Source organism: Pantoea sp. ACRSB (genome assembly GCF_022346905.1).
Classification (GTDB): Bacteria; Pseudomonadota; Gammaproteobacteria; order Enterobacterales; family Enterobacteriaceae; genus Pantoea; species Pantoea piersonii.
Window position 1 is genome coordinate 1 of sequence record NZ_JAKRNL010000012.1, and the last position, 57441, is coordinate 57441.

51 protein-coding genes and 3 pseudogenes are annotated in these 57441 nt (G+C 56.9%); 23 read left to right on the forward strand and 31 right to left on the reverse strand.

The genetic code is table 11. The annotated features are described in order from the left end of the window. Positions 1 to 546: pseudogene (locus MHZ89_RS21185) on the forward strand (response regulator transcription factor); the annotation flags it as partial. 66 nt (positions 547 to 612) lie between these two features. Here MHZ89_RS21185 and MHZ89_RS21190 read toward each other — a convergent pair. Genes MHZ89_RS21190 through MHZ89_RS21210 form a run of 5 tightly spaced genes read right to left on the reverse strand, consistent with a single transcriptional unit; the run spans position 613 to position 7864 of the window. Next, positions 613 to 6177, reverse strand: coding sequence for an AAA family ATPase (locus MHZ89_RS21190; protein WP_311784538.1), 5565 nt, complete (start codon positions 6175 to 6177; stop codon positions 613 to 615). Beyond that, positions 6174 to 6560, reverse strand: a complete 387-nt coding sequence (locus MHZ89_RS21195) for a response regulator transcription factor (protein ID WP_033755744.1) — start codon at positions 6558 to 6560, stop codon at positions 6174 to 6176. Before MHZ89_RS21195 ends, MHZ89_RS21190 begins: the two co-directional genes overlap by 4 nt. A gap of 44 nt (positions 6561 to 6604) precedes the next feature. Next, complete coding sequence (locus tag MHZ89_RS21200; RefSeq protein ID WP_033755743.1) at positions 6605 to 6859, reverse strand: DUF1427 family protein; 255 nt, start codon at positions 6857 to 6859, stop codon at positions 6605 to 6607. A gap of 2 nt (positions 6860 to 6861) precedes the next feature. Further along, complete coding sequence (locus MHZ89_RS21205) at positions 6862 to 7113, reverse strand: DUF1427 family protein (RefSeq protein WP_033755742.1); 252 nt, start codon at positions 7111 to 7113, stop codon at positions 6862 to 6864. Positions 7114 to 7171: 58 nt separating this feature from the next. Further along, positions 7172 to 7864 carry a hydrolase gene (locus MHZ89_RS21210; RefSeq protein WP_033755763.1) on the reverse strand — a complete coding sequence of 231 codons (693 nt, stop codon included), beginning with the start codon at positions 7862 to 7864 and terminating at the stop codon, positions 7172 to 7174. Between the two features lie 335 nt (positions 7865 to 8199). Here MHZ89_RS21210 and MHZ89_RS21215 point away from each other — a divergent pair, with 335 nt between their 5' ends. The 4 genes from MHZ89_RS21215 to MHZ89_RS21230 are packed head-to-tail and all read left to right on the forward strand — an operon-like array spanning position 8200 to position 12939. After that, the gene (locus tag MHZ89_RS21215) at positions 8200 to 10077 is read left to right on the forward strand and encodes an amidohydrolase (RefSeq protein ID WP_033755740.1); all 1878 of its coding nucleotides are present in this window, start codon (positions 8200 to 8202) and stop codon (positions 10075 to 10077) included. A 5-nt stretch (positions 10078 to 10082) separates the two neighbouring features. After that, the gene (locus MHZ89_RS21220) at positions 10083 to 10505 is read left to right on the forward strand and encodes a DoxX family protein (protein WP_033755739.1); all 423 of its coding nucleotides are present in this window, start codon (positions 10083 to 10085) and stop codon (positions 10503 to 10505) included. 8 nt (positions 10506 to 10513) lie between these two features. Next, positions 10514 to 12082, forward strand: a complete 1569-nt coding sequence (locus MHZ89_RS21225) for an MFS transporter (protein WP_311784539.1) — start codon at positions 10514 to 10516, stop codon at positions 12080 to 12082. A 35-nt stretch (positions 12083 to 12117) separates the two neighbouring features. Further along, a complete protein-coding gene (locus MHZ89_RS21230; protein WP_033755735.1) occupies positions 12118 to 12939 on the forward strand; it encodes an alpha/beta fold hydrolase in 822 nt (273 codons plus the stop codon). A 206-nt stretch (positions 12940 to 13145) separates the two neighbouring features. On the opposite strand, the gene MHZ89_RS21235 is transcribed toward MHZ89_RS21230, so the two are convergent. Both MHZ89_RS21235 and MHZ89_RS21240 read right to left on the reverse strand, forming a co-directional pair. After that, a complete protein-coding gene (locus MHZ89_RS21235; protein WP_033755733.1) occupies positions 13146 to 13442 on the reverse strand; it encodes a hypothetical protein in 297 nt (98 codons plus the stop codon). Between the two features lie 81 nt (positions 13443 to 13523). Continuing rightward, positions 13524 to 14018, reverse strand: coding sequence for an Hsp20 family protein (locus MHZ89_RS21240; protein ID WP_311784540.1), 495 nt, complete (start codon positions 14016 to 14018; stop codon positions 13524 to 13526). A gap of 249 nt (positions 14019 to 14267) precedes the next feature. Between MHZ89_RS21240 and MHZ89_RS21245 the strand changes: the two genes are divergently transcribed. Continuing rightward, positions 14268 to 14477, forward strand: a complete 210-nt coding sequence (locus tag MHZ89_RS21245; protein ID WP_033755729.1) for a DUF1471 domain-containing protein — start codon at positions 14268 to 14270, stop codon at positions 14475 to 14477. Positions 14478 to 14534: 57 nt separating this feature from the next. Here MHZ89_RS21245 and MHZ89_RS21250 read toward each other — a convergent pair whose 3' ends face one another. Together MHZ89_RS21250 and MHZ89_RS21255 are read right to left on the reverse strand one after the other, a co-directional pair. After that, positions 14535 to 15977: an amidase family protein gene (locus MHZ89_RS21250; protein WP_051905667.1), complete on the reverse strand. Its 1443-nt coding sequence runs from the start codon at positions 15975 to 15977 to the stop codon at positions 14535 to 14537. Positions 15978 to 16073: 96 nt separating this feature from the next. Beyond that, positions 16074 to 16562, reverse strand: coding sequence for a GNAT family N-acetyltransferase (locus tag MHZ89_RS21255; RefSeq protein WP_033755728.1), 489 nt, complete (start codon positions 16560 to 16562; stop codon positions 16074 to 16076). Between the two features lie 94 nt (positions 16563 to 16656). Between MHZ89_RS21255 and MHZ89_RS21260 the strand changes: the two genes are divergently transcribed. Next, complete coding sequence (locus MHZ89_RS21260) at positions 16657 to 17583, forward strand: LysR family transcriptional regulator (protein ID WP_033755726.1); 927 nt, start codon at positions 16657 to 16659, stop codon at positions 17581 to 17583. A 110-nt stretch (positions 17584 to 17693) separates the two neighbouring features. Here MHZ89_RS21260 and MHZ89_RS21265 read toward each other — a convergent pair whose 3' ends face one another. After that, complete coding sequence (locus tag MHZ89_RS21265) at positions 17694 to 18641, reverse strand: LysR family transcriptional regulator (protein ID WP_033755724.1); 948 nt, start codon at positions 18639 to 18641, stop codon at positions 17694 to 17696. 167 nt (positions 18642 to 18808) lie between these two features. On the opposite strand from MHZ89_RS21265, the gene MHZ89_RS21270 reads away from it, so the two are divergent. The 3 genes from MHZ89_RS21270 (at position 18809) to MHZ89_RS21280 (ending at position 22499) form a co-directional block, all read left to right on the forward strand. After that, the gene (locus MHZ89_RS21270; RefSeq protein ID WP_311784541.1) at positions 18809 to 20116 is read left to right on the forward strand and encodes an MFS transporter; all 1308 of its coding nucleotides are present in this window, start codon (positions 18809 to 18811) and stop codon (positions 20114 to 20116) included. 46 nt (positions 20117 to 20162) lie between these two features. Next, positions 20163 to 21335: a M20 aminoacylase family protein gene (locus MHZ89_RS21275; protein ID WP_033755720.1), complete on the forward strand. Its 1173-nt coding sequence runs from the start codon at positions 20163 to 20165 to the stop codon at positions 21333 to 21335. 117 nt (positions 21336 to 21452) lie between these two features. Then, positions 21453 to 22499 (forward strand): SDR family oxidoreductase, encoded by a 1047-nt coding sequence (locus MHZ89_RS21280; RefSeq protein WP_033755718.1) that lies wholly within the window; start codon positions 21453 to 21455, stop codon positions 22497 to 22499. 64 nt (positions 22500 to 22563) lie between these two features. On the opposite strand, the gene MHZ89_RS21285 is transcribed toward MHZ89_RS21280, so the two are convergent. From MHZ89_RS21285 to MHZ89_RS21300, 4 genes are all read right to left on the reverse strand, one after another. Further along, a complete protein-coding gene (locus MHZ89_RS21285; RefSeq protein ID WP_033755717.1) occupies positions 22564 to 23859 on the reverse strand; it encodes a CitMHS family transporter in 1296 nt (431 codons plus the stop codon). 269 nt (positions 23860 to 24128) lie between these two features. Then, positions 24129 to 25259, reverse strand: a complete 1131-nt coding sequence (locus MHZ89_RS21290) for an L-dopachrome tautomerase-related protein (protein ID WP_051905666.1) — start codon at positions 25257 to 25259, stop codon at positions 24129 to 24131. A gap of 20 nt (positions 25260 to 25279) precedes the next feature. Further along, the gene (locus MHZ89_RS21295; RefSeq protein WP_033755715.1) at positions 25280 to 25972 is read right to left on the reverse strand and encodes an RraA family protein; all 693 of its coding nucleotides are present in this window, start codon (positions 25970 to 25972) and stop codon (positions 25280 to 25282) included. Continuing rightward, positions 25969 to 26949 carry a hydroxyacid dehydrogenase gene (locus MHZ89_RS21300; protein ID WP_096073967.1) on the reverse strand — a complete coding sequence of 327 codons (981 nt, stop codon included), beginning with the start codon at positions 26947 to 26949 and terminating at the stop codon, positions 25969 to 25971. The genes MHZ89_RS21295 and MHZ89_RS21300 overlap by 4 nt, the downstream gene beginning before the upstream one ends. Positions 26950 to 27043: 94 nt before the next feature. On the opposite strand from MHZ89_RS21300, the gene MHZ89_RS21305 reads away from it, so the two are divergent. The 8 genes from MHZ89_RS21305 (at position 27044) to MHZ89_RS21340 (ending at position 33141) form a co-directional block, all read left to right on the forward strand. After that, positions 27044 to 27931, forward strand: a complete 888-nt coding sequence (locus MHZ89_RS21305) for a LysR family transcriptional regulator (RefSeq protein ID WP_033755712.1) — start codon at positions 27044 to 27046, stop codon at positions 27929 to 27931. A 108-nt stretch (positions 27932 to 28039) separates the two neighbouring features. Beyond that, positions 28040 to 28453, forward strand: a complete 414-nt coding sequence (locus tag MHZ89_RS21310; protein ID WP_033755710.1) for a DoxX family protein — start codon at positions 28040 to 28042, stop codon at positions 28451 to 28453. Positions 28454 to 28496: 43 nt separating this feature from the next. Then, positions 28497 to 29153 (forward strand): sugar dehydrogenase complex small subunit, encoded by a 657-nt coding sequence (locus MHZ89_RS21315; protein WP_051905665.1) that lies wholly within the window; start codon positions 28497 to 28499, stop codon positions 29151 to 29153. Continuing rightward, entirely contained in the window at positions 29150 to 30742 is a 1593-nt protein-coding gene (locus MHZ89_RS21320; RefSeq protein WP_033755708.1) for a GMC family oxidoreductase, read from the forward strand. Before MHZ89_RS21315 ends, MHZ89_RS21320 begins: the two co-directional genes overlap by 4 nt. Before the next feature lie 2 nt (positions 30743 to 30744). Next, complete coding sequence (locus tag MHZ89_RS21325; RefSeq protein ID WP_311784542.1) at positions 30745 to 31536, forward strand: cytochrome c; 792 nt, start codon at positions 30745 to 30747, stop codon at positions 31534 to 31536. A gap of 21 nt (positions 31537 to 31557) precedes the next feature. Continuing rightward, entirely contained in the window at positions 31558 to 32124 is a 567-nt protein-coding gene (locus MHZ89_RS21330; protein WP_311784543.1) for a cytochrome c, read from the forward strand. Continuing rightward, complete coding sequence (locus MHZ89_RS21335) at positions 32105 to 32578, forward strand: heme-binding protein (protein ID WP_033755705.1); 474 nt, start codon at positions 32105 to 32107, stop codon at positions 32576 to 32578. The genes MHZ89_RS21330 and MHZ89_RS21335 overlap by 20 nt, the downstream gene beginning before the upstream one ends. A 299-nt stretch (positions 32579 to 32877) precedes the next feature. Beyond that, positions 32878 to 33141 carry a hypothetical protein gene (locus MHZ89_RS21340; protein WP_051905664.1) on the forward strand — a complete coding sequence of 88 codons (264 nt, stop codon included), beginning with the start codon at positions 32878 to 32880 and terminating at the stop codon, positions 33139 to 33141. Positions 33142 to 33150: 9 nt separating this feature from the next. Here the strand turns inward: MHZ89_RS21340 and MHZ89_RS21345 are convergent, their stop codons facing one another. The 10 genes from MHZ89_RS21345 to MHZ89_RS21390 form a co-directional block, all read right to left on the reverse strand. Further along, positions 33151 to 33381, reverse strand: a complete 231-nt coding sequence (locus tag MHZ89_RS21345) for a hypothetical protein (RefSeq protein ID WP_033755703.1) — start codon at positions 33379 to 33381, stop codon at positions 33151 to 33153. Positions 33382 to 33433: 52 nt separating this feature from the next. Then, positions 33434 to 33916, reverse strand: a complete 483-nt coding sequence (locus MHZ89_RS21350; RefSeq protein WP_033755757.1) for a MarR family winged helix-turn-helix transcriptional regulator — start codon at positions 33914 to 33916, stop codon at positions 33434 to 33436. 191 nt (positions 33917 to 34107) lie between these two features. After that, the gene (locus MHZ89_RS21355) at positions 34108 to 34428 is read right to left on the reverse strand and encodes a hypothetical protein (protein WP_127908358.1); all 321 of its coding nucleotides are present in this window, start codon (positions 34426 to 34428) and stop codon (positions 34108 to 34110) included. A 201-nt stretch (positions 34429 to 34629) separates the two neighbouring features. Next, positions 34630 to 36897: a xanthine dehydrogenase family protein molybdopterin-binding subunit gene (locus MHZ89_RS21360; RefSeq protein WP_033755700.1), complete on the reverse strand. Its 2268-nt coding sequence runs from the start codon at positions 36895 to 36897 to the stop codon at positions 34630 to 34632. 24 nt (positions 36898 to 36921) lie between these two features. Then, positions 36922 to 37914: a xanthine dehydrogenase family protein subunit M gene (locus MHZ89_RS21365; RefSeq protein WP_033755699.1), complete on the reverse strand. Its 993-nt coding sequence runs from the start codon at positions 37912 to 37914 to the stop codon at positions 36922 to 36924. Beyond that, positions 37911 to 38399 carry a (2Fe-2S)-binding protein gene (locus tag MHZ89_RS21370; RefSeq protein ID WP_033755697.1) on the reverse strand — a complete coding sequence of 163 codons (489 nt, stop codon included), beginning with the start codon at positions 38397 to 38399 and terminating at the stop codon, positions 37911 to 37913. The genes MHZ89_RS21365 and MHZ89_RS21370 overlap by 4 nt, the downstream gene beginning before the upstream one ends. Before the next feature lie 233 nt (positions 38400 to 38632). Then, positions 38633 to 38908 carry an antibiotic biosynthesis monooxygenase gene (locus tag MHZ89_RS21375; protein WP_311784544.1) on the reverse strand — a complete coding sequence of 92 codons (276 nt, stop codon included), beginning with the start codon at positions 38906 to 38908 and terminating at the stop codon, positions 38633 to 38635. A gap of 76 nt (positions 38909 to 38984) precedes the next feature. Beyond that, positions 38985 to 40151 (reverse strand): zinc-dependent alcohol dehydrogenase, encoded by a 1167-nt coding sequence (locus MHZ89_RS21380; protein WP_033755695.1) that lies wholly within the window; start codon positions 40149 to 40151, stop codon positions 38985 to 38987. After that, entirely contained in the window at positions 40152 to 40685 is a 534-nt protein-coding gene (locus tag MHZ89_RS21385; protein WP_048782285.1) for an SRPBCC family protein, read from the reverse strand. A gap of 140 nt (positions 40686 to 40825) precedes the next feature. After that, complete coding sequence (locus MHZ89_RS21390) at positions 40826 to 41122, reverse strand: hypothetical protein (protein ID WP_033755693.1); 297 nt, start codon at positions 41120 to 41122, stop codon at positions 40826 to 40828. 119 nt (positions 41123 to 41241) lie between these two features. Between MHZ89_RS21390 and yddG the strand changes: the two genes are divergently transcribed. Then, complete coding sequence (yddG, locus tag MHZ89_RS21395) at positions 41242 to 42153, forward strand: aromatic amino acid DMT transporter YddG (protein ID WP_033755691.1); 912 nt, start codon at positions 41242 to 41244, stop codon at positions 42151 to 42153. 1274 nt (positions 42154 to 43427) lie between these two features. On the opposite strand, the gene MHZ89_RS21400 is transcribed toward yddG, so the two are convergent. Together MHZ89_RS21400 and MHZ89_RS21405 are read right to left on the reverse strand one after the other, a co-directional pair. Next, entirely contained in the window at positions 43428 to 44852 is a 1425-nt protein-coding gene (locus MHZ89_RS21400) for an amino acid permease (protein WP_033755689.1), read from the reverse strand. 1639 nt (positions 44853 to 46491) lie between these two features. Then, the gene (locus MHZ89_RS21405; protein WP_033755687.1) at positions 46492 to 46737 is read right to left on the reverse strand and encodes a hypothetical protein; all 246 of its coding nucleotides are present in this window, start codon (positions 46735 to 46737) and stop codon (positions 46492 to 46494) included. A 931-nt stretch (positions 46738 to 47668) separates the two neighbouring features. Here MHZ89_RS21405 and MHZ89_RS21410 point away from each other — a divergent pair. After that, positions 47669 to 48649 (forward strand): RepB family plasmid replication initiator protein, encoded by a 981-nt coding sequence (locus MHZ89_RS21410; RefSeq protein ID WP_033755755.1) that lies wholly within the window; start codon positions 47669 to 47671, stop codon positions 48647 to 48649. A 796-nt stretch (positions 48650 to 49445) separates the two neighbouring features. Then, positions 49446 to 49715, forward strand: coding sequence for a hypothetical protein (locus tag MHZ89_RS21415; RefSeq protein ID WP_127908357.1), 270 nt, complete (start codon positions 49446 to 49448; stop codon positions 49713 to 49715). 129 nt (positions 49716 to 49844) lie between these two features. Here the strand turns inward: MHZ89_RS21415 and MHZ89_RS21420 are convergent, their stop codons facing one another. The 3 genes and pseudogenes from MHZ89_RS21420 to MHZ89_RS21430 all read right to left on the reverse strand — a co-directional run bounded on the left by MHZ89_RS21420 (position 49845) and on the right by MHZ89_RS21430 (position 53553). Continuing rightward, positions 49845 to 50825, reverse strand: coding sequence for a ParB/RepB/Spo0J family partition protein (locus MHZ89_RS21420; RefSeq protein WP_033755686.1), 981 nt, complete (start codon positions 50823 to 50825; stop codon positions 49845 to 49847). After that, the gene (locus MHZ89_RS21425) at positions 50822 to 52033 is read right to left on the reverse strand and encodes an AAA family ATPase (protein ID WP_033755685.1); all 1212 of its coding nucleotides are present in this window, start codon (positions 52031 to 52033) and stop codon (positions 50822 to 50824) included. The genes MHZ89_RS21420 and MHZ89_RS21425 overlap by 4 nt, the downstream gene beginning before the upstream one ends. A gap of 461 nt (positions 52034 to 52494) precedes the next feature. After that, a pseudogene (locus tag MHZ89_RS21430) lies at positions 52495 to 53553 on the reverse strand (SDR family oxidoreductase). 97 nt (positions 53554 to 53650) lie between these two features. Here MHZ89_RS21430 and MHZ89_RS21435 point away from each other — a divergent pair. Together MHZ89_RS21435 and MHZ89_RS21440 are read left to right on the forward strand one after the other, a co-directional pair. Further along, a pseudogene (locus tag MHZ89_RS21435) lies at positions 53651 to 54544 on the forward strand (LysR family transcriptional regulator). Between the two features lie 287 nt (positions 54545 to 54831). After that, complete coding sequence (locus MHZ89_RS21440) at positions 54832 to 55791, forward strand: diguanylate cyclase (protein WP_033755754.1); 960 nt, start codon at positions 54832 to 54834, stop codon at positions 55789 to 55791. A gap of 131 nt (positions 55792 to 55922) precedes the next feature. On the opposite strand, the gene MHZ89_RS21445 is transcribed toward MHZ89_RS21440, so the two are convergent. Continuing rightward, on the reverse strand, positions 55923 to 56243 hold the full coding sequence (locus tag MHZ89_RS21445; protein WP_081876086.1) for a hypothetical protein: 321 nt from the start codon (positions 56241 to 56243) through the stop codon (positions 55923 to 55925). Between the two features lie 640 nt (positions 56244 to 56883). Further along, on the reverse strand, positions 56884 to 57249 hold the full coding sequence (locus MHZ89_RS21450; protein WP_311784545.1) for a hypothetical protein: 366 nt from the start codon (positions 57247 to 57249) through the stop codon (positions 56884 to 56886). Between the last annotated feature and the right edge of the window lie 192 nt (positions 57250 to 57441).

Here is a 57441-nt window from a genome sequence, read left to right on the forward strand (position 1 = left end):
CGCGCTGCAGAATCTGCTCGGTTCCGAAGGGTACCGGGTTTCCACTTTTCTTTCCCCGTCTGAGTTTCTCAGCCAGACCGATTACCTTACGCCCAGTTGCCTGATCGTCGACCTGAATATGCCCGGATTCGACGGCTTCGACGTTTCGCTGCACCTGACGGAGCGCGGCTTTTCCATTCCCACCATTTTTCTCACCGGCTATGGCACCATCCCGATTACCGTCAGGGCGATGAAGGCGGGCGCCTTTGAATTCCTCACCAAGCCCGTTATGCCCGATGAATTACTGAGGGTGGTGGAGGAAGCGCTGGCGCTGTCGGAGAAAAGCGCGCCATTACCGCGCGTTACTCGTCGCTGACGCCGCGTGAGAAAGAGTTGATGCAGTATGTGGTTCGCGGCCTGCTCAACAAACAGATTGCCGCAGAGATGGGGATCAGCGAAATCACGGCGAAGGTGCATAAGCGCAGGGTAATGGAAAAAATGGAAGTCCGAACCGTGTCGGACCTGGTCAGGGCGGCGGAAAAACTGGCCATCCTGAACGAAAGCTAGCCGCGCCCTGCTCCGCTGAGCTGCACGCGGTATAGCGCTCCCGCCGGGCCGGCGGGAGCGTTTTTATCACCCAGCGGCGCGCTCAACGGGCAGCGTAAACCAGAACAGGCACCCCCCTTCCGGACGATTCTCTGCCTGCAGTTCGCCGCCGTGACGCCTGATGATTTCGTTGCTGATGGTCAGCCCCATTCCCATCCCTTCCGCCTTGGTGGTATAGAACGAATCGAACACTTTACCAATCACCTCCTCAGCCAGGCCCGAGCCGTTGTCGGCCACCGCGATACGGATAAGATCCTCCTGCGGATGCGATGAGGAGATGCGCAGGATGCGCATGCCGGGATTATCCGTCATCGCTTCGATGGCATTGATCACCAGGTTGAGCAGAACCTGCTGAATCTGAACGCTCTCACAAAAAACCACGTCATTCTCAGCGGCAAGATCCAGTTCAAGCGAGACGAACCGTCGCTCCAGCTCGAGGCGCGACAGGTTTAAGATATCTCGCGCGATATGGTGCAGCTTTGCCGAGGCGAACTCCGCTACCTGATTACGGGTCAGCGCCTGAAGCCCGCGAATAATATCGCCCGCGCGGCGGCCTTCGCGAATAATCTCCTCAATACTCTGGCTGGCGTTGTCGAGCTGCGCCGGTTCACGCTTCAGCCATCTCAGACCGGCGCCGGCGTTAGCTACGATCGACATCAGCGGCTGGTTAATCTCGTGGGCGATGGAAGAGGTCAGCTGGCCCACCGTGGTGGCGCGCGCGACGCGGGCAAGCTCCGCCTGAGCGATCCTCACCGCATCTTCAGACTGACGCTGCGTGGTGATATCGGTCAGGGTGCCGAAATATTCCGCCACCTCAGGCCAGTTATCGTTCGGCTCGCCAATGCCCTTGATGTAGCGGCATTCGCCGTCGTCGCGAATGATGCGAAACTCCGCCTGCATCACCACGCCCTTCTCGACGCTGGTTTCAATCAGCTCGCGCAGCGACACGATATCGTCCGGGTGCACGCGGCTCTGGAACTCCGCCATCGAGGTGGTGGTCTGGGTCTCTGGCAGTCCCATGATGCGCTTATATTCGTCGGAGATGTACTGAATATCCGGCTCAAGATGCCAGTGCCAGGTGCCGGTATGGCTTATTTTTTCGCCCAGCATCAGCGAAGTCTGGCTGGCGCGCAGCTGCTTTTCAATTTTGCGGCGCTGATTGTTCTCGTCAACCAGTTCGGCATAGAGGCGCGCGGTTTCGAGCGAAACGGCGGCCTGCGCCCCAAGCATCGACACGATGCGCGAATGGTCGGCGGTAAAAACGTCGGGCATCAGCCGATTTTCCAGATAAAGGACACCGACCATTTGCGCCTGCCTGAACATCGGCACGCACATTACCGCCGCGCCCGACGCCACCAGATAGTTATCCTGGCTGAAGGGGCTGAACACCTCCGGCTTGCCGGTGCGGATCTCCTGCCCGGTGCGGATCACCGCTGATAAGATCGACAGCGGCAGATCGGTTGCGGTCGGCAGCTCGCGCACAATGCGTACCTTTACCCCTTCGACGGTGGTGGAGGCGCGCGCCTGGATTTCCGGAATATTGCCGTCGGTCAGCCGGATCAGCATGCAGTGCTGCGCGCCCGCCCGCTCGACCAGCATCATCATCAGAATATGAATCAGGCGATCCAGATTAATCTCTTCGGTGAGGGCGCGCATCACGGTCACCATGCTTTGCAGATCGCTGATCAGTGCGCTCTGCTCGAAGGAGACAGTGCTCAGGGCCGTTTGCGTATGATGCCCGGCGAGAGAGGGATAGAGCATTTCCAGCTGGCGCACCCTGGCGCCCGCGCCCCAGCGATCCCAGGCGGACATCGCGCCTTTAATGTAGGCGTCGCCCGCGAACCCCATGTTGCGCGCATAGGCCATACGCGCCGCCAGTTCGCACGCCAGCCCGTTGATATGATGAAACTGCCCTTCGCGCGACAGTGTGATGGCGCGCTCAAACTGTTCGGCGGCCTGCCCGGCCTCGCCGTCGAGGCGCAGCAGCTCGGCGCGCAGCAGGGCCTCTTTATCGGCGAAAGTTTTGGTATTTTCGTTCGCCCAGGTCACGATCTTGTCGAGATGATGCTGTAGCTGCTGACGCAGCTGACCGCTGAGGGGGCCCGGCGTGAGGGGAACGGTCAGCGCCAGCGCGCTGTAGAGATGAAAATCCAGCATGTGCACGTGGCCGGGAATAAGGTCGGTAAAGGGCGCCGCGTCGGCAAAATGCCGCGCTGCGCAGGCATATTCCGCCGCGAAAAAGTGCGCCATGCCTTTATAAAGCCGTGACCAGAACTGAATAAGGTACATCGGCTCCACAGCCTGTTCCGGCCTGACCGCGTCCAGCATCGGCGGCAGAAAATCATGGCCTGAAAACTCGCTTCCGCGCGGCTTGCGCAGGAAGAGCACATAATCCAGCTGCATGCTGAGGATCATCTCTACGTCGCGGTACTGCGCCTTGCGGACAAACAGCATGCCGCGCGTAATAGAAGTATGCACCGCTTCGAGATGATCGCCGCGGGCGAGATAGTTCATGACGATATGACGCAGCGCCAGGCAGGCCGAGGTGCGGTCGCCGGTTTCTACCCCCACGTCGAAGGCGGCCTTCGCACGCTCGATAGCGTAGGAGAGCGGCATCGTCCAGATGCTGACCTGGTCGAGCGGCAGCAGCGTGCGCGCTTTAAAGCTGACGAAGTCGTGCTTATAGACCAGCTCGCGCGCCAGCAGCGTGCTGGCGAAGCCCCGGCTGTACTCATCATACTGATCGCCGCACACCACGCCATACCAGGAGAGCGCCAGGGTCGATGCGCCGCTTAGTCCGCGCTCCATCGACAGATGCAGCAGCTTGCACAGGATCATAAAGTGCAGGCGCGGGTTGCTGAAGGCGGCAAAGGTGCTGGCGCTGGCCATCAGATTCATGATCGCTTCGGTTTTTTTGCAGCTAAGCAGCGGCAGCGCGCGAAAGCGCGCGTAGGGATTTTTGCCGACCGCCTCTTTAAGCGAAACTCGCGCCCTGTCGCACTCCAGGCGGTCCGGGTAGCGGTTTAGCTGAATGCCAAACACCGCCAGCCAGGCGAGCGCGGTTTCCAGCGCCAGTTTACTGTCCGACTGGCGCATATGAATTTCAGCGATCAAACAGGCCGCTTCGGCTTTCTCCGTGATCTCGCCCGGCGAGGCCGCGATTTCCGAGCACAGCGCCAGCGCCACCGAGAGATTGCCGTTAAGGAATTCACATTCGGCCTCTTCCAGCAGAAACTCGCTCTGGTCGTCGCTGCCCACGCTGCTGTTGAGCAGGCGCGCGGTCTGCAGGTAACGCAGCGCCGAAACATAATCGCCGGTATCTTTCGCCCGGCGGCTCGCCTTAAGCATCAGCTGGCTGAAGGTTTGCGCGTCATGCGCCAGCATCCCGCCATTTCTGATCGACAGCAGGTGATGAGCGGCCCTGAACAGCACGGCATTGGTGACCTCAAGATCCGACAGATGCATATAGTGCAGCGCGGCCAGATAGTGAAAGGCGTCTTTGTCGGTCGGCTCCAGCAGATCGAGCGCCGCTTCATGCATGCTGTCATGCATAAAGGCGTACTCTCTGCCGTTCAGCGCGATGAGCTTCGCCGCCGCCGCCGGCAGCAGCGTCTGCTCGATCTCTGCCACGGCAATACCGAGGATGCGGCTCATGGTATCCAGCTCCCCTGCGCTGCCCAGCGAGGCGAACTTGCCCAGCAGATGGCGGGTCGGCAGCGGCAGCGTGGTGAGATGCTGCAGAACGCTGGCGGCGACGTTTGCCGCATAGTGACAGTTTTTCAGCGCCTGAGCATCATAGGCCCAGCGGAATGGCGCATTGTGCGTGATCAGGCCGTCGCGCAGCGCCTGGCGGAAAAAGTCGTGGGTGGCGAGCGGGTTGCCGGCGGTCTTTTCGTGAATAACCTGCGCCAGCTCCGCCGTTTCGCCGCTGCGGGTATGGAAGAGCCCCGCCAGCCAGCTCGCGATATTTTTTTCGCTGAAAGGCTCCGGCGTGATATCGGTAATGCGGGCCGCGCAGGCGCGGATGAGCTTCAGGTTATCGTCAATTGTCGGACAGGGCAGCGACACGCTGTCGCGATAGGTGATCACCAGCAGCAGCGGGATATCTTCGCTCAGCGCCAGCAGGTTTTGCAGCAGCTGCAGCGTGGCGCGATCGGCCCAGTGCACATCGTCGATCAGAATAACCAGCGGCCGGCCGGGCGCGGTGAAGGCTTTCACCAGGTTGCAGGCCGCCAGATTAAAATGGTTTCTCGCGTCCTGCGAGTGCGTATGGGCGTGCACGGCCGCTTTCTGATTGAGTAAAATGCCCAGCTCCGGCACCAGATTGATCGCCAGACCGGCATACTCACCCAGCAGGCATGCGATATGCGACTTCCAGCGCGCCATCTCTTCGGTGGGCAGGCCGAGCACGTGCAGCGTCAGCGTCCTGAAGGCGGCGGTAAAAACCGCGTAGGGCAACACGGGGGAGTGGCGATCCGCCTTCACCACCGTCATTAGCGCTTTTTTATTGCGCAGCAGCTTAATCGACGAGGCGATCAGCGAGGATTTGCCCGCACCCGGCACGCCGCCGATCGCGACCAGGTTGTGCTTGCCGCTTTTGCTGACCTCGTCAAACGCCGCCAGAATATCGGTCGCCTGGGGATGATCGGCGCAGAGCGTGTCGGGCGATAAATTCGCGGCCTGAGAGTCCTGCATGCCGAGGGCAAAAGACTCGATCATGCCGTCCGGCATCAGGGTCGACGCGCAGCGCCGCAGATCGGCCAGTACGCCTTCCGCCGTCTGGTAACGGTATTCCGGCGATTTCGCCAGCAGCCGCAGGATGACGGAGGAGAGAACCATCGGGATCTCCTGGCGTATCAGATGCGGCGGCAGCGCTTCCGACGCGATATGGTGGTGGACCCATTCGGCGTGGCCGCCCTCGGCGCTGCCGTAGGGCAGCCTGCCGGTGAGCAGTTCATACAGCACGATGCCCAGGCTGTATAAATCGCTTACGCGGCTGACGGGATGCGCCGAGCGGGAGGTATGTTCAGGCGACATATAGGCGAGCGTGCCGCCCGCGACCGGCAGACGAGGCTGCAGCAGCAGATCGCTGTCGACCGACGACAGGCCGAAGCCGCCTAGCAGAATACGTCCGTCGTCGGCATAGAAAAAATTCGCCGGTTTGATATCGCCGTGCACCAGGCCCTGCTGATGCATCAGGCTCAGGGCGCTGCAGAGCATCGCGGCGCTGGCAAGAAATTCAGAAATGGCGCCAGGGGGGGTACATAAAACATCCGCCAGCGTACGGTAATTAAACGGCCGGTAAATCAGGGCGTATCGTCCCTGATAAAGGGTGTGACTCAGGGGCTTCAACGCCCAGTGATCGGAGAGGCGAACGCGCAGCGCGTACTCATTTTTCAGCAGCTGCGTTACCTGAAAAATCGACTCCTCCGTGCCCGCGGTCGCCAGCACAAAGGTTTCGCCGGTGATCCCATGCCGACACAGCAGCCAGTCGACATTGCCCTCCTGCGCCAGGGGAGTAAAAGAGATATCGTCTGAAAGCGTGACGCGATCGGTTTCTGTTGTCTCTAACGCCTGCGGATTTATGCTCATTGGCGGGCAGCCCCTGAGGAGAACGCCTGACGGATATGTTCAAACAACGTATCAATTTCGATAGGCTTTGGCAAAAAGGCGACAGCGCCAAGGTTAATGGCATACCGCAGCATGCTGTCATCGCCGTTGCCGGAAATGATGATGCCCGGCGGGTTAATCAGCCGCCGGGTCAGATTGATGAAAAGCTCGAAACCATTCATGCCTTTCAGTTGCACATCAATGATAAAAAGCGCGGCATTCGCCATCGCTGCTTCATCACAGAGAAGAGATTCTGCCGACTCAAAGGCCTGGGTGAGATAACCTTCAGACTGGAGCAGGTTGGTAAGACCACTGCGGACAGAACGTTCATCATCGACGACGACAATGCGCTGCGACAGCTGCATGCTGTTTTCCTTAAATGAAACTCAGGCCTGCGGGAGGCGCTTCCTTAGGAGGCTTTGTCACCTGAGGGCGGGGGCGTGTCACCGATTCTATGGTGATACTCATGGCGAAACCAGCGCAGCTTCACCGGTTCGCGCTTAATCACGCTTTTCGCCAGCGGAATAAGATGTTCGCCCACCTGCATGCCGAACAGCCCCAGCAGCGCAATAATCGGCGGCGCGGGCGAGTTGACGCCGAGCGCGGCATAAATCAGGCCGGCCAGAATGCCGACCGCCAGCGAGACAGAATAGGTTTTCAGCATGGTCAGCCTGCGTGGTTGGCGATGGATGAATGAGAGGTCGGGCGAGCGTCTGCGACGACCGGCGACGGCGCCGCTGGCGGAACCTGCGCGGTGGCATCCTGGTGAAACAGCTGCCCGCCCAGGGAACTGCCGACGATCATGCCGAGCAGTCCCACCAGCGCGACGGCCGGCGGCGCCGGAGACTGGACCTTAAGCAGCGCGTAAACCAGGCCGATTAATACGCCCGCTCCCAGAGAGATCAATAAAGGACTCACAGGTCCTCCTTCTTAGCATGGCGGGCCGGTCCGGTGAAGGGCCGGCCCGCTCGACAGATTAACGCACGTTCGCCGGAACCGGGGCCAGCGTACGGTGTTCGCTCTTCTGGCGAGAAGGCGCTTTGTGCACCATGGTATAGGCGTAATCCACGCCGATGCCGTAGGCGCCTGAATGCTCTTTCGCAATATCCATAACGGCGTTATAGGTCTCTTTGTGCGCCCAGTCGCGCTGCCACTCCAGCATCACCTGCTGCCAGGTTACCGGGATCACGCCAGCCTGAATCATGCGCTGCATCGCGTAGTCGTGCGCTTCTTTCGTGGTGCCGCCTGACGCGTCGGCCACCATATAGATCTCATAATCGCCTTCCAGCATGGCGCACAGCGCGAAGGTGTTGTTGCACACTTCGGTCCACAGACCTGACACGACAACTTTTTTCTTGCCGTTTGCCGCCAGCGCGTCGCGCACTTTCTGATCGTCCCAGGAGTTCATAGAGGTGCGCTCAAGAATGTCCTGGCCAGGGAATACGTCCAGCAGCTCCGGGAAGGTGTTGCCGGAGAAGCTTTCCGTCTCAACGGTCGTCAGTACGGTCGGAATGTTGAAGACTTTCGCCGCTTTCGCCAGCGCCACAACGTTGTTTTTCAGCACCTGACGATCGATTGACTGAACGCCAAACGCCATCTGCGGCTGCTGGTCGATAAAGATGATCTGGCAGTTTTGCGGCGTCAATACTTCAAGTTTGCGATTGGTCATGTCTTTGCCCATTGAGGTTATATTGCTAAGTACCGTGGAAAGAGTAACGGCGTAAATTGACAGCCTCCCTGATACCCCGATGGCGTTGCGTCGCTGAACCGGTGGGTCACTGTCTGAGCGCAGTGTAGGAAGCTTTTTTTTTCAAACTATTATCTTTAGGTATAACTATACGAACGTATACCTATACCAGGGTATACCTATCCTTTTGTATAACTAGACGCTTTCCAGACCTCCCGATCATAATCCCGCCATCCCAGTAGCCTGCGCTTACGGCAGGACAATGCTCTGTCTGCGGCCGTCCGTGCCGCGTCGGACAACTCAATTCAGGAGATTCTATGGTTACCCTTGGTAAAGCAGACGTCATTCTCACCAATGGCCGATTTCATACCGTCGATCGCGGCAACCCGATCGCCGATGCCGTCGCTATTCGCGACGGCAAGTTTCTGGAAGTGGGCAGCCTGGCCGAGGTGATGCAGCATCACTGCGAAGGCACCAAAGTCATCGACCTGAAGGGCCACACCGCGATTCCCGGCCTCAACGACTCGCACCTGCACCTGATCCGCGGCGGCCTGAACTACAACCTGGAGCTGCGCTGGGAAGGCGTGCCGTCGGTCGCCGATGCGCTGCGCATGTTGAAAGAGCAGGCGCTGCGCACGCCGACGCCGCAGTGGGTGCGCGTGGTGGGCGGCTGGACCGAGTTTCAGTTCGCCGAGCGTCGCATGCCGACGCTGGAGGAGATCAACGAAGCCGCGCCGGATACTCCGGTATTCGTGCTGCACCTCTACGACCGCGCCCTGCTTAACCGCGCGGCGCTCAAAGTCGTGGGCTACACCAAAGATACGCCGAACCCGCCGGGCGGCGAGATCCAGCGCGACAGCAACGGCAACCCGACCGGCATGCTGATTGCGCGTCCTAACGCCATGATCCTCTACTCTACGCTGGCGAAAGGACCGAAGCTGCCGCTGGAGCAGCAGGTCAACTCCACCCGTCAGTTTATGCGCGAGCTGAACCGTCTCGGCCTCACCAGCGCCATCGATGCCGGCGGCGGCTTCCAGAACTACCCGGAAGATTATGAAGTGATCGCCGAGCTGCATGAGAAGAAGCAGATGACGATCCGCATCGCCTATAACCTCTTTACTCAGCGTCCTGGACATGAGCTGGAAGATTTTGAGAAGTGGACCGATATGCTGACGCCGGGCCAGGGCAGCGACTACTTCCGCCACAACGGCGCCGGCGAGATGCTGGTCTTCTCCGCCGCCGACTTCGAAGATTTCCTTGAGCCGCGCCCCGATCTGGCGCCGGGCATGGAAGATGAGCTGGAGCGCGTGGTGCGTCATCTGGTAGAGCACCGCTGGCCGTTCCGCCTGCACGCCACCTACGACGAATCGATCAGCCGCATGCTCGACGTCTTTGAAAAAGTTAACCGCGACATTCCCTTTAACGGCCTGCACTGGTTCTTCGACCATGCCGAAACCGTTACCCAGCGCAATATCGACCGCATCAAAGAGCTGGGCGGCGGCATCGCGGTGCAGCACCGCATGGCGTTCCAGGGCGAATACTTCGCCGAGCGCTACGGCATCGAAGCGACCCGTCACACGCCGCCGGTCGCGCGCATGCTGGAGACCGGCGTGCCGGTCGGCCTCGGCACCGACGCCACGCGCGTCGCCAGCTATAACCCCTGGACCGCGCTTTACTGGCTGGTGTCCGGCCGCACCGTCGGCGGCATGCAGATGTATGACGTCAACGCGCGTCTCGATCGCGACACCGCGCTGATGCTGTGGACCCAGGGCAGCGCCTGGTTCTCCAGCGAGCAGGGCAAAAAGGGACAGATTAAGGCGGGCCAGCTGGCGGATATGGTGGTGCTGAGCAAAGACTATTTCAGCGTGCCGGAAGAGGAGATCAAAGGCATTGAGTCGGTGCTGACGCTGGTGGACGGCAACATCGTTTATGCCGCCGGATCCTTCAGCAGCGAAGCGCCGCCGTCGATTCCGGTTCTGCCTGAGTGGTCGCCGGTGGTCAAGGTGCCGGGTCACTACCGCAGCGCGCCGCCGACCGCCGCCACCCGCGTGGGCATGCAGCAGATGCCGCACCAGTGCAGCGGCCCGTGCGGCGTGCACAGCCACTCCCATGACATCGCGCGCGGCGCCAGCCTGCCGGTCTCCGAGGAGAACGCCTTCTGGGGCGCGCTCGGCTGCAGCTGCTTCGCGTTCTGATCATCATGACGATCTCCTTTTCTCAGCCGCCCCGCATTAACGCGGGGCTGTTCTTCCTGCGCCTCACCGGCTGCCTGCTGCTGCTCTACGTGCACGGGCTGCCGAAGGTGTTTCACTTCAGCGAAGAACTGACGCGTATCGAGGATCCTTTCGGCCTTGGTCCCTGGATGAGCTTATTGCCGGCTATTTTCGCCGAAGTCATCTGCCCGTTATTTATTCTGATCGGCGTGTTCGCCCGCCTCGCCTGCCTGCCGATTATCGGCGTGCTGCTGGTGGCGATGCTGTTTGTTCATCCCGGCTGGAGCATCGCGGAGGGCCAGTTCGGCTGGCTGCTGCTGATTATCTTCACTACCCTGGCGATGACAGGTCCGGGCCAGTGGCGCCTCGGTGCCGGCACGCGCAGAGAGGTTCGCTATGGCGCAGGTTAACGATATTCATGACGTCGCCCAGGGCGAAGCGACGGCGCCAGCCGCTGTTTCGCATGCTGTGGATCGCGACGGTGGTCTCTAACATCGGCTCCTGGATGAATGACGTCGGCGTGAACTGGACCATGCTGACGCTGAGCGCCGATCCGCTCAGCGTGGCGCTGGTGCAGGCGGCGAGCAGCCTGCCGATGTTCCTGTTCGCGCTGCCCTCCGGCGTGCTGGCCGATATTGTCGACCGGCGTAAATATCTGCTGTTCTCGCAGCTGTGGGTCTTTATCGCCGCCGCCGGCCTGACGCTGCTCTCTTTCACCGGGCACGTCACGCCGCTGGTGCTGCTGGTTGCCGCCTTTCTGATGAGCACCGGCGCGGCGATGAGCTCGCCGCCGTTCCAGGCGATCGTGCCGGATCTGGTCAGCAAAAATGAGCTGGGCCCGGCCATCGCGCTGAACTCGCTCGGCATCAATATCAGCCGCGCCATCGGTCCGGCGCTTGGCGGCCTGATCCTCTCGTTCGCCGGGCCGTGGGTGGTCTTTATGCTCAACGCCCTCTCGGTGCTCGGCGTGGCGTGGGTGCTCTATCGCTGGAAAGAGGTGCCGAGCGTCCAGCGGCTGCCCCCGGAGCACTTCTTTTCAGCGGTGCGCGCCGGTCTGCGCTACGTGCACGCCGCGCCGGTGCTGCGCAACGTGCTGGTGCGCACCGTCGCCTTCTTCCTGTTCGGCAGCGCCGGCTGGGCGCTGCTGCCGCTGGTAGCGCGCCGCGAGCTGGGGCTGGGTCCGGGCGGCTACGGCATTATGCTGGCCTTTATCGGCGTGGGCGCCATCAGCGGCGCGGTGCTGCTGCCGCGGCTGCGTAAACGCTTCAACCCCGATCGGCTGATGGTGCTGGCGAGCCTGATGTTCGCCGCCACCATGCTGGCGCTCGCTTTTGTCCGGCACTTCTGGCTGCTGAACACGTTCGAGTTCTTCACCGGCTTCGCCTGGATTGCCGTGCTGTCGACGCTTAACCTGGGCGCGCAGCGCAGCGCGGCACGCTGGGTGAAAGCGCGCGCGCTGGCGGTCTATCTCACCGTGTTTTTCGGCTCGATGACCGTGGGCAGCGCCATCTGGGGACAGCTGGCGTCGCGCTACGGCATCCCGGTTTCGCTCTGCGTCGCCACCCTGGGCATGGCGCTGGCGTGCCTGACGGTACTGCGCTGGCGGCTCGATCAGGATCCCGACCTCAATCTCGACGTCAGCGAGATCGCCGAGCCGGTGCCAGCGCTGGAGATCCATCACGACCGAGGTCCGGTGCGCGTGAGCTACGAGTATCAGATCCGCCAGGCGGACGCCCACGCCTTTACGGTCTGCATGCAGGATATGAGACGCGTTCGCCGTCGCGGGGGCGCCATCAACTGGGCGGTCTACGAAGACATTCTCCAGCCGGGCATCTTCGTCGAAACCTTTGTGGTGGGATCCTGGATGGAGCATCTGCGTCAGCTTGAGCGCTACACCATGAACGACAAGAAAATTGAGAACCGCGTTTATGCATTCCATCAGGGCGAACAGATACCGGTCGCACGCTATCTGGTTGCGCCTGAATAACAGCTTTTTTCATTCAACATCACAAGGAAAAGACCATGAGCACGATTAAAACCGCCGACGGCACGCAAATCTATTTTAAAGACTGGGGCAACGGCAAACCCGTTCTCTTCAGCCACGGCTGGCCGCTGGATGCTGATATGTGGGATAACCAGCTGAACTTCCTGGCGGAGAACGGCTATCGCGTCATCGCTTTCGATCGCCGCGGCTTTGGCCGCTCCGATCAGCCGTGGACCGGCTACGACTACAATACTTTCGCGTCGGACATCAACGACCTGATCACCTGTCTTGACCTGCAGGAGGTCACGCTGGTGGGCTTCTCGATGGGCGGCGGCGACGTGACGCGCTATATCAACAACTACGGCTCCGCGCGCGTGGCCGGTCTGGTGCTGCTGGGCGCGGTGACGCCTGCCTTCGGACAGCTGGAAGGCTTTCCGCAGGGCGTCGAGCCGTCGGTGTTTGACGGTATTCTGGCTGGCTTACGCAAGGATCGCGCCCAGTTCATCAGCGACTTTGCCGTGCCTTTCTACGGCACCAACGCCGGCCAGACCGTCTCTGAAGGCGTGCTGACGCAGACCCTGAACATAGCGCTGCTGGCATCGCTTAAAGGCACGCTGGAGTGCGTTAAGGCGTTTTCCACCACCGATTTCCGCCCCGACATGGCGAAAATCGACGTGCCTGCGCTGGTGATCCACGGCAGCAACGATCAGGTGGTGCCGTTCGAAACCACCGGCAAGCTGGCGGCGGAAATGATCGAAGGCGCGCAGCTGAAGGTGTACGACAATGCGCCGCACGGCTTTGCGGTGACCCACTCCGATCGGCTGAATGCAGATTTGCTGGCGTTCCTGAACGCCCTCTGACTCCGTTTTTCGCGCTGACAAAAGCCGCCCTGCGTTAACGCAGGGCGGCTTTGAGCCGGCGAATGAAGCGCTGTCACTTATCAATATCTTTCAGCGCATACGCCGTCATGACCAGAAGCGTCGACGTAAAGGACGCATTTACCAGTAAGGCGGTCAGCATTTTCTCCCCCTGTTTCGCTGTCAGGTAAACCCGTGCAGAGCCTGTCTCAGTAGGCTGCCGCCATTGACGTCTGACTCGCCTCTTTTTCAATCAGCCGCATCAGCAGCGAAATCCGGCGATCGGTTCGCTCCGGCGTATCGGGCGGCAGATGGTAGTGCAGGGTATAGAGTTTCCCTTTCTCATTGAAAAAATCAGCGGCGACCACCGGCATAATGCCGCCCGGCACGCGCTGGTAATTGACCTGCAGCCGCGAATTCCCCAGTTTCATCCTGACCGCCATGACACTTTCATCCGCTACTGACGGGTAAAGCTGCCTGTCTGCCGGCACGATAATGCGCTTCATGAAACACCTCCTGCTGTCCAGATAGATGCATAGCGGGAGGGAGCCGGATCCGGCGCCCTCCCCGGTACGGTCAGGCTGCGCTTACGCCTGGTGTTCAATCACGTCTGCTGTATGGTGCGCAATGGGTATGCGGCGCGGTTTTTCACTTTCCGGGATCTCCAGATGCAGACCGACGTTGAGCAGCCCGTCCTGCAGTCTCGCCTCGGTCACTTTCATATGTTCCGGCACGCTGTAGCTCAGGCGGAAATCGGTGCGGCTGATGCCGCGGTGCAGCCAGCCGCCGTTGCTGCGCGCGCCGTCCGCGTTCGCCTCGTTTTCCGTGCGCTCCTCTTTCCGGCCGGTTACCGTCAGCCGGCCGCCCGCCACTTCGATTTCCAGCTCGCTCTCTTTCCAGCCGGGCACGCTCAGGGTAAGCGCATAGCGCTCATCGTCGAGCTGCTTCAGGTTGTAAGGGGGCGTAACGGCGACAGGCGTATCGCCGGTCAGCTGGCTAAAGAGACGGTCAATGCGGCTGAAGCGATCGGAAAAAAGCGCGTCGCTGAGTAAGGGAAATACGGGGAAAGTACGTGAAGCCATAGTGATAACCTCCTGAATTGATCGTTCATTCAAAAGCTCATCGGGGAAACAGGCGTCTCACCTGCCCAGTGACATTTATAGAGTTTCCCGGAGAATTTTCAAGGACGCCCGGCGCGATTTTTTTATCATCAAATTTTTTGACTTTATTCAGCAACAGACAGGGATTTTCACGCCTGTCCGAAATCTCTATTATTGATTCCATCGAGGCAGAACGCCTCAAAACCTAAAAATATCTCTGAGGAATCGACCATGAAAACCATCAAAACTTTCGTTGCTGTTGCGCTGTTCGCCCTGCTTTCTTCTACCAGCTTTGCTCAGACAGTGACCGCTACCGCCTCGACCCTGGACGGCGCCGAAGCGCAGATTGCCGCGCAGGCAAAACTGGCTGGCACCGGTTACAGCATCACGGAGGCCTACGCAGGCAACCAGGTGCATATGACGGCTCGTCTGACCAAATAACTGCGCCGAAAACAGAGAAAAGGGGCCGCCTGAGAGCGGCCCCTTTTCTTTTGCGCTTCAGCCGCGACGGCTGTCGCCGAGGGTCGGCACGATGCGTTTGCCGATGACGCGTTTAACCGCCGCGGCGGCCTGCAGCACCAGAAGATCCTGCCCGGGCGCTGAATAGAGGGTTATGCCGAAGGGTAAGCCTTCCGCATCCTGACCGGCCGGGATCGCGGCGACGGGCGCGCCCGCTTTGCCGGTGCATTTAGCCGCAGCCGCCATCGGCGAGAGCAGCAGGTCGGCGCGGCTCGCCCTGAGCGCCGCCAGAATGCCAGTATCCAGGCTCAGCGCGATATCGGTGCGGCGATCGCGGCGGTACTGCTCAGCGCGGATGTCCGGCGCGGCCTCAGCCGCCTCAAGCAGCCCCTGTCCGTAGGGGATCGCGTCCGGATGCGCGCGATTCCACTGGATAAGATCGTTCAGAGAGGCGATGCCGCAAGGCGCAAGCGTGCCAAGCAGCCCGTTGAGGCTCGCGCGGAATTCGCTGCGAAACACGCAGGAGCGCACCGTATTCAGCTGCTCCGCAGCGGGCAGATCGCAAGGATCGACGATGACGGCCCCCGCCCCCGCCAGCGCCGCCAGCAGCCGTTCAAACACCGCCTGCCGACTCTCCGTCAGCACGCTATCGGCGATAAAGCGACGTGGCACGCCGATGCGCAGCCCCTGTAGCGATGCGCCGCCGGATGCCTCCGTAAAACCGGCAAGCGTTGCCGTATCCTGCATATCCGCGCCCGCTATCGCCTGATACACCGATAGCGCATCCTCAATGGTGCGCGTCAGCGGCCCCGGCGAATCCTGACTGGGCACCAGCGGGATCACACCGTAGCGGCTGACGCGGCCCACCGAGGGCTTAAAGCTGGCGATCGAGCTGTGCACGGCTGGCGCCTGCAGAGAGTTTTGCGTTTCCGAGCCGATGGCGAAGGCGCAAAAACCGGCGGCCACCGCCGCCGCCGATCCGACGCTTGACCCCTGGCCCCGGCCATATTGCAGGCCGAGCGGATTGCGCACCGCGCCGCCCGCGCCGCTGAATTCTGCCGGCATGATCTCTGATACGAAGTCGGCGAACTCCGTCATATTGGTTTTGCCCAGCAGCACGGCGCCGGCGTCGCGCAGACGGGTAATCAGGCTGGCCTCAAAGGGCGGGCGAAAAGTCGCCAGCGCGCTGGCGCCGGCAGAGGCAAAGCAGCCATCCAGCGTGAAAATATTGTCTTTAACCAGAAAGGGCACGCCGTGCAGCGGCCCTCGGGATCGGCCCGCCGCGCGCTCGGCGTCTGCGCGCCTCGCCTCTTCGCGGGCAACGGGAGAGAGACTTCTGACACAGTTAATGTCGCTATCAAACTGCTCGATACGGTTCAGGTACCATTCGGTCGCTTCGAGAGAGGTAATTTCGCCCGCCGCGATAGCCGCGCCGATAGCGCGTGCCGAGCCGGTGGCAAGAAGAGAAAAGAGATCGGTCATGTTTCACAGTCCGGAATGTCGACGCAGGAACGCTAAAAATAGCGCAACCGCGCTGCCGGACTTAGACACTAAGGTGCGCTGTACGCGAGAAAAGCCTCAAAGCGTTTCGCGCGCGGCGAACTTCTCCAGAGCGGGGCCGTCAAGCCGGTAGCGCACCCATTCACTCAGAGGAAGCGCATCGATGCTGTGGTAAAACTCTTTGGCAGACTTATCCCACTCCAGCACGTTCCACTCAATACGGCTGCACTGCCGTCTGACCGCCAGCTGAGCGATATACTGCAGCATCGATTTGCCCGCGCCGCGTCCCCGGTAGTCAGGGGTAAAGTATAAATCTTCCATATTAAGGCTGCTGCGGCCCAGCCAGGCGGAGTAGCTCATGGAAATCACTGAATAACCAGCAATTATGCCGTCAATCTCGCAGATATAGGCTTCGGCATTGGTTTCGGGGGAAAACAGCGAGTTTCTAACCTCTTCAATATCGGGAACAGATTCCTGCGGCGCCTCGCGGTAAACGGATAAGCCGTTGATCATATTATAAATGGCGTCAGTATCTTCCAGGCTGGCCTGCCGGATCGTAACACGCATAAATTTTCCCTTAACCAAACCGTTTGATGGCGTTAAGGATAATCGGTATCGTTCAATGAATTAAGTGCAATAAAATCAATTAAAGGTGAATTCCATGCATCATGTGCTGCGACGGCTCGACCTTAACCTGTTGCCTGTGTTTGATACAGTCTTCCGGCATCGATCCGTCAGGCTTGCGGCAGAGGAGCTCGCGATGAGCACCTCGGCGCTGAGCCATGCGCTGACCCGGCTGCGCGATTTTCTGAAGGATCCGCTGTTTTATCGCGAGGGGCATAAGATGTGTCCCAGCGTTTATGCTTATCAGCTGGCGCCCCACATCGCCGACGCCCTCTCCGCTCTCAATCAACACCTCAGCCCGGTGCAGCCTTTCGATCCGCTCAAGAGCCAGGAGGCGTTTCGCATCGCGGTGACAGATTATACGGCGTTCAGCGTTTTTCCCGGGCTGATGAACAGCATTCAGAAAACGGCGCCGGGCATCGATTTCGAGCTCTGCTATTTGCCTCATAATCCGGCGCTGAACGAGCTGTTGGCGGGCGAAGTGGATCTGGCGCTGAGCTTCAGCGAACCCGATGGGATCAGACATCCCGATCTGGAAGAGATCGACCTCTTCAGCGACGAGTTTGTGGTGCTCAGCCATGCCGCGCGCGCGACCCTGACGCTGGAGGAGTATCTTGCTGCCGGACATCTGGTGGTGACGCCCTGGAACGAAAAGAAAGGGCTGCTGGACACGCACCTGGCGCGAATCGGGCTGACGCGGCGTATCACGCTAAAAACCCCGTCGATGCTGAGCTCCCCTTTTATCGTCGCAGAGAGCGAACTGCTGATGGCGATCCCCTCTTCCGTGGCACGCCGGCTGGAGCAGATCGCTAACGTGAAAACCTTTCCGGTGCCTTTCGCCGTGCCCCGCTTTACCGTAAAAATTTACTCCCACAAACGCAGCGGGAAAAAAAGCTCGACAGACTGGCTTAAAAACACCATTTTTCAAAGCGTTCAGCAGAAAAAAGAGTGCGCGAGCAGCTAAAGTCATTAGGGCGCCGATGCATACCTACCCTGCTTTCGGCTATGGCGAAGCGGCACGGCCGCAGGAGAAGCAGCGCGTATATAGAGAAGCGTTTTTATCGCTCGCCGCGATTAATCGCCAGCGTCGTCGAGCGCCACCATTTCGTGCGCTTCGCCTTGCTGCAGCCAGTCGCGGCTGTTAACGCGTAACATTTCGATAAAGGCGTGCCCCGCGCTGGAAAGACGACCGATATTCGGGCAAAGGATACCGATACGGGTGGCGGGCAATACCTCTTTCACCGTTAGCGGACGCAGCCTGTCGTGATAGCCGGGAAAGCGCAGGCGAACGGAGGTCCACATACTCACCATCGGCGCTTCGTCCATCATGCGCGCCATTATCCATGGCGATGAGCAGTGCGTAATGCGGGAAGGCAGAGGCAGGTTATAACGGCGAAAGACCTGCGCCAGAATGGAGTGTTCGCCCGGCTCATCCCAGTCCAGCCAGTGAGAATCCAGCAGGTTGCGCAAAGATACTCTGTGCGTCACCGGATGATCTTCTCCAACGATAAGGGTATTGCTCAAGGCGTACAGGGTTTCATGGTACATCGGCGCGGTTCCCATGCCGGCCGTAGCGGAGATGATCGCCAGGTCGATGCGATTATTTTCCAGTGCCTCGTAGAGCTGATGCGTACGCGCCTCCATCGCAATGATTTTTACGCCCGGCAGGCGCTGCTGAAAGCGCAGCAGGGTGGTGGTAAACGGGCCCCAGGCGGCGGCGGAGGTAAATCCGATGCGCAGCTGGCTCATCGACTTGCCCAGCAGACTGTCGATTTCCTCACGCGCCTGGCTCAGAGACTGATCGATATCGCGCGCATGGCGCAGCAGCACCTGACCATACTCATTCAGCGTAGCGCCGCGCGAGGTGCGCTCCAGAATGGGCATGCCGATCTCCGCCTCTATCTCCTGAATGGTTTTACTGATGGCGGGCTGCGTCAAATGCAGCGTCCGAGCGGCTTTGCTGAGGCTGCCCTGCGCCGCGACCTCCAGCAGTACGTCAAGCTGGTTCAGCTTTAATTTCATTTTGTTCCTCCCCACCGCGGCGTGCCTGGATGGTGCAAAAAACGCGCTATAAAAGGTCAGCCAATATAACCTGACCTATAAAAATTACTCATGGTTGATATACATTTATTTTATGGCAATAGTGCTGTTTCTCACCTTTTCCGCGTCATTACCCTAAGGATCAGCGTATGAAACAGACCGCCCGATATGCCTCTGCGGACACCGAGCTTTCCGCCTCGCTCTCTGTTCCTGACGCGGCTCTCTCACGGCCGCGCAGTCGGCAGGCGAAATCGCTGCTGGCGGTGACGCTGGGAAATGGCCTGGAGATTTATGATTTCACCGTTTACAGCTTTTTCTCCGTCATCATCGGTCATCTTTTTTTTCCTGCCAGCAGCGATTCCGCCTCGCTGCTGCTGGCCGTTGCGACCTTCGCCGTAGGGTTTATCATGCGTCCGCTCGGCAGCCTGCTCCTGGGGCAGTATGCCGACACGCACGGCCGTAAAGCAGCTCTTACCCTGATAATGGGACTGATGGCGATGGGCGTGATGATGGTGGCCTTTACGCCTGTTTACGCGCAGATCGGCCTTTGGGCACCGTTGCTGCTGGTGACCGGGCGGATGTTGCAGGGATTTTCAGCGGGCGGCGAAGTCGGTGCGGCAACCAGCTGGCTAATGGAGGCGGGAAATAAATCGCAGCGCGGCGTGCGCGTGAGCTGGCAGATGGCCAGTCAGGGTGGCGCGGCGCTAACAGGCGCCGCGCTGGGCGCGCTGCTGACGCACACGCTGAGTAGCGAAGCGCTCTACGCCTGGGGCTGGCGCATTCCGTTTATTCTCGGGCTGGCGATCATGCCGGTGGGGATCTATATCCGCCGCCATCTTCACGAGCCGCCCGTCACGCAGGCGGCGCGGCAGGAAAATCCGGCGCGCGAAATCTGGCGCACGCATCGCCGCAAACTGCTGCTGGGTATTCTGCTGGTGATGAAAAGCACGACGACATTTTATCTTATCGTCTACTACATGCCGGCTTATATGGTGCATACCCTGCACCAGCCTGCCGCCGCCTCATACTGGATCAGTATTATCGCTGCGCTGCTGACCCTGGTTGTGCCCTTTTTCGCCGGTAAGCTCGCGGACAAGCTACCGCGACGCAAACCGATCCTGCTCGCCTGCGCGCTCGGATCGATGCTGCTGATATGGCCCATTTTCGCCGCTTTGCAGCAGGGCGCGTCAATGCTGCTGGTGCTGCTGCTTATCGCGGTCGATCAGGTACTGGCCAATATCAGCGCGGTGGCGTTCTTTCTTTTGATTCTTGAAGCCTTTCCGCGCCAGGTGCGTGCATCGGGCATGGCGCTGGTATATGCCATCGGCGTGACGCTGTTCGGCGGCTTCGCCCAGTTCAACGTTACCTGGCTGCTAAACGTCACCGGCGAGGCCATGGCGCCCGCCTGGTATCTTCTTTTTAGCGCGGTCGTTTCGCTGACCGCCCTGCTGGCCTAGCGTGAACAGGCCCCGCTTGCCGACGACTGACCCTGAAGGAGAGAGTATGTTGATCACTGAAATCCTGGAATATGAAGCGGAGATGATCGCCATTCGCCGCGATTTTCATCAGCATCCGGAGTTAGGATTTGAAGAGTTCCGCACCAGCCAGCGCATCGCCGAGCTTCTGACCGAATGGGGATACGAGGTGCACCGAGGCCTGGGCGGCACCGGCGTCGTGGGCACGCTGAAGGTGGGCAACGGCGAAAAACGTCTCGCCCTCCGGGCCGATATGGACGCCTTGCCTATGCAGGAGCTGACCGAGGTGCCGTGGCGCAGCACGGTCGCCGGGAAAATGCATGCCTGCGGACACGACGGACACTGCGCTATCCTGCTGTCGGCGGCGCGCTATCTGGCGGAGAAGCGCCCTTTTTCCGGCACCCTGCATCTGATTTTCCAGCCCTCCGAAGAGTCGGTCGGCGGCGCGCGGCGGATGATGGAGGACGGCCTTTTCACCCTGTTTCCCTGCGATGCCATATTCGGCCTTCACAATATGCCGCTGCTGCCTGCCGGCACGTTCGTCACCAAACCCGGCGCGCTGATGGCCTCCTCTGACAGCATGACCATTACGCTGCAGGGCAAGGGCGGGCATGGTTCAACGCCGGAGAACTGCCGCGATCCCATTGTAGCGGGCGCGGCGATAATCATGGCGCTGCAGACCATTGTTTCGCGCAATGTCGATCCTCAGGAGGCGGCGGTGGTCACGGTAGGCAGCCTGCAGAGCGGCGCGACCCATAACATCATTCCCGATAAGGCGGAACTGAAGCTCAATATGCGCACCTTCAGCCAGCAGGTACGCGAGTCGGTTAAAGCCAGGATCCAGACGCTGGTCCAGGCGCAGGCGGAAAGTTTCGGCCTCACCGCGCGCATTGAGCCCGACTTTGGCTATCCGGTGACGGTTAATCATGTGAAGGAGACGGAATTCGCGTTACAGGTGGCGCGCGACGCGTTCGGCGCCGACAGCGTTGCCGATCCGCAACAGGTGAAAAGCGTGATGGGCAGTGAAGATTTCGCATTTATGCTGGAGGCGCGCCCGGGCTGCTATCTCTGGCTGGGAACCGGCACAGGCGAGAACGACTATGCCGTGCATCACCCCCTGTATCAGTTTAACGACGCCTGCATTTCAACGGGCGCCACCTATTGGGTGCGGTTAACCGAGGCCTTTTTGCCGCGCCGGTGAGTCGGCGTGGCATGGAGGCTGCCTGACCGGTTTTTTCGATGAGGCGGCGGCCAGCTTCTACGCTTTAAGAGGGGATAGCCTGCGGCTTCCCCTTTTCGCAACCATACGGAGAGCCTTATGCAGCACAAGCATCTACTTTTAGCGGGCGCCAGCGGCGTCGTCGGCTTTGCCGCTCACGATGCCTTTCATCAGGCGGGTTGGCAGATCACCACGCTCGGACGATCGCCGCATAGTCCCCACGCCTCTCCTCACCTCAGCGCCGATCTCACCTCAGCGGACGATCTCAGCCGGCACCATAAGGCGCTGGAATCCGTTACCCATATTTTCTATGCCGCGCTGCGCCAGGATCCCGACCCGGGCGTGGAGGCGGACGTTAACGCGCTGATGTTTGAAAACCTGATCGCGGCGGTGCGCGCGTCCGGTTCGGCGTTAAAGCACATCATCTTCGTACAGGGCGGCAAGGTCTACGGCGCGCATCTGGGAGTCTATCGCACGCCGGCGCGGGAAGAGGACAGCCGTCATTTCCCGCCTAATCTCTATTTCCGCCACGAGGACTATGCCCGGAAATTAGGCGACGAGACGGGTATCGGCTGGACGGCGCTGCGTCCGGACATTGTCATCGGCCACTCTTTCGGCTCGCCGATGAATCTGGGCAATCTGCTCGGCGTGTACGGCACGCTGTGCCGCGAAACCGGCACCGCCCTGCACTTCCCTGGGCCTGACGCGGCCTGGCGCAATACGCTGGTCAATATCACCGACAGCCGCATTCTCGGTCAGAGCGCGATCTGGGCCGCTGAAAATAGCCACTATGGCGCATTCAATATCACCAACGGCGACGTCTTTCGCTGGAGCCACGTCTGGCCAAAACTGGCGGAATGGTTCGGCGTGCCTGTCGGCGAGGCGCAGCCGATCTCGCTGAGCGAGCGTCTCCACGCTCTGAAGCCGCTCTGGGCCTCGATTGCCGATAAGGCGCAGCTGCAGGAGCGCGATATCGATCGCCTGGCGCTAGGCGGCTTTGGCGATTTTATTTTTCACGTCGAGAAAGATGCGATATTCGACGTGACCAAAGCGCGTCAGCACGGCTTCGAGGCCATGACTAAACGTTCCGACGAGGTGCTGATCGCGCATCTGGAGGCGATGCGCAGCGGCAGGCTGATTCCATAAAAAATCGGGCGCTGCCGTAACAGCGCCCGATAGCTGAAAAACCTGCGCCTGTTGACCGACGGTCTTATGACAGGCGCTGATAAAACGGAAAGGCGCCGAGTAGCAGGCAGCTGGCGAAAAACACCATGCTGGTAATAAACGACCAGCGCATCGTGCCGCGTTGCGTCTGCGCATAATCCAGCTTCAGCATCCCCACCAGCAAATAGGTCGAGGCGACCAGCGGGCTGAGAATATGCACCGGCTGTCCGACCAGCGCGGCGCGTGCCATTTCAACCGGCGCAATGCCGTAATGACCAGCTGCCTGCACCAACACCGGCAGCATGCCGAAATAGAAAACGTCATTGGAGACCAGCCAGGTCACCGGCACGCTAATCAGCGCGGTAATGGCGGCTAAATAGGGGCCCAGCGCGGGCGGAATGATATTAACGATCGCCTGCGCCAGCGCGTTCGCCATGCCGGTTTCGGAAAAAATGCCGGTAAATACCGCAGCGGCGAAAATCAGGCTCGCTACCGACAAAATAGCGGGCGCATGACGTGCCAGCTGCGCCTGTTGCTGATTAAGCTGTGGAAAGTTAACCAGAAACATAATGGCTGTAGCCAGCATGAACAGGTAGGCCATCGGCACAATATCGAGCACCAGCAGGGTAATTAAGGCGATGGTCAGCAGCCAGTTGGTCCAGAAACGCCAGGCGACGCAGGGTCTCTCTTCGAAAAGAATATCGTGGCGGACCGCCGTGTCGCGCTGCCAGCCGAGACGCTTACGCTCCTGGCGACCCAGTATCCATGCCATTACAAACGTCCAGACAATAGCGGCAAGCAAGGGCAGCAGCAGCGGAATAAACAGCGTGCTGGTTTCAACGTGAACCGCCGTTGCCGCGCGCGCCGTGGGGCCGCCCCAGGGAAGCATATTGCCCAGCCCCGTGCACTGCAGCAGCAGACAGGCGGCTTTTAATTTCGACAGGCCGACGCGCTCGTAAATCGGCAGAAAGGCGGAAAGCACGATCATATACACCGTAGCGCCATCGCCATCCAGCGCCACAATAAATCCCAGCAGCACGGTGCCGATGAATATTTTGACGGGATCCCCATCCACGGCGGAAACGATACGCTTAATCACCGGGTCGAACATGCCGGCGTCAGTGACGCTCATAAAATAGAGCATGGCGAAAATCAGCATGACGCCGGTGGGCGCCACAGTGCGCAATCCCTTAATGACCATATCGCCTGTCTCAGCGCCAAAGCCGGCTAGTAATGCAAAGAAAGTCGGCACCACAATTAATGCTGTCAGCGCAGAAAGTTTTTTGGTCATTAATAAACCAATAAAAAGGGCCAGCATCAGCAGGCTGATCGTCAGCAGCATAATTTTATCCTGTTGCAGGGTTAAGGCGCGCTTGTCAGCGACAAACGAGAACGTATCGGCATGTAAAATAAATATTTATTTGATAATTATTTTTAATATCAACAGCTAAAACAATCTTTAAAAGGATTGTTAACGTGCGCTATTTCATATTTCTTATAAATTTTAAAATTGCGCGAGGTGATAATAATCGAGCGTGAAACTCTACGTAGAAAATCGTATAGCGCTTCACGCCCGCGGTTATTTACAGCTTCGGCTAAACAGCGCTGAAATTAACGGTGATCGCGCGGCGACGGATGCACTGGCAAATCCAGGCGATAGAGTTTGACCGAATATTCAACGGTTGAGGGTTTACCGCCGGTAGTGGCGGGCGTGCGGTTAATTTGCGCCGACGGCATCCAGAGCTGTCCGTCAGCGATCCACATCGCATCAATCCACACCAGTCGGGGATCCTGCACAACCGTGCTGACCTTGCCCTGCGGCGTTATCCGTTTTACGGCGCGGGTATTGATGTCCGAGGCGTAGATATTGCCCTCCGCGTCGATGGCGGTGCCGCCCGTACTCCAGGTATCGATAAACTTCTCCGCGTGGCGCGCGACCTCTTCCGACGAGAGCCCGGCGTCGTTAAGGTAGCGCGTTTCGATACGCGCCATCGGGCCCGGAATCGCCTGATAGTAGAGCCATTTACCGTCCGGTGAGACCTCCAGCTGATCCAGCCCTACGCGCTTTTCCCGCCCGTCGCGCAAAAAGAGCTTTTTCCCGTCGGCGTAGATAGGCAGATGATCAATAGAGAGCGGATGGTTATCCAGCACCCGCCAGCTTTTGCCCGTTTTCAAATTCAACACCACCAGCCCCACCGCGCCGGGATCGGTGATATAGGCGAAATCGCCGTTGAAGCGTACATCGTCAAGATAGCTTTCAGCTTTTAACGTCGGCGCCTTAAACAGGTAGCTCGCCACTACCTTGCGGCTGTGAATGTCGATGCGCACCAGCTTTGCGCCCTGCTCGACCGCCTTATCACCGGTGCCGATGCCTTTATTGCCGGCATCCATGACCCAGAGATCGCCGTCCGGGCCAAAGCGCAGCGCGTTGACGTGTAAAAAGTGATGGGCGGGATCCTGGCTTTCCCAGCGGTTCCATTCCGCGTTCGGCCAGGCCTCGAGCGCGCCGTTTTTCACTTCGACCAGCTGCGGTCCCGCGCCCTCTGACTGCGTCAGCGAGGCGAAAATGCGCCCCTCTGGACTTACCGTGACCCCGTTCCAGACGCGCGGCGAGGTTTCCACCTGCTGCAGACGGCTGTCCTGCAGGGTTGGCAGCTCAGCCGGCAGCCGATCCTGCGCCAAAACCGGCGTTGTTGCGACCAGTGCCGTCAGCAGCGACATCATCTTTACTGTACTTTTCATCTTTCCTCTCCTTCTGTCGATCACAGCGGACATCCTTTCGCGCGCAGAATTGCATTGAAGCGCTCGGGATCGGCGCTGCCCTGCCGGTTCGTTTCGCGGATGCGCGCTTCGCGCTGCTCATGCTCCCGCACGCGCGGCAGCAGCGAAGCCAGCTGCGCCACGGGAATGCTGATCACTCCATCGGCATCGGCGACAATCAGGTCGCCCGGATTCACCACCAGTCCGGCGCACTGGATAGTGACGTTGATTTCGCCCGGCCCCTCTTTACTCGGACCGCGCAGCGTATTGCCGCGCGCCCAGAGCGCGACGCCGCCCTCGGCCCACTCGTTCACATCGCGGATGGCGCCATCAATCACAAAACCGGCGATTTTTTTGGTCAGGGCGGAGGTGCGCATCAGGCCGCCGATCAGCGCCTGGGTCAGATCGCCCGCGCCGTCGATCACCAGTACGTCGCCAGGCTGCGCCATCTCTATCGCCTTATGGATCATCAGGTTGTCGCCGGGTCGTACTTTTACCGTCAGCGCCGGGCCGCACAGCACCAGCGCGGGATCGTTATGCCAAGGCAGCAGGCCCAGCGCGCCGCAGGAGCGGCCCATGCAGTCGCCGATGTTGGGCACCGGCAAGCGGCGAAAGGCGTCGATAGTGTCAGCGTCAGGCAGACGATCGCGTTGCCCAATAAAGTAGCCGGCAGGCCAGGTCGCAGATGGGGTCATGAGGGCTCCTTAAGTACCGCGCGGTTAACACAGGTCAGCGGATTCACCGGCAGACCCTTGAGAAAATCGAGACACTGGCGGGCAGCGAAACTGGCGACCTTATCCAGCGCTTCCGGCGTAGCGCCGCCGATATGCGGCGTTATCGTCAGGTTTTTCAGGGCGCGAAAAGGGTGATTGCCTGGCAGCGGCTCCGTCGCCACGGTATCCAGGCCGGCGGCGAAAAGCTGACCGCTGCGCAGCGCCTCATCCAGTGCCGCTTCGTCAATCAGCTCGCCGCGCGAGGTGTTGATCACCAGCGCGCCCGCGGGAAGCAGCGCAAGCGTGCGGCCGTTGAGCATCTGACGCGTGGCCGCGTTAACGGGGCAATGCAGGCTCAGCACGTCGCTTTGCGCCAGCAGCGCGTCGAGCGACGCCAACTGCTCGCCAGCAGTAATCGCCTGCGGGTCGCGCAGTGCGGGATCGTAAAAGCGCACCCGCATGCCCATGGCCCGTGCCATGCGCGCGACGCGCTGGCCGATCTCCCCCATCCCTACCAGCCCCAGCGTTTTACCGCTCAGCTCCATGCTGCTGTCGTTGCGCGTCCAGCGGCCTTCGGCAATCTCCTGCTGCTGCCAGCTGATGCGGCGCGCGGCGTTAAGCATCAGCCCCAGCGTCAGCTCGGCGACTGATTGCGCGTTAGTGCCGGGCGTGGTGAGCACCGGGATGCCAAATGATGTCGCCGCCTCGACGTCGATATTGGTGACACCGACGCCATGCTTGCAGATCACTTTTAGCGTTGGGCAGGCGGCGATAGCCGCGCGGCTTAGGGTTACGGTGCGCGAAATCACCGCGTCAAACGGAATCTGTGCCATCAGCGCCTCGACTTCCGCCGCATCCTGGCTGCCGCGCAGGTAGTGGACTTCGCACCCCGCCTCTGCCAGCGCGCGTTCACCTCCGGCGCCCAGCACAGGCGCGGTCATCAGAATGGTCCAGCTCATGTGTTACTCCCTTGTTAATTTTCATCTAGCCTGGCAGGATGGAACGATAAAAAGTATTCCGCTTTTTTTATTAATTGATTCCTGAGAGGAATGAATGGAGCTAAAAGATCTCAGTTACCTGCTGGTGGTGCGCGAAACGGCACACCTGGGCAACGCCGCGCAAGCCCTTGGGATCACGCAGCCTGCGCTGACAAAGTGCATTCAGCGGCTGGAAAAATCGTGCGCTACGCGGCTGATTTTGAGGGTGGGACGCGGCATCAAACTGACCGAGGCGGGATTGCTACTTTGTGAACGCGCTCAAAAAGTGCTGCACCTGATGCAGGTCACCCGGCAGGATTTAAACGCGCTGGGATCCGGGGCAGCGGGCGTGATACGCCTGGGCGTGGCCGCCACCGCCGCCGAATTTATGCTGCCGCACCTGACGCGCGAGCTGTTGCAGCGCGCGCCGACGGTGGTGCTCGAGGTGCAGGTCGGGTTGAACGATCTGCTGCAGTCGCGACTGCGTGAGAACAGGCTCGACCTGATTCTGGGATTCCTGCCCGAAGAAAATCATGAGCTTGCCACCCGACCGCTGACGGAAGATCCGGTGGTGGTAGCGGCCAGCAGCTTTCATCCGCTGGCTGGCGTGCATCCTACGCCAGCGCAGCTGGACCAGTTTCAGTGGCTGCTGCCGTCGCCGCAGGTCGCCACGCGACAGTGGCTTGAACAGCGTCTGCGCAGCGGCGGATATGCCCCGCCGCGCGTGCAGATGGAGAGCAATACGCTGTCGCCGCTGCGCCAGGTGCTGGCCCAGACCCAGTTGTTGAGTTTTCTCTCGCGCCGACTGTTGCATGAAGATATGACACAGCACGCGCTGGTTGAAATTCCCCTGCCGCTGGTGATGATGCCACGCACCTTTGGCTGGCAGTTCCGCTCCCTGAGCGAACTAACCCCCGCGGCGCGCCTGCTGGTGGATTTGGCGGAAAAACGCTGGCAGTGGTAATCGCTTTTACCGTGCGGTAAATATCGCTACCGCACGAAAAGTCAAAAAAAGATTTTATTACGCAGCCTATCTTAAAAATAAGACATCTAACCCGACTTAATAAAAAAAATGCGCAACGTTAAAAACGGCATATGGGCGCTGTCGCGCCTGTTTGCGGTCGGACTCTTTTTTATTTCCGGCCTGGATAAAATAATTCATTATGATGAGAATATAATTCTTATACGTGAACATCACGTATCCGGCTATTTTCCCCCCTGGGTTATTTTACTGGAGGTGGCGGGAAGCACGGCGATAACATTTGGATTTCTGACGCGTTTTACCTGTGTTTTCATGGTGGCACTTTCGCTGTCGTCAGGCTTTCTGTTTTATCCCGGCTATTCGCATGTGCATCTTATGGTCTGGTTGAAAAACATCTCCTACTGTGCGGGATTTTTACTTTTATTTATTCATGGCGCAGGAAAATGGAGTCTGGATAACTGGCTAAAAATATATTTCAAAAATAATAAGCGCATCTCAATTTAAAAAAAATGTTATTTCCTTTTCCTTACCCGTACCCGGAGTAAAAATGAACAGGCGTCACTTTCTGCGTCTGATGCTCGCATCAGGCATCATCATTAGCGTGCCCATTACTGGCTCGCTGGCCACCGCCGCCGAACCAGAGAACCGCTTTCACCGTGTCAGCCAGGCGCTAACCGGACGCCAGCAGCTGGATCCGACCATCAGTCAGCGTTTGTACGCGCTGTTAACGCGCCAGAACCCGCTGTTTCCCCAGCGTCTGGCGCAGCTGGCCGAACACCTTAGCCGCAGCGAGGCTCGCGCACCTGAGGCGCTGCTGGCGTCGCTGTCCGAAGAGGAGGTCAACACCGCGCTGGCCATCATTACCCCCTGGTACCTTGGCTATACCGGCAATCCCGCCACCACGCGCGCTACTGACGACGCGCACTTTGTCAGTTTTCTCTCCGCCCTGATGTACGAGCCCACCGCCGACCTTACGCCGCGCCCCTCCTACTCGCAGCGCGGCAGCGACTACTGGCAGGCGGTACCGGATGGCGTCAGCGCGCCACAGATGCCGGCAACGATTCACGCCTGGGGAAAGGCGTCGCCGCGCGCGGCATCTGGCATCGCGCAGCCGCAACCGGCCTGGCTGGCAATGGTGGAAGGACGCGCCAGAACCTATGCGGAGGCCTTGCGCCTCACCGACGGCACTGGAGATGGCTCATGACGCACTATGACGCCGACGTAGTGATTATCGGATCGGGCGCCCTGGGAGCAAATGCGGCATATCAGCTGGCGAAAGCGGGCAAGTCGGTCATCATGTTGGAGGCCGGACCCTATATTCCGCGCTGGAAAGTGGTCGACAACTATCGCAACAGTCCCAGTAAACGCAACTGGTGCGCACCCTATCCTAATTTGCCCTGGGCGCCGAACAGCTACAGCGACGGCTATATTGAGACGCAGGGCGATGACGATTTCCACTATGTCACCAGCTTTCTCAAGGTGGCTGGCGGCAGCACGCGTCACTGGGCGTCCGCCTGCTGGCGGCTGCTGCCCAACGACTTCAAACTGAAAAGCGTTTACGGCGTCGGGCGTGACTGGCCGATTGCCTATGACGATCTGGAACCCTGGTATCTGCGCGCGGAGCGCGAGGTGGGCGTGGTCGGCACCGCAGAGGAAGATCAGAGCGGTCAGGGACGCGACGCCTGGCCGCCGCGCTCCGCGCCCTATCCCTTGCCGCCGGAGGCGAAGCCCTACATGGTGCAGCGCATGCAGGCGAAGCTCGGACCGTTAGGCTACCAGGTGATCCATGAGCCGCACGCGCGCGTTTCTCGCCCTTATGACGGCCGTCCCGCCTGCGCCGGCAACAATAACTGTGAACCTGTTTGCCCTATCGGGGCGATGTACTCAGGGGATATGCACGTTGATAAAGCGGTGGCGCTGGGGGTCGATCTGCGCACCGAGTCGGTCGCCTGGAAGCTGGAGAAGGGGCCGAAAAACCACATCGTCGCGGTGCACTATCGCAAACCTGACGGCCGCGACGTGCGCCTGAGCGCAAAGGCGTTCGTGGTGGCGGCGCATGGGCTGGAATCTCCGAAGCTGCTGCTGATGTCTGATGTGGCAAACAGTTCCGATCAGGTCGGACGCAACCTGATGGATCACACCGGACTGAGCATGACTTTTCTTGCCGACGAACCGCTCTGGACTGGACGCGGCTCGGTGCAGCACGGCAGCATCGCCACCCGACGTGATGAACCCACCCGCGCGCAACACTCCGCTATCCGCTACGCGCTGCGCAATCTGGTGCCGAATAGCGATGTGACACCCGCGCTGCTCAGGCAGGGGCTGGTGGGACGCGAGCTGGACGCGGCGATACGCGACCGCGCCTCGCGCATTATGAATATCAGCACCATGAGCGAAACCCTGCCCAGCCCCACGAACCGGGTCACTCCTCACCCAACGCGGCGCGACGGGGCTGGCCTGCCGACCCTGCAGGTTAACTATCAGCTGGACAGCTATGTCCGCGGCATGCGACCGCAGGCCTACCGCGACTTCGCTAATTTCCTGATGGCGTTTAATGGCGAGATGGTGGAGGCGCCCACCGGCTGGCGCAATCAGTATCACATCATGGGCACCACGATAATGGGCGACGATTCGCGCGACTCGGTGGTCGATGCGCACTGCCGCAGCTGGGATCACGCCAACCTGTTTATCGCCTCTACCGGCGTGATGCCCACCTCCGCCACCGTAAATCCCACCCTGACGGGCATCGCGCTGGCGCTCCGTCTGGCCGATACGCTGATTCGGGAGCTGTGAACATGCGAACGGCAACCTTTCTCCTGCTGTTTTTACCCGCGCTGGCGCTAGCGCAGCCCGATAGCGCCACTCTGAAGCGCGGCGAATATCTGGCTATCGCAGGCGACTGTTCCGCCTGCCATCGCAACCCGGATAACGGTCATCCCTTTTCCGGCGGCTATCGCATCTCCTCGCCGCTGGGAGACATTATCGCCACCAATATCACACCATCGCGCGTTAACGGCATCGGAAACTACTCTCTGGCGGATTTTCGCCGCGTCATGCGCGAGGGCCGGCGGCGGGATGGTAGCTATCTCTATCCCGCGATGCCCTATACCGCGTTTGCCTCGCTGACCGATGAGGATATCGCGGCGCTGTACGCCTGGTTTATGACGGGCGTGCCCGCCGAAGATCATCAGGTGCCCGCGACGCAGCTCCCTTTCCCTTTCTCCTGGCGCGCGATGATGGCGCTCTGGAACGGCCTGTTCCTGTCACCCCAGCCACTCGCCAGCGGCAGCGCTGAAGCGATCGGCGACGCGCGCGGCGAGTATCTGGTGAAAACGCTGGGACATTGCGGCAGCTGTCACACGCCGCGCAACGTGCTGATGGCGGAGAAAAGCGCGAGCTTCCTGCGCGGCGGAGCCGTCGGCAGCTGGCAGGCACCCGATCTGACTCAGGCGCGCCTTTACGCCTGGTCCGAAACGGAACTGGCGACCTACCTTAAAACCGGCTCGCTGCCGGGCAAAGCCATCGCGGCGGGCGAAATGGCGACCGTAGTGGAAAACTCTTTTTCCCGCCTGACCGACAGCGATTGACGCTCTGTCGCCCGCTATCTGTTGACGCTGGGTCACGCGCCGGCCAGTACGCATGCTGCGCCGACGCCACCTCCGCGCGCTATTGCAGCGTTCGAGACCGGACCGTCCGCGACGCTGCGCGGCGCCATCGGCGGCGAGCAGATGAGCGGCGCGCAGCTTTATAACGCCGCCTGCGCAAGCTGCCACGGCGCGCAGGGCGAAGGCAGCCGTGACGCGCCGCAAACCTTTCCCCGGCTAACCGGCACCTCGGCGGTGCTCAACGCTAATCCCGCCAATCTGATTATGACCGTCGCAGAGGGGGTAGACCGCACCACCGCGTCAGGCCACGCCTTTATGCCGGCATTCTCCAGCCAGATGAGCAGCGCCGAGCTGGCGCGTCTGCTGGACTATGTCTCAACACAGTTCGGCGCGGCCGGACAGCACATTACCGAAGAGCAGGTTAATCACACCCTGCGCCATCCCAGGCATTCGCTCTGGTTGCAGCGCGCGCCGTGGGCAGGAGCAGGCCTGCTGGCACTGCTGATCTGTCTGGGAGTATGGCGATATCGATCTCATAAAAGGAGACTCCATGAAAGCACCTCTCTGTAGCGCACTCTGCGCCCTTGCCGCGTTGTGGACCGCCACAGTTAGCGCCACGCAGACCCAAACTATCTTGAGCGCCGATGATGCACAGCGCATTATTGCGCGTGCGGAGACGCAGGCGCAGTCGCTGAAAGCGCAGGTTTGCATTGCCGTGCTCGATCGAGCCGGACAGCTGCTGGCCTTCAAACGCATGGATAACGCGCCGCCGGGCTGTATTGACTCTTCGATGCAAAAAGGACGCGCGGCGGCGCTGTATCGCACCTCGACCGACAAATATATGGCGCGAGCCAATGGCACAGAGCCAGCGATAGCCACGCTGCCCAATATGGTGCCGCTTGGCGGCGGCGCGACAGTGACAGTTAACGACGAGGTGACGGGCGCGATTGGCGTGAGCGGAACGGCAAATCCGGCAGAAATCGCCATTGCCGACGCGGGCAGCAAAACCCTTCATCAGCCTTAATAACACGCGCGTCAGGCGCTTGAGGCAACAGAAATGACGCGAGGCTGCGAATCTGCTCGCCTTGCGTCAGAATAAGAATGAGAATCCACTTCGAGAAATTAATCTTTTAAAACAGATATTTATTTTGCTGCATGAAAATCAAAAGGCAAAATGTTATAAACTTGATAAGCTAATCAGGCGCAAAGCAATTTTCTCTGCAACCGTGGAGTTGCGCAGGGCGCAACGTCTGCCCGAGACGCAACCGTTCAGGGTAGCGTTTTCGCCTGCGTCCAGATCAAACTAAATAATATGATGGCAATATGAGCAAAAATGACGATGAAAAGCTGGTAGATATTTTGACAGGCGAAGCCGTGATGGCGCTACTGGCGCAGGATTCGCCCGTTTTTGCCGAGCACGTCGTGGCGCAACTTCAGACGATGGCAGCGTCTGAGCGCAATCCCATCCGGCAGCGAGCCTTTCAGCGCGCGATTGCCGAGTTGATCAGCGCAGCAGGCCAGTCAGACCAGAACAGCGCCTTCTTTGGCAACGACGACTGGCCGGAGAGCGAGCCCACTCTTCACTGACAGCTGCCGTTATGACCCGATTTTTTCAGCGACAAAGCGTGCCGCATCACGATAATTTTTTTGCAGCGACGCATCCGCCGTCTGTTCAGCTTGTTGTGTGAGCATCGTGCTCAGCCCCGCCAGCTCAAGCGGCTTTCCCGCTTTCAACAGCAGCGACGCTATCTCTCCGATCGCCGCATGAATTTCGTCTGGATCTTCTGCTTTTTCAGTGCTCACAAGGCCTTTGTCCATGCTGGTCATTATCGTTTTAATCCCTGACAGCTGCGCCTGGGAAATGTCTACATCCGGACGATCAGGGAATCGCCTTTATCAGTTTCTGCCGCAGAGCGGCGACCCGGCTGGTCAGATCGGATAGCTCCTCAAGCGGCGTATCCATAACTGAGATCATATCCGCCGGCACGCCAGCGGCCTCAGATTTCAGCGCGGTTCCCGCTGGCGTCAGCGTAATCAGCACGCGACGCTCGTCATGTCCTACGTCGCGCCGTCTACTGATCAGGCCCGCCTGCTCCAGCCTTTTGAGCAGCTGGCTCAGCGTGCCCGAATCAAGATGGACGCGCGTCCCCAGCTCAGAGACGGTGACATTGTCGGTTTCCCACAGCGCCAGCAGAACCAGATATTGCGGATAGGTCAGCCCTAGCGGCTTCAGACGCGACTGATAGAGCTTGGTCATCGCCAGCGACGCGGAGTAGAGCGCAAAGCAGAGAAACTGATCGACGGTAACAGGCGCGCTGCCTTGCGAAGCGCCGCCGCAGGTTTCTGGTAATTCTACATTCATGGTGTTGCTGCTTATTATCTGATCGAAAGAGAGCGGCACAGCGTCATCCTGTGAGGTCGTGATAATATTGAATCAAATTAAATTGATGTCAACCTACTGGCCGGAGAGAAATCTCTGATTAATCGAAATTCCCTTTTTACGCGGCCAGCGTGAGCTGTTGCAGAGCCTCGCAGGTCCTGCAACAAAGCGAATTAGTTATAGTCGACCCGAACCACCGCCTTCGACTTTTGCGGGTCAAGGTAAGTCAGGCTGACATGGTCCACGCCAGGCAAAACCACATCGCCCTGCGCCACCTGCTGAAGGCCGATTTGCTGCGTATGAACGCCGTTGTTGTCCTGGCAGGCGAAGGTGATGCGGCTGGCGCCTGGGGTTAACTGGCAGGGATCCTGGGCGATCGCGCCGCTAAACGTCAGAGAACCGCCTGACGTCAGGGGCGCGGCGAAAGCGGAATTAAACAGCATAAGAAACGCCAGACCAAGACCAGCACTGACTTTTGCAGCGGACGATGTCATCAACAGGCTCCTCAGAAAAGTTCGTCCGTGAAAGAGATCATGCGATCCGTTATGGCATTGAGTGGCAGAGAGTGACTCTTGTTATCACTGGCACTGTGAGTAACAGTATATTCACGAAGATGAAAAACTGCCGGTGATTTAAGAATGAAGGGATCTGTCGTAAAAGAGACGGCGATGCCTGTCCGGCATCGCCGCCGCGCTTTAGTCGATCAGTTTATCCAGAGAGAGCGGCAGATCGCGAATGCGCTTGCCGGTCGCGTGATAGACGGCGTTGCTGATGGCCGCCGCCATGCCCACAATGCCTAACTCGCCGACCGCTTTGCCGCCCATCAGGGTGGCGTGATGATCCGGCTCGCCGACGTCGATGGTGACGATCTCCGGCACGTCAGCATTCACGGCGATCAGGTAGTCCGCCAGGTTGTTATTGATGACGCGGGCGTTGCGCGGATCGATAACGCCGCCTTCCAGCAGCGCCTGGCCCAGCCCCATCACCATGCCGCCAATCCACTGGCTGCGCGCCAGCTGAGGGTTATAAAGCCGTCCGCTGTCGAAAGCGGAAACCAGCCGTTTAACCCGCACGGTGCCGAAATCCTCGTCGACGCGCACCTCAACGAACTGCGCGCCCCAGCTGTGCGCCGAAAAGGCTTCAGGACGCGTCATCTTCGACATCGAGTGCACCGCCCGATCGCGATCCTCTTCGCTCTCCTCTTCAGAGAAAGTGCCGGAGACCACGGAAAGCGTCAGCGAGTCGTTCAGCTCCACCAGTTTGTCGTAGCGAATGGCGCGATCGGGCTGGTTTTTCACGCATACTGCGCCGTCACGCAGCACCAGCTGCTCGCGATCCGCCTGAAACAGCGGCGAGCCAGGCGATTCGGTCGCCAGGGTAAAGAGTTTCTCGCGCATCGCTTCCGCCGTCTTGTGCACCGCCGCGGTAAGATTGCCCGCCAGCTGCGAGCCGCCTGCTACGCCGGCGCGCGGCAAATCAGTATCGCCCAGCTCGACGCGAATCTGACGCGAAGGAATGTGCAGCACCTCGGCGGCGGTCTGCGCCAGAATGGTATAGGTGCCGGTGCCGATATCCGCCCCGGCGCTCTGCACCACCAGGCTGCCGTCGCTGTGGAAAATCAGCTTCGCTTCGGCGGGCGAGCGGCTGACCGGATAGGTGGCGGTCGCCATGCCCCAGCCAATCAGCTCGCGCCCTTCGCGCATCGAGCGCGGCGCCATGCTGCGCTGGTCCCAGCCAAAGGCTTCAGCGGCGGCGGCGTAGGCCTCTTTCAACCGGCGCGTGCTCCAGGGCGCATTCAGCTGATAGTCATGATCGGCCCAGTTGCGCAGGCGAAATTCCAGCGGATCGATTCCCAGCGCATAGGCCATCTCGTCCATCGCCACTTCCAGTCCGAAGGCGCTCGGGTTCTCGCCCGGCGCGCGCATCCAGCCTGGCGTGACGGTGTTGATCGCCGCCACGTAGTGACGCGAATAGACGTTCGGCACGGCGTAGAGACGGCCTGTCACTTTATTGGTGCCCTCGGCGAAGGTGTCGATCAGCGAGGTGTCGCTCAGGCCGTCATGGATAATCGCCAGAATTTTGCCGTCGCGCGAGGCGCCCATCTCAAGGTTCTGGATCGTCGCCGGACGACCGCCGAGCCCGGTAAAGGTTTGCGGCCGGGTTAAAGAGACTTTAACCGGCCGTCCCAGCGCGCGCGAAGCGACGCAGGCAAGCGCCACATGAGTATAGGGCACCGGCTTAGAGCCGAAACCGCCGCCTACGTAGGGGGAGATGATGCGCACCTGGTCAACCTCGATGCCCAGCCATTCGGCGATTTCGGTCTGCGCGCCCATCACCCACTGACTCGGTTCCCAGACCGTCATACGCTCATTCTGCCAGGAGGCGACGCAGGCGTGCGGCTCCATCGGCATGTTGTATTCGCGCGGCGTCGCGTAACGCCCTTTGATTTTTACTTCCGCCTGCGCCATCGCCTGATGGGCATCGCCGAGATCGATGTTGGTGCCGCTGCTCTCTTTACGCGCGGCGCGCGGATCGTCCGGGTAAACCAGCGCCGGCTCCGTCTCATACTCCACTTCCACCAGAGTGGCTGCCCAGGTGGCCTGCTCGAAGGTCTCCGCCACCACCAGGCCGATATTCTGGCCGTTATGGATAATCTTATTGTTCTGAATCGGCGTATAGGTGGACTGCGCCGCGCCGCCGTCGGCGATGGCGGTCGGCTTATTGATTTTCAGGCTGTTGAGGTGGGTGTAAACCGCCAGCACGCCCGGCGCCTGACGCGCCTTTTCGGTATCCATGCGGGTAATGCGTCCGCTGGCAACGGTGGACTGGATCACCACGCCGTACGCCGCGTTTTCCGGCTGATGCTCAACCGCATAGCGCGCTTCGCCAGTCACCTTAACGACGCCGTCGCCGCGCTCGCGCTTTTCACCCAGCGCCTGATAACTCTTTTCTGCCGTATCCATTGTTAATCCTCTCTGTTCGGCCTGTTAAGCCATGCCGCCCGCTTTCATCAACGCGCGTGCGATGGCGCGCGGCGCCAGCAGTTTCTTGTGCTGGTTTTGCGGCAGCAGCTCGGCGTCCTGCACGACCAGCTCGGCGGCGCGGCGCAGGGTTTGCTCGTTGAACGGCTGACCGCGCAGCGCCCCTTCGACGTGCCGCGCGCGCCAGGGTTTCGTCGCCACGCCGCCGACGGCAATGCGCAGATCGCGGATGCGGTCGCCATCAAGCTCGATGCCGACCGCCGCGCTGGCGGCGGCGAACTCATAGGAGCTGCGATCGCGCACTTTCAGATAGTGGGACTGGCGCAGCGCCGGCGTTAACGGCAGTTCCACCGCTACGATCATCTCGTCCGGCCCCAGATCGTGCTCCAGATGCGGCGTATCGCCCGGCAGCAGGTAGAATTCATCGATGGGAATGCGGCGTTCGCGCTGGGCGGCGTTGCGTACGATGACGACCGCCTCGAAGGCGGTCAGCGCCACCGCCAGGTCGCCGGGATAAACCGCGATGCAGCTTTCGCTGGTGCCCAGAATGGCGTGGTTGCCGTTGACGCCGCCGCGCGCGGCGCAGCCGGATCCCGGCTGGCGTTTATTGCAGGCTGAAAAGGTATGGGGATCGCGGAAATAGACGCAGCGGGTGCGCTGCAGCAGATTGCCGCCTATCGACGCCATGTTGCGCAGCTGCGGCGACGCCGCCTGCCACAGGCTGTCATAAATCGCGGGCGCGTTCTGCTGGCATTCAGGATGATTCTCAACCTCGCTCATACGCGCCAGCGCGCCGATGCGCAGCGTATCCGCCGTAAAGGCAATTTCGCGCATCTCCGCAAGCTGGTTGATGTCAATGAGCGCGGCGGGCTGTTCGACGTCGCATTTCATCAGATCGATCTGGGTGGTGCCGCCTGCCAGAAAGCGGCTGTCCGCGCGCTGCTTCTGCCGCAGCGCGTCATCGGCATCGCTGACGCCGACGTAGTCGAATGGGTTCATGTCGCCTCCTTGCTAAGGTCGGCGGCCGCCTGCTGGATCGCCTCGACGATATTGGGATAGGCGCCGCAGCGGCAAAGATTGCCGCTCATATATTCACGGATTTCGTCCGCCGAGCCGGCATGCCCCTCGTCGATACAGGCCACGGCCGACATAATCTGCCCTGGGGTGCAGTAGCCGCACTGAAAGGCGTCGTGTTCCAGAAAGCGCGCCTGCACCGGATGCAGGGTGCCGTCGGCCTGCGCCAGGCCTTCGATGGTGGTGACCGACTGGCCGTTAGCCTGGGCCGCCAGCGTCAGGCAGCTCAGCACGCGTTTTCCATTGATGAGCACCGTACAAGCGCCGCACTGTCCCTGATCGCATCCTTTTTTGGTACCGGTAAGCGTCAGGTGCTCGCGCAGCGCGTCAAGCAGGGTGACGCGGGGATCCACCCGCATCGTATGCGGTTGCCCGTTGATCGCCAGCTGCAGTTGTAGATTTTCAGACATAGCTCGTTTCCAGTATTTAACGGGGTTTAAAATGGCGTGTTATGCACGTTATGAGGAAGTCTATTGTGGTGTGCAATCCGTTAAGTCTAGACGGCTAAGCGAAAGCGGGGTTGCCTGTTTCTGGAAATCTGTTGCCTGATTGTCCAGATAGCGATTCAAGGGGATTAAGGCTGGTCATAAAAAAGGAACCGGCCGCGGCGGCGGGTTCCCTGCTGGCGGTACGTTCCGAGACGTCAGGCGATCTCCACGATGGCGTACTCACGGGCAATCGCCACAGTTTCCCGCCCCCACGCCGAGGCTTGGGTTCTGGCCTGATGCATATCGAAGGTTTGCTGGCTGGTGAACCGCTCTTCTACCGACCAGATAAGCGGATCCGCTGTCTCCTTCACTTCGAAGCTAAGGCATCCTGATTCTTCTTTTGTCAGCCGGATGTGCTCGAGAAGATAACGGCGCACCAGCGCCGTCTCTTCCGTGTTTTTACAAATCAATCGGCCGGTAAGCTTAATCATCGTGTTCCCTTCAGTTGCGTCACGTTGCGACTTTTTTACTACGAAAACGTGACGCTGCGCCATCCCGGCGCTCTGTTCAGGGGGCGAATACCGCGCGCACGCAGCCATCTTCTTTATGCTTGAACATCTCATAGCCGCGCGGCGCCTCTTCCAGCGAGAAGCGATGCGTCGCCATAAAGGCGGGATTAAGCTCGTTCTTCGCCACGTGATCCAGCAGCCGATGCATATAGCGCTGGCCGTGCTGCTGCGCGGTGCGGATCGTCAGGCTTTTGTTGATCATCAGCCCCAGCGGGAATTTGTCCATCACGCCGTATACCCCCAGAATCGCGATATTGCCGCCTTTGCGGCAAGCGTAAAGCGCCTGACGCAGCGCGGCGCCGACGTCGGTTTCCAGATGCAGCAGCTGTTTGGTTTTATCATAAACCTGGCTGAGCCCTTCGCCGCGCGCCTCCATGCCGACAGCGTCGATACAGCTGTCCGGGCCGCGACCGCCGGTCAGCTCCAGCAGCGCCTCGTTGATATCGACCTGGGTATAATCGAGCGCTATGCTGCCGGCATAGTCACGCGCCATCGCCAGCCGCTCCGGGTAGCGGTCGATGCCGATAACCTGATGCGCGCCCATTAGCCACGCGCTTTGCTGCGCCATCAGGCCTACGCCGCCGCAGCCCCACACCACAACGGTGTCGCCGGGATGAATATTGCAAAAATCCGCGCCCATGTAGCCTGTCGGCGCCGCGTCGGAGAGAAACAGCGCCTGCTCGTCGCTTACTCCTTCCGGCACGACAAAGCAGTCGTTGTCAGCGAAGGGCACGCGGACATATTCGGCGTGCGAGCCAGCGTAGCCGCCAAAGGCGTGGCTATAGGCGTAAATGCCGCCGGTCGGGTGGCCCAGCACCGTTTCACCCTTCTCCCACTGCGGATTAGTGTTGTCGCAGCAGGAGGGCAGCTGATGCTGGCAGTACCAGCAGGAGCCGCAGGAGATAAACGAGGGCACCACGACGCGATCGCCACGGCGAATATTTTTCACCGCGCTGCCGACTTCGACCACCTCGCCCATAAATTCATGCCCGAGAATATCGCCCTCGCGCATGCTGGGGATCAGGCCGTCGATGACGTGGAGATCGGAGCCGCAGGTGGTCGTTAAACGAACGCGGATAATCGCATCATGGGGATTGAGCAGGCCGGGATCGGCCACCGTTTCAACGCTGAGATCGTTTACGCCGTTCCAGCAAAGTGCGCGCATCTATTTCTCCTTATCCTGACGGTCGGCATGGCGGCCAGCGGGCTGGCCGTCAAGGGTTGGGATTTCGCCGGTTTCGGCCAGACTTTTAAAGCGGTGCAGTGCTTTGCTGACAATCTCTTTAGGCAGGAGATCGAAAAAGGTCGTGACCTTTTTGCCCAGCGCACCGCCCGGCGGCGTAAAGCGCAGCGTCAGCGCCAGTTCGGTTCCCCACTCGCCGGGCGCCGGGCGCAGCAGCAGCTCGCCCTCGTTGGGGATGTCCGCGCCCTCCAGCGACTGCCAGGCGATGATGTCGCCCGGCTGCGCCTCGACGATGCGGCTCTCCCATGAGTAATGTTTGCCGAGCGGCCCGTCGACCTGCCACTGCGCGTCGCTTTTGTTAAGGGGCGTCACGGTGGCGAAATGGCTCATGATGCGCGGTAAGGTATCGGGTGCCAGCCAGAGCGCAAACAGCTCTTCAGCGGGACGTCCAACGGTTATCCAGCGCCGCAATACGAGCACATCGGCCGCGGCTTCAGGTTGTAATTTTTTGGCCAAAGGATCCTCCCGTAAGGCGCAATCAGGCGATGAACATAATTTGAGTTAAGTTCAGAGGATCGGATATTGCGAGCGTAACCGCAGATAGAGAGGGGCGCACGAGGGGGTGAAAAAAAACCGGGAACTTTCCCCGGCCCATGTTATTGCTGGCTGTTTTGCCAGTGACGCTCGCAGTGTTCGCGGGCTTCCGCGGGTAAATCTCGCAGCTCCGGCAGGCTGTCGCCAGAGCCGTAGTCCATGGCGACGGCCACCTCTTTTTGCTCATCTCTGGCTGCGAAGGTGAGCTTCTCGTCCAGTTTTTCCCAGTCGCCGTCGTGCTGGCGGTAAATCAGCGCATAGGTCGGCGTTTTTTCGTCGTCGCCGTAAATTTCATATTTCTGCTCTGGGGCATCATCAGGGCCGAACTGCAGCGTTTCGATCAGGGTTGCATCAGTCATCTTGCTCTCCTCCGTGGGTAAGCAGTAAGGGTAGTTCATAGATAAAGAGGTGGCAGACCTGACTCAGTTGCGTATTCTGACCTGCTAAGCCGATCACGTCTGAAATGAGGTAAAGCGTTATGTCCCAAAAGAGAGCAACGCTAACTGGCCTGCTGGCCATTGTGCTGTGGAGCACAATTGTCGGCCTGATTAAAAGCGTCAGCGAGAGCTTTGGGCCGATCGGCGGCGCGGCGCTGATCTACAGCTTTAGCGCCGCGCTACTGCTCTTTACCGTCGGCTTTCCCAGCGTGCGCACCTTTCCGCGGCGCTATCTGCTCGTCGGCAGCCTGTTATTTGTCAGTTACGAAATTTGCCTGTCACTGTCGCTCGGCTTTACCAACAGCGGCCGTCAGGCGATTGAGGTCGGTATGGTGAATTATCTCTGGCCAGGCATGACGATTGTGCTGGCGGCGCTCGTTAACCGGCAAAAAACCAGCCCGCTGATTATTCCCGGCCTGCTGCTGGCCGTCGCGGGGATCTGCCGCGTGCTGGGCGGCGAGCACGCTTTCTCAATGAGCGAGATCGGCAATAACATTATGGACAACCCGCTCAGCTATGGGCTGGCATTTTGTGGCGCAGCGATCTGGGCGGTTTACTGCGTGGTGACAAAAAAGATTGCGAACGGCAGCAACGGCATTACGCTATTTTTTATCCTGACTGCACTGACCCTGTGGGTGAAATTTCTGCTGTCGCCGCAGCCAGCATTAGCTGTTTCGCCGCAGGCGCTGCTCAGCCTGGCGCTGGCCGCAATGGCGATGGGATTTGGCTATGCCGCATGGAATACTGGCATTCTGCACGGCAACGTTAACCTGCTGGCTGCGGTCTCCTACTTTATTCCGATCCTCTCCTCGGTACTGGCGGCATTTCTGCTGCATTCGCACCTGACGTTATCATTCTGGCAAGGGGCCGCAATGGTTAGCCTAGGGTCGCTGCTTTGCTGGTGGTCCACCCGCACGCCATCAGGCAACAAAGTTGCGCGCGAGCTCCCATAAAGGCGAAGATACATCCCCAGACCGCACGCCAGCCGCGCGGTCTGGGTAGAAAAAGGTAAGTACATCTCAGCAAAAATGTGTAACTAGTTAAATTACAAAAGCCAGCGATCTATTATTTTATGTCTCTTCTCATAATGTAATGGTTGCGTAAAACGCTGGCGACATAGCACTAGGTGATTTTTCGATAAAATGGCATTATTGTTGTTATTGTTCCTTTCAGTAACTATTGAAATTTAATGCAAATATATGATTCATCCAGAAAAGTCAGCTCTATTAAGTTCGCTTGGGGTCTGGCTGGCATCCTTTTCATAATGTTTGTTACTTACAAAATTCAGGCGAAAGCCATTTTGCAAACGGCCGAGTGCCTTTATCACAAAAGTCCTGACAGCTATACAGACTGGTTAACACATATTGCGCAGTTCGTTTACAGGATAATTTTTAAAACCTGCGATCACGATTATCGTTAACATTTCTGGCACAGCAACAGATTAATGAAAAAGAAAACGCAACAACGTGTGACATTTAATAAGGAAGAGCCACACCAGAAACCCGGCCGAGCAGTAAAGAAATAAAAACAGAATTAAGCCTGCCAGTTTGTCAGGGAATCGCATTAGCATCCTTTCCAGCTTCATCAAAAGACGTTAATAAAAATGATAGATTTCATTAACACCTCATTTGACATATCATGCTTTAATCAGACCTCATTATCAGACTGGAACCATAAATCCCTCTTCAACATTTAATCTTGCCTGCCCCTTCTTCTTTCTCCCCTTTCTGGAATGCGATCGTAATCAAATAGTGTGATGTCCCACCGGCGCGGCCGCCGCTGATTAAAGCAGACCTGGATAAATGCAATAGCGCAAGTGGCTTACGAGAAAGATGTTGAAGCAGGGTTTATTATCAACGAAATAAAGTGGTCGCTATTGTGACTACGCGCCATAACTCATGAAACGTTTGATTAATGTAACTCCCCTTGCTTGCGCCCTTTACCGGGCGTTTTTTTCATTTATGGGCTATGCGAATAAATAAATGCACCGCATAACAAAAACGTTATCGCTTGTTGATATTCGATTCAATGCCGGGATATTTTGATAACCTCATACAGGCTTCCTCTTTATGCTCACAAACTGGGCGTTTCATTGCTAATTATTAGCAGCGCTCCTCCAGAGGAGCGCTTTCTTTTTTTCTCTTCCCGCCCTAACGATTAGCTATCGTTCTCAATCTTTTTCCACCTGGCTTCTTGGCAGATCGCAGCCGGCAAGTCGAAGGCAGCGTCAGGCGCTGCGAACGGCCTTAAGCGTGTGCGCTTTGCGCGCCTTCACTCGCCAGACGACCCACAGCAGTAAAAACCAGAACGGCATGGCGCAAAGCGCGGCCAGCGTATCCGGATCGAAGACCATAATCACCACCGAGAAGGCGAAAAACAGCAAGCTAATCCAGCTCATCACGATGCCCGCAGGCATTTTAAACTGCGACTGCGCATGCAGTTCCGGACGCTGCTTACGGTAGGCCAGATAGGCCACCAGGATCATGCCCCAGCTGTAGATCACCAGTATCGCCGCAAGCGTGGAAACGATGGTAAACAGCGTCATCACGTTCGGCACCAGAAACAGCAGCAGCGTGCCGCTCAGCATGCAGAAGCAGGAGAAAAACAGGCTGCGCACGGGAATGCGCGTGCTCTTCGACAGAATGCGAAACTGCCAGTGCGCATGCTTTTCTACCGACAGGCCGTAGAGCATGCGGGTGCTGGAATACACGCCGCTGTTGGCGGAGGACATAGCAGAGGTGAGCGCTACAAAGTTGATAATCGCGGCGGCGGCAGGCAGCCCCGCTTTGGCAAACAGGGTAACGAACGGGCTGACGTCGGGAGAGATCGCCGCCCAAGAGGTGACGGCGATAATCACCACCATCGAGAGCATATAGAAAATGATGATGCGCAGCGGAATGGCATTGATCGCTTTCGGCAGAATTTTCTCCGGCTCGCGCGTTTCGGCGGTCATGGTGCCGAGCAGCTCAACGCCGGTATAGGAAAAGATGGCGATCTGAAAACCCGCGAGAAAGCCCGTCACGCCATGCGGCAAAAACACAGCCGGATCAGACAGATGCTGCAATGAAGCCCGCACGCCGTCGGGCGAGGTCCAGCCGGTGGCAACCATCCACAGGCCGGTAAAGATCAGGGCGACAATGGTGATGACTTTGATTAAGGCAAACCAGAACTCCGCCTCGCCGAACATCTTGACTGACAACAGGTTAAACAAACAGAGAATGCCCAGCGTGATGAGTGCCGGTATCCAGGCGGACATTTCAGGAAACCAGTACTGCATATAGCCGCCGCAGACCACCACGTCGGCGATACAGGTCACCACCCAGCTCAGCCAGTAGGACCATCCCAGATAAAAGCTGGCTTTGGGGCCCAGATAATCGGCGACGAAGTCGGCGAAGGAGCGATAGTCGAGCTTCGATAACAGCACCTCGCCCATTGCGCGCATCACCATATACATAAAGAAGCCCACCAGAGCGTAGATGATAAGAATCGAGGTGCCCGCCACGGCGATATTCTTGCCGGCACCCATAAACAGCCCAGTGCCGATGGCGCCGCCCAGCGCGATCATCTGGATATGGCGCTCGCTCAGCCCACGCTCGAGCTGCGGCGAAGAGGTGGAGCTGGCCGACGGCCCGTGCGGTTCTTTTTCAGTCATGGCAATTCCTTCTGAGTTGCGGAGAGCAGCCCGGCCCCAGCAGGCCCGAGCAGAAAGTCAGCGCGACCCTGATGGTCATCGTTCTTTTTTCAGCGCGGGAAGTCACAGATGCTTCTCAGCCACAGGATCTGCACGAGCTCGTCCTGCGACTGGTAGAGGTAAACTGCGCGTTAAAAGCCGGGCATCCTGTATTTATACGACGACATGTTTATTTCTCCTTTCGGAATAGGCGGAATAGCGTGATGATCCGCAGAGGAACTCGCGCCAGTAATATAGCGGCACAGTCAAATCGCGTAATAAATATATTTATCGCGTGGTATTATTCGCGTTAAATAGAGATAACAATGTTTAATCGGGTAGTTTCTGATTAATTAAGGCATTCCATCTGTTTCATTGGGATTCATACTGGCCGCCGTCTGTAACAAAGTCAACACAAGCAAGACTCATTCTATTCACTTTTTGACCTCTTTCAAAGTTCTGAAAAAATTGATAAAAACGCATTCTATGCAACACTACCGCATATATAATGCATACTTATGCAGTACATGCGGGTTGTAAAAGATGCGTAATTATTCATATGTAGTCACCTTAAATCGGCCTGTGGAATTGGCTTACGCGGTCACCGTCGAAACAGCGTCAACGAATTAACCACAGTTTTACTGCCGTCAGGAAAATAAGGCCTAGATTATTGTCTTCATGGATTATCTGACCATATTTCTTTAGCCGAAAATTTATATCAATATCAAGATAATGAATACCTAATGCATGAATTGGGTAAGCACAATCACAGATGTGATACAAGAAAAACAGTCTATTGCGGTGGTTCACTGCGACAGGCCGCAGCTTTTTTATTTCCGATAGCGAAATAGTCTGCCTGTTTGCTCAAGCCGGGCGCATGTCGCGGGGTCGAGATTCACCGTTCGACGCTAAACAATGCATGCTGCAACCACCCGGAGGCGCTAAGCGTCTGCTTATTGCAGTACCGTAACATTACATGGTTTGCTGACATATAAAGGATCAACAGCGAGACGTACTGGTAAATGCAAAAAAATTCGAGCTTTGCCACATATGAGGATGAAATTAAAGGACTACACATGAAAACGCTTTACTTTCGATGAGTAATTGAGAGCGCCAATGGATAGCCCAGCTTTGAAGCTGACAATATGCTGCGTCAAAAGTGGGCTCGATGAGCAGCGCGATGCTGGAAGCGTAACGGTATGTTATTTCGAGTATTTTCGGAGATAATGAGCATCTTTTTTAATTGAAAGGAAACTAAACAGCGTATAGATAGAATGATGAACCAAAGGAAGGTTAGCGTCTAAAGGAAAACAAAAAAGAAACCTGCTTTTTACGCACGATAGCTTATATTGTTATCTGCGAAAGTCTCGGGATACTAAGATAAGATCAAAGTTTTTATCCAGTCTTGGGCTTTCTGCCCTTCCTGGCGGCAGGCTTTCACCATAATGCTATATCATGTTCATTTCAGACTGATAGTAACCTGCGGCAGTCATTTTTAATGTTGTGGCGGAAGTACCTCTTTGAGACCTTTACGGCATTATAAAGGCTGACTTAGGGTGACACTATCTTCAGTGATTACAGTGCTTACGAAGTAGAGTAGCGTTCTCTCATTTATCAGTGATCAGGCTTGTCCGCCTGCCAGCTTATCCAGCAGAATCACTTCAGAAAGGTCAATTAAGAATTTCAACTCTTCAAACAGCATTGATGATACGGGCTGCGCGAATATGCTGTTCAATTTGCGCTTATGACTGTCACTCTTCTGTCCAGACAAAACGGCGTAAGTTTTCTGTGTCACGGTTGAGTTGATAACTGACACAACCATCCTCTTTAAAGTGGTTTCAATAACGCTACGTAACAGCGATTCCACCTGACTTTCTTTGCTCGATTTGGCAATAAAAATAGAAAAGACAGGTACAGTAATATTTTACTCCTTACTGATCAGTAAGTTGGAATGAACCTTTAAGCTGATTAATTGTGCTTAATTTCATTAGCAGAGTCTATTATGATGCTTTTTAACAATGATTTTCTCAGAAGGGTTTACATCAATAAATGAAGACATACCTGTGTTGGCTGATTGTTTAGCAACAGGATAATCGACTGCTATGGTTAACGTGACTGGCGAAGTATCCTGAAAAAATTCAGCAGAAGGTAATTTGATGATGACAAGTCCTCGATCCTGCTAATTGCTTTGTTTGCTTGCTCTCTGTTAAATCTGTTGCTGCTACGTTTTGGAAAAACCAGTTCAATCATGAAAAGTCTCCGCAGGGTCTTTCGCATGCCCTCCTAAAACTTTTCAGGCTATGAAGTCTCCTATGGAATGATTTATCCACTGGGTAGATCCTAACAATTCGATCCTTATATGATCCTAATAAGATCCTAAAGAGATCCCCGATCGCTGTAGCCCTTGCCAGCTCTGGCCTAAAAGGGTGATCCCATAAGCTGTAGCAAGTAAAATATAAGCTGCAGTCAGTAAATCATAAGCTATGAAGCGTAGATTATAAGCTGTAACTGGTAAACAAGATAAGCTATAGTGAGTTAAATCACGGTTTTCTCTGCTTAACTGTGGATAATTTTTATCTTTAATTTCATGTTGCTATTCGCTGTCCTGTTTGTTCTGTCTGGATCATACATATTCGATCCACAGCTCAGCGGATCTGAAAGTGCCCTGCGCCACTGCTCGCTTGCTGGGTGCTTTACTCTCTTTACTAGCTAAATTAACGGTTTATAGCGTTAACGATTAGGATCCGGAGCCTGTTTTGGATAACGAAAGCATAGATCTTGATACTCTTTTCCAGGAGATGGACAAATCCACTGGCGAGCTCGTCACCCTAACGCCCAACGCCAATAATACGGTGCAGCCGGTTGCGCTTATGCGGCTCGGTGTTTTTGTTCCGACCCTTAAGTCGTTAAAAAATAGCAAAAAAAATACAATGTCCGTTACGGACGCGACTGAAGAACTCTCCCGGCTTTCGCTGGCCAAGGCAGAAGGCTTCGATAAAGTCGAGATCGTCGGCCCGCGGCTGGACATGGATAATGATTTCAAAACCTGGGTGGGGATTATCCACTCATTCGCCAAGCATAAGGTGATTGGCGATAAGGTACAGCTTCCCTTTGTCGAGTTCGCCAAGCTCTGTGGCATACCGTCTAATCGCTCCTCTAAGAAGCTCAGAGAGCGTATAAGCCCTTCTCTGAAGCGAATTGCGGGAACGGTCATCTCATTCACAGCAAACACCAAAGAGCACTCTAAAGAGTACGTTACGCACCTTGTGCAGTCAGCGTACTACGATACTGCAAAAGATATCGTTATCCTGCAGGCAGATCCCCGGTTGTTTGAGCTTTATCAGTTTGATCGTAAAGTACTTTTGCAGCTTAAAGCTATTAACGTCCTCAAGCGGCGCGAGTCGGCGCAGGCTATCTATACCTTTATCGAAAGCCTGCCAAAAAATCCGGCGCCTATCTCACTTGCGCGCCTGCGCGCCAGGCTTAACCTTAAATCCCCCGTATTCTCTCAAAACCAGACCGTACGGCGCGCTATGGAGCAACTGAAGGAGATTGGCTACCTAGACTATACGGAAGTGCAGAGAGGCCGTGCGGTCTTCTTTAACGTGCACTATCGACGCCCTAAGCTCAAAGCGCCCAGGAACGAGAGCGAAGAAACCATTCCGACCGCAGTGCCTGCACCAGCCAGCCCCGATCCCGAACTGACGAAAAAGCTCGAGGTGCTCGAAAAGCTGGGGATTACGATGGAAGACCTGGAAAAGCTTTTCAAAAACAAGTGATTGCCTTTCCAGTATTGCGCGGATAGGCGTTCAAAAGCATGCATTCCCCGTCAGTTTACTCACTACAGCTTATATAGCCTCTGGTGAGTAAATCTCGCTATGGATACCGCACTACTGACAAGAGCCTAAAGCTGCAGTCTCTTGTTATATACGAGAAACGTAAAATTACCTTTTAAATCATCAATATGTTCTGGCGCCATCCGAAACGTCGTCTGGAACGCACATCACAAATATAAGCTGTAGTGAGTAACTTACTCACTACAGCTTATATACTTTTTTTGTATGCTTTATCACACAGCACCCAGCCAGCCAGCTTTCCTTGTCAGGGAAACCGGGCCATTGCTCGTCCAATGCAGCCTGCCCTCTCTTCCGACATACCAAGCATTCAGGATCTGAACCCTGTCTACAACAGCGACCAGTAACGTCGCACAGACTAACTTATTCAGGTTACTCACTACAGCTTATACAAACTCCAAAAAGAGCCAAATACTTACTACAGCTTATGTCATAAGCTGTAGTGAGTAATATAAACTATAGCGAGTAATTTACTCATTACAGCTTATATCTCTGCCCTGCCCTAATGTTTAAAGAGGAATATTTCAAACCCGGGATTATGTGTAAGATATTGAGGTTTTGCAGATGCTTACTGCATGCTGTCTTGAAAATGCCGGTTTTCAGGCGTGCAATAAAACAACTGTTCAACAGATAAGGTGGCAGCAGCGCAAAAGGTAATTTACTGATTACAGCTGATATGAGGTGACGTCGTATTGCGCGCCTGTATGCCCGGCTCAACAACATGGCACCAGAACCGGCAGAGCCAGCAGAAGCAGCAAGATGCAATAACCATTTTACTGATAAGCCTATTTCAGGGGCAAAACTTAATCTGCTGTCATTAAGACTTAATAAGGCAAGGTTATTTACATGGGCCGAACTGGCTTTACTAATAAACAAAGCATTATCAGATCCGAAAAGACATAACGTCACATACTGGTATGGATACTGTGGTTATCCCTTAAGCGTGATAAAAGGGCTTTCAAAACTGAAAGCGGCGGGAATTTCAGTTTGAAATATTTAGCCTGTTTTTTTATAAAACAGCTGCTTAGAGTATTTTTTTCGCGGGTACTCAGTAGCGATACGCTGCTAGTAATGCTAAAGGTGAGGCCCTGACAGAGTACCGCTCAGGGCCTTCTTGTTATCAGGCTTTACTTTCAGCCTGCATTTTTTCCAGAATCGTTTTTACCGCGGCATCAAGCTCAGCCTGATAGTGCGCGGGAATACGTGAAAACTCATAAGTGACCAGACGTTTTTCCGCATCCGTCTTCTTACGGGCGAACTGTTTTTTGTCAGCGAACACCGCCATCTTTTCCGTCACGACTTTCTTGTCAGCTTTTGCACTTTTCGCACTGCTGTTTACCGAACGAATGAAACCAATGATTCTGGATTTCGATGTAGGGTCATGCGGATCCAGCGTGGTGTCCCCTTCTATGCGCTCGCGCACCGTCTCTACCAGCTCATCCAGACTGCCCTTTCTTGCTTCCACTTTCTCAGCAATATCAAGCAGCGTCTGATAATCATTAATAGAGAGATCGCTCACCGAGGGAAACAGGCCAATCAGTTCGTCAGGCACCGAAGCGGCCTGAAAAGCCCGGCTGATTTTTGCAGCCGACAGCCCTTCTGCTCTGGCGATCTCTGACTGATTCATGCTCTCGGGATACATCACCATAAGTCGCTTGCCCAGCTCACGCAGCGTATGCTCTTTCGCGGTCTGGATATCGATAGCAAGCTGGCGCGCGTCAGACAGCGAAAGGTCATCTTTAGTGACAAGCACTTCGAAAGGTGTGCCGTTATAGAGGCAGGCGGCGCGACGGCGCGAGCCGTCAAGCACTTCGATACGGCCGTCCACTTCGCGGCCGATGGCGGGAAAGAACTGCTGGAGCTTGATGGTTCGGGAAATATCGCTGACCGACTCCGGCGTAAGAAAAGCCTGGTCGCGGCCGTTTACAGCGGCATCGACATAGGTCTGCGCTTCGATATCATCGTGCAAGATTTTCGTCAGGGCGAAACGTGCTTCGGCGCCAGACTTTAGGATAAAAACGCGCGTGCTTTCCGTTTCGCTCAGCATGCGCGAAAAGCTAGAATTACCCAGCGTGCGGCCCATTTTTTTCATTTCTTTCATGACTGCGAACTCCTGACAAATTCAATCCGTTTAAACACGGCCTGGGTAAAACGTTCTGCCTCGCGTTTAGCATTTTTAAGCGCCTCTGTGCTGCCGGGGTAAGACTGGGGATCGGCGCTGACGATAGTGTCAAACGTCTCTCCGCAGCGCTCGAAGCCATCCAGCCGCGGCAAAGCAGCGTCAAGAATGTAAGAGGTGAACACGTCACGCGCTAAGCCATGCGTCATCTCGTGGTCGCGCTTGGAGGTCATTTTCGACATAAACCCGATATTGCCTTTAATGCGGGGATTAATGCCCTCATCTTCCAGCTGCTCCAGCATTTCCGGAAGACGGGTCAGATATTTGAGCGTGGAATGAAAATCCACCTGCGCAGGCGGCGTCGGCGTAAGCAGCAGATCGCTGGCGGCGATGGCGTTGAGCATAAAGGCATCGAGATGCGGACCGGTATCGATAAAGATAAAGTCATAGTCATCGCCGACGCGATCGATGATGTTACGACGTAACACTTCGGAAGGCAGTACGCCCGGCAGGTGTTCGCGAACCAGATCGTTCCATTGACTGGCGACGAAGCCATCATCAATCGAGGCCGGAATGATGTCCACGCCAGGAATAATCGTTGGCTGAATAATCTCTTTGTGAAGCTGTTCGGCGTCCAGATCGTTAAGCATCGCCTGCGCGGCGGTTTCCATAATTGAGCCGATGCTGTTTGCATGGTTCAGAAACATCGTGCTGGATGCTTGGGGATCGAGATCGATAACCAGATTGCGCAGATCGTACTGCAGCAGGTCCGGATGAACGCGCAGGCCGTGGGCCAGAGTAACGGTGCTGACTGTTTTGGAGACGCCACCCTTGAGGTTCACCACAAAGATGACGAACGGCCCTTCCCCTTTATGGATATCGCGATACTTAGGTACTTTACGATGCGCATAAATATCGACGACATCCTGTACCGTGAGCGCGTAGTGCTTTGTATTGCCGGCATCCTTTTTGCCAAACACGTGACCTTTGGATTCCATTTCGTCAATTGCCTGCTCGACGGCCCGGCGGCTGAGCTTGGGCAAGTTAGCAACCGAATTGCGGGTGAAGGTCTGGTAATACTGATCGAGGCCAAATTCGTGACGCTTATCGATAATATCGTCACTCATACTACGCAACATAGCGTTTGCCCTGCGCGCCGTTTCGTCTACTCCACCGTAATTGCTCTTCATCACTCCGCTCCGTTGGCAATATTTCGGGACAGTGTACAGAGTGTCCTGCTATGTGCAAGATTTTTGCGTTTTCAGTGAAAAATTGTACAGAGCATAATATTTTGTTCATTCACCTTGCCAAATGACAATCTGGCTGTTTTTTGGGCGGAAAAGCAGTGCGGAAAGATAATGAGGAAGGTTGAAAAGTTGCCAGATTACCCATGCTCTTTTCAAATATAAGTTGCTGAAATATATTCTTTTTTATTAATTATTTCACATTGAAATTCCCATGGCGTTAAGTGATCTGCGGTCACGGCGACTCTCGAAATAAAAAAACGCCAGTGTAAAGCGCACAGGTGCGGAACAGTGGATTATGCATTGCGATATATGCGGCGTGTAAATGGATAACCGCGCAGTACAAAGGTTTGAAGACGAAGAGAAGAGACCAGCGCTGGCATATCAAGGATAACCGCAGCGAATCATCAGGAGATAATACGGGCGGCTCTGAGCTGAGAGAATAAGCTAAAAAACATCTCGTCATTCGCGCATGACTGTGTAAAGCCAGTCCGGCGCAGTTTGCTGCCATCACCGAACATATCGTCGTCCCAGCCGAAAACGAATTCTGCGAACTGTGCATCGCTAAGTCGCAGAATATCTGCTTCCTGCAGCTTATATCGTTCAGCTATAGCACGCCAGGTGACGCGATAATCTGCGAACAGCTGCTGAAAAGAAAGCTTGACCGGCGACGCGCACTCCAGCTCAAACCAGTTCGCAATCCGTGGCCAGTGTTCGCTCCAGCGCCAGATATCACCATTATTAACGTTATAAGCCTGATTGCTGGCGTCTGGCGCCGTTGCCGCCCATAGCATCGCTCCCCCAAGCAGGCCCGCATCAGTATGATCGACAATGCTGTGTCAATTTTGAGGCGAACCGGGAAAACGAAGCGGTAATCCTTCTGTCTTACACAACGAAGCATAAAGAGCGATGCTTAGCGTAGGTTCATCGCATTGCCTGGTGTCGTGCTGCCTACTACGCCAGGGCGCAGCGCCTGCCTGCGCCAGTTTTTATGCTGCTGGAAGTCGCTCAACCAGCTGAGCTGAGCGGCGTTAAATTCTGCGCCCGGCACGCCAGGATCGCTCTTGCGCGCCGGCGTTTTAAACGGGCCGAAGTGAGCGCCGTAAACTTTATAGCCCTGCATCAGGCTGACATTCTCCAGTGAAGCGACGAGTTCCACATTGCTCATCAGATTGCGTAATATAGTGACGTTTGGTTCAACCATCGCACTCCAGTTCGCTGCATTCAGCCAGGCGTTATAGAAGATATGCGTCACCGACAAAGCGGTTGCAGCGCTTGGGCGCTTTACAGTGCGCTGAGCAGGTCGACATTTACTGTCATAACGTTATATGCATGCGCTTCAGCACGGCGTGATAGCCCGATAATCTGCCATTTTTTAACCAGCAGGGCGTTAACCATCTGGCTGCGCCGACAATGCCGCTGGCGCCTGCAACCAGCGCGACTTTAGGCGTATCTTTCTGCGTCATCTCTGTTCTCCTGAGTAAGAAAGAAACAAAGTGTGCTATATGTGATTTTCTGCACATGTCCTCTGAACAAGATGACACTTATAAGAAAAACGCTTAAATGAAGAATAAGCTCAGTACGATTGCAACCTTTCTAGGGGTAGCACAAGCGGAATCGTTCTCCGAAGCAGCGCGTCAGTCTGGCATAACGCAATCTGCTTTCAGCCAGAAAATTGCCGCGCTCGAATAGGAACTTGTCACGATTTTGCTGCACCGCACTGCGGGTTAAGGTGCATACCGAGCAGGGCGAATACTACCGCCGTCAAATAGTGCCGCTCCTGGAAGCGATGTAGGAAATCGAAAATCAGCTGCGACTCAGACAACAGCAGTTGCGGGGTATATTACATATACAGCTGCCAAACGGGCTGGGACAGCTTTTTCTGCCGCACCTGCTGACGCTGCAAAAAGATAATCCGGATCTAAACCTGACGCTGGCACTTGATGAACGCCTGTCAGAGCTGGTAAGTGAAGGCGTAGATGTAGCGCTGCGGCTCAGCAGCGAGTAGCCGGATACGCTTACAGCGCGCATGCTGGCATGCATTGAAACGCTATTATTTGCAGCGCCCGATTTAGCGCCGGTTGAATCGCTGGCGGAAGTGGCTAGGCTGCCTCACATTCGCTTCAGGGACATCTCGCAGGCATCGCCGCTTCCTTTGGTAGCAGATAATGAAACGGTTGAGCTGATGGTCAATACCATTTTTCACGCAAGCAACAGCGAAGGGCTGCTTCAGGCACTGTAGACCGGTATCAGCGTTGTGGGTATACAGCTGCTGCTGGCTGCGAAGGCGTTGCAGTCCGGCGAACTGGTTAGAGTACTACCGATCTAGCGTCTGCCAGATCGTTTTTTATATGCGGTCTTTCCTGATGCCCTTTTATTCCCTGGTGAATCAGGCACATCGTGCAGCTGGGTGAATCTTTGCTGAGGGATCTGCCTAGGATGACATTTTGTTCTTAAACGAAAAATGAGAGGATATGAATTAAGACATTTACTCAGACGCTTGCTTAAACCTGCTCCGATAGAATGAAAATGAATGGTGTTTCGGCAAGCGCAGCTGGCTGGCGTCGGTCGTATAAAAACTACCGCGTAACGTCTCTGGGATTTATAAAGAATACGTACCCGCTAACAGGAAGGAAAAAGGGCGCTTTTTTTCTTTGATCCTGCGTTTGAAGGCGTACATTGTTTGCCACAATAGCGCTAAAGAACAGAACGATACGCGTATTACTGATGATGTTGAGGTAAAAATGAAATTTCCTGGTATTCCGGAAAATGAAGAAGAGCGACTGAAGTCGCTTTATATGATTGATCTGCTCGATACCAGGGATGATGAGCGCTTTGAAAGACTGACGCGAATTGGCCAGAGACTGTTCCAGGTGCCCATAGCGGTGATTAATCTTCTTGACCGCGATCGCCAGTGGACGCTTGCCTGTCAAGGCCTTAGCGGTCGCGAAATGAAACGGGATATCTCTTTTTGCGCCCATGCGATCCTGCAGGAAGACCCGCTGATTATCAGCGATGCCCGACTGGATGAACGCTTTCACGACAACCCGCTGGTAACAGGCGAGCCCTTTATCCGTTTCTATGCCGGTTACCCGGTGCGCCTGCCTGACGGCGCGGTAGTGGGGACGTTATGTCTGGTCAACAGCGAACCGCGCGAATTTACTGACGAAGATGTTGCCTCGCTAAAAGATCTCGCGTTCATTGTAGAAGATGAATTTCAGGTCATTAACATGGCGATGACCGACAGCCTCACCGACATTCCTAACCGGCGCGGATTTTACCACAGCGGCGAGAAGCGCTTCAGGGAGTATCAGCATAACGGCAACGCTTTCAGCATTCTCTATTTCGATCTGGATAAATTCAAACCTATCAATGATATGTGGGGCCATGCCGAGGGTGATGAAGTGCTGAAAGTCTTTTCGGCGCACCTGCGTCAGCTAATGGGCTCAAAAGATGTTATCGGACGGCTTGGCGGTGACGAGTTTGCCGTCCTGCTTGCCAGCGGTAAAGAGCCTTTAATCTTTCAGAACCGGCTGCGCGAAAACCTGAATGCTTGGAATCAGCAATCAGGCAAGCCCTATAATATCAACTACTCTTATGGCGTAATTAACAGTAGTCCCAGTAAATACAGCTCGCTTATGGAAATGATTAAAGAGAGCGATAGCGTCATGTATTCCGAAAAGCGCCGGAAGAAACTAGTCTAGTAGAGATAAAATTTAGCTACTCTCCTGCCAAAGAAGTTGCAAACGTTTTTATAAGTAATAACAGGATGACCCGCAAAATATTTTACATGATACTGGACCGTACTGTTCACAAGATCAACGGCGAGTCCTGTTTAGCTCAGGGAGAAACGGCCTCCAACCGTACAGCCTTTCGCCATCAGAACGCGGTACAGTTCATAAATAAGATCGCGGTTTGGCCCTTCGCCCTCTTCGGCTTTTTCCAGCGCCAGCCTGGAGGAGGTTACCAGCACAACATGGTAAGAGGCATCAAGCTGAAGGACGCCGTCAATTAACCCCTGCATGAGGCAGCGTTTTGAGGTAGTGTCGTAATAATGGAATGTCAGTCCTGTTTTCCCGCTGTCCCGCTCGATCAGCACACGCGCCAGCCCTTCGCGCTTCTGCCCGTTGCAGCTGCCTGTCGAATAGATATGCACTGTTTCATGTTTACTTTGCGCGCTAATGCTGTTTGTCTTTTCACATGCTTACAAGTCTGTACCGGTTAGTCAATGCAAAGGAATATTAAAGAGAAATAGCCGGCTGCGCTGCGTGCCAGTATGTGTGCTGTCGGGACTCAGATTAAATCTGAGGCAGTAGAGGAACTTTGTAAGAAAACACGGGTAAGAACATGTGTGCTGCCGGGCAAAACAGGCAGATACCCCGCCAGCACACACTGTGGGGGGCCTGCCCCAGGCAGGAAAACTGACCCGGAACAATCTAACTACGCCAAGAACCCGTTAATTCCCGCCAGCGCACATCGTCGATTACGGCTGCAGGTCTTAATCCCGCCAGCACACATTTAAAGATTCAGTGGCTTGAGCTTAGGATTGCGCTTATGGATGATCAGATAATTTTCACGCTACTTGCGAACCAGAGAAAACTCCAGATAGCCAATTTTCTGAAGCTGCTCAAGGGCCTTTTTGATCGTGCTATTCTGCTCGCTGACCGAGCTTGACAGGGAAATGCGTTCGTGCAGGCGGGTAAGAATGCGGTTAAGAATAACCACCTTACCACAGCACCTCACTTTTGACAGAGAGCGCTCACGGTTAGTCAGTCAGAAGAGGCGCGGCGCTGACGTCAGCTTGCCTGAATATATCTGTTCAGTTCCACCCCCTGCCCTTCGCGAAAGTCAAAAGCGTACGTACAGCCTTTCGCTGCCAGAACGCGGTACAGTTCATAAATAAGATCGCGGTTTGGCCCTTCGCCTACTTCGGCCTTTTCCAGCGCTAGCCTGGAGGAGGTTACCAGCACAACATGGTAAGAGGCATCAAGCTGCAGGACGCCGTCAATTAACCCCTGCATGAGGCAGCGTTTTGAGGTGGTGTCGTAATAATGGAACGTCAGTCCTGTTTTTCCGCTGTCCCGCTCGATCAGCACACGCGCCAGCCCTTCGCGCTTCTGCCCGTTGCAGCTGCCTGCCGAATAGATATGCACTGTTTCCATGTTTACTCTGCGCGCTATTGCCGTTTGCCTTTTCACATGCTTACAAGTCTGCACCCGGTAGTCAATGTAAAGAGATACCAAAGAGAAATAGCCGGCTGTGCTGCGTGCCAGTATATGTGCTGTCGGGATAGCTCGCCAGCTTACCATCGGGCATGTGCGCTGGCGGAGGTTCTGCTATAGCAAAGAAGGTCC

Bases quoted from the DNA above. Each gene is read 5' to 3' on its own strand.
- MHZ89_RS21300 (WP_096073967.1), bottom strand. From the start codon at position 26,949: ATGAGCTGGACCATTCTGATGACCGCGCCTGTGCTGGGCGCCGGAGGT.
- MHZ89_RS21270 (WP_311784541.1), top strand. From the start codon at position 18,809: ATGAAACAGACCGCCCGATATGCCTCTGCGGACACCGAGCTTTCCGCC.
- MHZ89_RS21200 (WP_033755743.1), bottom strand. From the start codon at position 6,859: ATGCTGAAAACCTATTCTGTCTCGCTGGCGGTCGGCATTCTGGCCGGC.
- MHZ89_RS21365 (WP_033755699.1), bottom strand. From the start codon at position 37,914: ATGAACCCATTCGACTACGTCGGCGTCAGCGATGCCGATGACGCGCTG.
- MHZ89_RS21235 (WP_033755733.1), bottom strand. From the start codon at position 13,442: ATGAAGCGCATTATCGTGCCGGCAGACAGGCAGCTTTACCCGTCAGTA.
- MHZ89_RS21315 (WP_051905665.1), top strand. From the start codon at position 28,497: ATGAACAGGCGTCACTTTCTGCGTCTGATGCTCGCATCAGGCATCATC.
- MHZ89_RS21230 (WP_033755735.1), top strand. From the start codon at position 12,118: ATGAGCACGATTAAAACCGCCGACGGCACGCAAATCTATTTTAAAGAC.
- MHZ89_RS21280 (WP_033755718.1), top strand. From the start codon at position 21,453: ATGCAGCACAAGCATCTACTTTTAGCGGGCGCCAGCGGCGTCGTCGGC.
- MHZ89_RS21190 (WP_311784538.1), bottom strand. From the start codon at position 6,177: ATGAGCATAAATCCGCAGGCGTTAGAGACAACAGAAACCGATCGCGTC.
- MHZ89_RS21380 (WP_033755695.1), bottom strand. From the start codon at position 40,151: ATGCGCGCACTTTGCTGGAACGGCGTAAACGATCTCAGCGTTGAAACG.
- MHZ89_RS21335 (WP_033755705.1), top strand. From the start codon at position 32,105: ATGAAAGCACCTCTCTGTAGCGCACTCTGCGCCCTTGCCGCGTTGTGG.
- MHZ89_RS21215 (WP_033755740.1), top strand. From the start codon at position 8,200: ATGGTTACCCTTGGTAAAGCAGACGTCATTCTCACCAATGGCCGATTT.
- MHZ89_RS21450 (WP_311784545.1), bottom strand. From the start codon at position 57,249: ATGGAAACAGTGCATATCTATTCGGCAGGCAGCTGCAACGGGCAGAAG.
- MHZ89_RS21310 (WP_033755710.1), top strand. From the start codon at position 28,040: ATGCGCAACGTTAAAAACGGCATATGGGCGCTGTCGCGCCTGTTTGCG.
- MHZ89_RS21250 (WP_051905667.1), bottom strand. From the start codon at position 15,977: ATGACCGATCTCTTTTCTCTTCTTGCCACCGGCTCGGCACGCGCTATC.
- MHZ89_RS21355 (WP_127908358.1), bottom strand. From the start codon at position 34,428: ATGACATCGTCCGCTGCAAAAGTCAGTGCTGGTCTTGGTCTGGCGTTT.
- MHZ89_RS21415 (WP_127908357.1), top strand. From the start codon at position 49,446: ATGGCACCAGAACCGGCAGAGCCAGCAGAAGCAGCAAGATGCAATAAC.
- MHZ89_RS21320 (WP_033755708.1), top strand. From the start codon at position 29,150: ATGACGCACTATGACGCCGACGTAGTGATTATCGGATCGGGCGCCCTG.
- MHZ89_RS21390 (WP_033755693.1), bottom strand. From the start codon at position 41,122: ATGACTGATGCAACCCTGATCGAAACGCTGCAGTTCGGCCCTGATGAT.
- MHZ89_RS21195 (WP_033755744.1), bottom strand. From the start codon at position 6,560: ATGCAGCTGTCGCAGCGCATTGTCGTCGTCGATGATGAACGTTCTGTC.
- MHZ89_RS21305 (WP_033755712.1), top strand. From the start codon at position 27,044: ATGGAGCTAAAAGATCTCAGTTACCTGCTGGTGGTGCGCGAAACGGCA.
- MHZ89_RS21350 (WP_033755757.1), bottom strand. From the start codon at position 33,916: ATGAATGTAGAATTACCAGAAACCTGCGGCGGCGCTTCGCAAGGCAGC.
- MHZ89_RS21285 (WP_033755717.1), bottom strand. From the start codon at position 23,859: ATGCTGCTGACGATCAGCCTGCTGATGCTGGCCCTTTTTATTGGTTTA.
- MHZ89_RS21420 (WP_033755686.1), bottom strand. From the start codon at position 50,825: ATGAAAGAAATGAAAAAAATGGGCCGCACGCTGGGTAATTCTAGCTTT.
- MHZ89_RS21275 (WP_033755720.1), top strand. From the start codon at position 20,163: ATGTTGATCACTGAAATCCTGGAATATGAAGCGGAGATGATCGCCATT.
- MHZ89_RS21370 (WP_033755697.1), bottom strand. From the start codon at position 38,399: ATGTCTGAAAATCTACAACTGCAGCTGGCGATCAACGGGCAACCGCAT.
- MHZ89_RS21400 (WP_033755689.1), bottom strand. From the start codon at position 44,852: ATGACTGAAAAAGAACCGCACGGGCCGTCGGCCAGCTCCACCTCTTCG.
- MHZ89_RS21325 (WP_311784542.1), top strand. From the start codon at position 30,745: ATGCGAACGGCAACCTTTCTCCTGCTGTTTTTACCCGCGCTGGCGCTA.
- yddG (WP_033755691.1), top strand. From the start codon at position 41,242: ATGTCCCAAAAGAGAGCAACGCTAACTGGCCTGCTGGCCATTGTGCTG.
- MHZ89_RS21255 (WP_033755728.1), bottom strand. From the start codon at position 16,562: ATGCGTGTTACGATCCGGCAGGCCAGCCTGGAAGATACTGACGCCATT.
- MHZ89_RS21210 (WP_033755763.1), bottom strand. From the start codon at position 7,864: ATGACCAATCGCAAACTTGAAGTATTGACGCCGCAAAACTGCCAGATC.
- MHZ89_RS21440 (WP_033755754.1), top strand. From the start codon at position 54,832: ATGAAATTTCCTGGTATTCCGGAAAATGAAGAAGAGCGACTGAAGTCG.
- MHZ89_RS21375 (WP_311784544.1), bottom strand. From the start codon at position 38,908: ATGATTAAGCTTACCGGCCGATTGATTTGTAAAAACACGGAAGAGACG.
- MHZ89_RS21295 (WP_033755715.1), bottom strand. From the start codon at position 25,972: ATGACCCCATCTGCGACCTGGCCTGCCGGCTACTTTATTGGGCAACGC.
- MHZ89_RS21410 (WP_033755755.1), top strand. From the start codon at position 47,669: ATGGACAAATCCACTGGCGAGCTCGTCACCCTAACGCCCAACGCCAAT.
- MHZ89_RS21260 (WP_033755726.1), top strand. From the start codon at position 16,657: ATGCATCATGTGCTGCGACGGCTCGACCTTAACCTGTTGCCTGTGTTT.
- MHZ89_RS21290 (WP_051905666.1), bottom strand. From the start codon at position 25,259: ATGAAAAGTACAGTAAAGATGATGTCGCTGCTGACGGCACTGGTCGCA.
- MHZ89_RS21220 (WP_033755739.1), top strand. From the start codon at position 10,083: ATGACGATCTCCTTTTCTCAGCCGCCCCGCATTAACGCGGGGCTGTTC.
- MHZ89_RS21345 (WP_033755703.1), bottom strand. From the start codon at position 33,381: ATGACCAGCATGGACAAAGGCCTTGTGAGCACTGAAAAAGCAGAAGAT.
- MHZ89_RS21360 (WP_033755700.1), bottom strand. From the start codon at position 36,897: ATGGATACGGCAGAAAAGAGTTATCAGGCGCTGGGTGAAAAGCGCGAG.
- MHZ89_RS21265 (WP_033755724.1), bottom strand. From the start codon at position 18,641: ATGAAATTAAAGCTGAACCAGCTTGACGTACTGCTGGAGGTCGCGGCG.
- MHZ89_RS21225 (WP_311784539.1), top strand. From the start codon at position 10,514: ATGACGTCGCCCAGGGCGAAGCGACGGCGCCAGCCGCTGTTTCGCATG.
- MHZ89_RS21240 (WP_311784540.1), bottom strand. From the start codon at position 14,018: ATGGCTTCACGTACTTTCCCCGTATTTCCCTTACTCAGCGACGCGCTT.
- MHZ89_RS21425 (WP_033755685.1), bottom strand. From the start codon at position 52,033: ATGAAGAGCAATTACGGTGGAGTAGACGAAACGGCGCGCAGGGCAAAC.
- MHZ89_RS21340 (WP_051905664.1), top strand. From the start codon at position 32,878: ATGAGCAAAAATGACGATGAAAAGCTGGTAGATATTTTGACAGGCGAA.
- MHZ89_RS21245 (WP_033755729.1), top strand. From the start codon at position 14,268: ATGAAAACCATCAAAACTTTCGTTGCTGTTGCGCTGTTCGCCCTGCTT.